This window comes from Lysinibacillus sp. FSL K6-0057 (assembly GCF_038630885.1).
GTDB classification, from domain to species: domain Bacteria; phylum Bacillota; class Bacilli; order Bacillales_A; family Planococcaceae; genus Lysinibacillus; species Lysinibacillus fusiformis_F.
The window spans coordinates 4,605,507-4,663,177 of record NZ_CP152047.1 but is presented as its reverse complement, the minus strand read 5'-3'; the positions used below and the strand labels follow the sequence as shown (position 1 = coordinate 4,663,177).

The window sequence follows — 57,671 nt, the reverse complement described above, 5'->3', positions numbered from 1 at the left end:
GCTACAAAGATTATTACATTTTATGTATGTTCCAATCGATGAAAAAGTTTTTCGTAAGCTTTACAATAAAGAAAATGTATAGTTAACAGAAATAAAGGAGAATAGAAGATGACGGTAACTTTAGTGAGACACGATATCAAATATGCCGAGGCTATGCATGCGTTGTCTTCTATGCCACAGGTTCGTGATGCCCTTGGCTTACCTGCTGGCAAGGTAGAAGACACGATTCATTTTATTAAGCGTGAACGTATAGATGAAGAAGAAGGTAAAACCGTTCCTCGTGTGGTTTTAAATGAGGAGGGGCAAGTCATTGGTGTTACATCTCTGATGTTTATAGACCATCATAAAAAGAGCTGTCATATCGGCTCTTGGCTTGGCTATCAATTTTGGGGGAAGGGCTATAATCTTGAAGCAAAAAAGGCTATCTTAGATATTGCGTTTTTTGAGTTGGGATTATCACGTGTATTTGCAGGAGCACGGAAGGTTAATATCCGTTCACAAAAAGCCCAAGAAAAGCTACCTTTTGCTCGAGTAGGGGTGGAAAAAGATTATCCTGAGGAGCATTCTTGGTTAGAAGTGAAGGAAAAGCAACCATGTGTATTAAATGTTTTTGAACGAGAAGATTATGTCCGTTATCGAACATCACTAGAGAAGGTAGAAGGAGACAGAGAAGCTTTTTTACCTCAGCTTTTATTAGCGGATGAAAGTGAAGTGGCGGTTCGGAAATATTTAGATACGGGTACATTATATAAAATTAATTGTGGAGAAATGCTGGTGGGAGTGGCATTGGTCGTTCCTCAAACCGATACTACAATTGAATTGAAAAATATTGCTATTGTACCAAAGTATCAAGGGAAGGGAATAGGCAAAGAGATTTTGCGACAACTCACTGAAAAGTGCCAAAAGGATGGTTATCAAACGGTGTTGGTTGGAACGGCGAACTCAAGTATCGATAATATCGCTTTTTATCAAAAAGCAGGTTTTCGCATGGAAGCTATTGAAAAGGACTTCTTCAGTCATTATCCAGAACCAATTTATGAAAATGGTATTCGTGCATTGGATATGATTTTCTTTTCAAAGCAATTATAAGCAACTTCATAAAAAATACCCGTTCAACAAATGTTGAGCGGGCATTTTTATTTACCGAGCAGTAGAGCCATTAATTTTTCCTTAGAATGAAGGAAATCGTCCAAGGTGTATTGATCTAACACGTTCAAATAGGCTTGCAAAGCTTCATACAGCACACCTTTTAATTGACATTCTGGAGCTATTTTACATAGGTTATTTTCTTTATCGAAACATTCTACAAGATGAAAATCCTCTTCTGTATGACGCACAATTTCACCAATGGTAATGGTTTTTGGATCGATAGCAAGGCGAATACCACCACCGCGTCCACGAATTGTTTCAATGTAACCTAATAACCCAAGCTGGTGTGTCACCTTCATTAAATGGTTTTTCGATATATTATAAGCATCTGAGATCTCTTGAATAGTTGATAATTGACCATCTTCCTTTGCGCCTAAATAGATAAGTGTGCGCAGAGAGTAGTCCGTGTATAAAGTTAAGCGCATCCGAACACCCTACTTTCTATAATTCAAAATAATTATAGCATTTTTACATTGAAGTATAATATCTTCAACCTATTTTTAAAGATGTATTTAAAATACATCAAATATGTCTATTTTGTTAAAGATGTATTTTATATATTGCTTTAAGAGAATGAAAGCGTTATATTGTAATCACGAAAGGATGGTAAGCGATATGTTAAAACAAGAAACAATTCAAATCATTAAAGCAACAGTACCTGTATTAGAAGTTCATGGTGTTGCAATCACAAAGACGTTTTATAAAAATATGTTTCAAGCTCATCCAGAACTACTGAATATTTTTAATCACACGAACCAAGAGCAAGGTCGTCAGCAAACAGCACTAGCTAATACTGTTTATGCTGCAGCAGTTCATATTGAAAACTTAGAAGCAATTTTACCAGCAGTAATGCTTATTGCACATAAACACCGTAGTTTAGGAATTCTACCTGAACATTACCCAATCGTTGGGGAAAACTTATTAAAAGCGATTAAAGAAGTACTTGGTGATGCAGCAACTGATGACATTATTGGTGCATGGGCCGAGGCATATGGCGTTATCGCAGATATTTTCATTCAAGTAGAAGAAGAGTTATACCAAAAAACTGTGAACAATGGTGGGTGGCGTCTATTTAAACCATTAAAAGTGGCGAAAAAAGTTGTGGAAAGTGACTTAGTAACTTCTGTCTATTTTGTAAATGAAGATGGTTCACCTCTACCAACTTATGAACCAGGTCAATACATCTCCATTCGAGTGAAAGTGCCAGGAGAAGAGTATTTAATGAACCGTCAATATACACTTTCACAAGCAAGTGCAGAAGATGGCTATCGTATTTCGGTGAAACGTGAAAGCGATCATACGCCAAATGGTAAAGTGTCGAATTATATTCACGATCACTTACAAGTTGGAGATTTAGTAGATGTAAGTGCTCCAGCTGGATTATTTGTGTTAGAAGAAACGGTTGCACCAATTACATTTGTAAGTGGCGGTATCGGTGTAACACCTTTAAACAGTATGTTGCAATCTTTAAATGATAATGCAGCGAATGAAGTGAACTTTATCCAATGTGCTCGTAATGAGAAAGTTGTAGCGTTCAGTGATGACATTCAAGAGAAAGTAAACGTATTACCGAATGCATCATATACAGCTTTATACTCAGATGAAGACAAGCTTATTACAAAAGAATTACTAGCTGAAAAAGTAGCTGATAATGCAGATGTTTATGTATGTGGCCCTGTAGGCTTTATGGAAGCGGTTATTAAAAATTTACAGGAAATTGGCGTGAAAGATGAAAAAATTCACTATGAATTCTTTGGACCAGCCATGCAATTAGCTAAATAAAAAATGAATTCCCTGCTATGAGTAATAACTCGTAGCAGGGTTTTTTTGTTGAAATAATAAGGAAGCAGATAGACGGGGTTAACGCAATGGGGAGAACATTGTACCCCGGAATTGTAGCACGATAAAAAAGTTTGAAGCTTTCATATTGACAATATACCTATAGGGGTATAATATGAATCTCGTAAGGAAATCCAATCAATCGTTCTGAAAGGGGGCGTAACAGAATGGCATATGGTCCAAACACTGCAAACCGTGTGAAGCGTATGGAAGGTCAAATGCGTGGTATTTTACGCATGATGGAAGAAGGTCAAAGTTGTAAAGATGTGATTACACAGCTATCTGCCGTGCGTTCTGCTGTTGACCGGACGATTGGTGTCATTGTTAGTGAAAATTTATTAGATTGTGTATCGACTGCTGAAGGTAATGCTGAAAAAATGAATGCTGCTATCCAAGAGGCAATGGATTTGGTCGTTAAAAGTCGATAACTTGGATATACCCATAATCGTATAAAAGGAGGACAGATCATATGGAAATATGGATTATTATTGCGCTTATCGCAGCCTTTTTCTTTTGGCGAATGAAGCCAATAAAGGGCGTTCAATCAATTTCTACAGCCCAATTAAAAGATATGCTGGATGATAAGGATAAGCTATTTATCGATGTACGCACGCCTGCTGAGTATAAAGGTCGGCATATCTCCCAATTTAAAAATGTTCCGCTTGGATCGAGCTTTGAAAAACTACCGAAGGATAAAGAAATCATAGTTATTTGTCAAAGTGGCATGCGAAGTAGTCAGGCTTGTAAGCAACTGAAAAAGCAAGGCTTTGAGCGTGTTTCCAATGTTCGTGGTGGAATGAGTGCATACTAGGAGGAGAAAAAATGAAAGAAATTACAGCCAAAGAAGTGCAGCAAACGATGGAGCAAGGAGGGAAGCTGAATCTTATTGATGTGCGAGAGGTAGATGAAGTAGAGGATGGTCACATTCCAGGCGTTCTTCATATCCCGCTAGGTTTAGTAGAGTTTCGGCTACATGAATTAAATAAGAGGGAGTCGTATATTATGGTTTGTCGATCAGGCGGACGAAGTGCTCGGGCTACTCAAATATTAGAAAGTAATGGCTTTAACGTAACTAACATGACTGGTGGTATGTTAGCTTGGGAGGGCAAAGTACAGTTATAGATTATATCTATTTTTTTTTGAATAAAATAATACCTGTGTAGGTATATGAAGGATGTGGGAAGTATGAAGGCGGATTTTCAGCTAGATGCCAAGGGTCTTTCTTGCCCAATGCCGATTGTGAAAACAAAAAAAGCGATGGCTGATTTAGTAGATGGTCAAATTTTAGAAGTAGCTGCGACAGATAAAGGGTCAAAAGCTGATATTGCAGCATGGGCTGAAACTGTAGGTCATCAGTATATTGGTACTTTAGAAGATGATGGTGTGCTAAAACATTATATTCGTAAATGTACAAATGACCAAATAGAAGAAATGACATTTGAACAAACAATTGATCTAGAGCAAATCACAAGTCGTAAAGGATTAATTCTTGATGTACGTGAGGAAGCGGAATTCGCTTTTGGGCATATTGCGGGAGCAAAATCGATACCAATGGGCGAACTGGAAGCACGACTTCCTGAGCTTGATAAAGAGCAGGAGATATACGTTATTTGTCGTACTGGAAAACGCAGTGACATGGCTGCGCAAAAGCTGGCTACACGTGGTTTTACGAAAGTATTTAACGTCTTACCAGGTATGATATCTTGGGCAGGCGATTTAACAAAAAACATTTAAATTGGAGGAATTTTATTATGTCGAACAAAGTAGCAATCATTGCAAGTAACGGTGGTTTATTTGATGCGTACAAGGTGTTCAATATCGCAACAGCTGCAGCAGCTTCTGAGAAAGAGGTAGCTATCTTCTTTACATTTGAAGGCCTGAATCTAATTCATAAGCAAGGTATGCATGCATTACCAATGCCAGCTGGAGCAGAACATTATGCAGAAGGCTTTACAAAAGCAAATGTGCCAGCTATTCCTCAACTAGTGGAGATGGCACAAGAATTAGGTGTGAAATTTATTGCTTGCCAGATGACGATGGATGTAATGGGTTTAACTACTGAAGATTTCATTGAGGGGATTGAAGTGGGAGGAGCTGTAACATTCCTTGAATTCGCGAAAGACGCAGCACCGTCACTTACATTCTAGTGACCTACTTATAAAAGCGGAGAGGACACCCCTCTCTGCTATAAAAAACATAAAAATAATACCGATGGGGGTAAAGAGATGTCAATTCGAAAATGGAGCGCATCACAAGTAGCTAAAAAGGTTATTCACAATGAAGAGTTGTTTATTTTAGATGTTCGTAATGCGGATGCATTCGAAGATTGGAAAATTGATGGACATCGTTTTGAGTACTTAAATATACCGTATTTTGAACTGTTAGATGGTATTGAGTTTATTTTACCGAAAATCCCAGCTGATAAAGAAGTATTAGTGGTTTGTGCTAAAGAGGGGTCATCATTGATGATTGCTGAGATGTTATCAACAGCAGGTCGTGATGTTGCTTACTTAGCTGGAGGTATGAAATCTTGGAGTGAGTATCTAGAGCCGATCAAAGTTGGCGATTTAACAGGTGGAGGCGAGCTTTATCAATTTGTTCGTTTAGGAAAGGGTTGTCTGTCTTATATGGTCCTTTCTGAAGGTGAAGCAGCTATTATTGATGCTGTACGTTTTATAGATGTATTTATAAACTTTGCAGAGCATAAAAACGTCCAAATTAAACATGTTTTTGATACACATTTACATGCTGATCACATTTCGGGTGGTCGCCATATCGCAGAGATGACAGGCGCAACTTATTATTTGCCACCTAAAGACGCTGAGGAAGTTGTGTTCCAATATACTCCGTTAGCTGATGGAACAAATGTTCAAATCGGAGCATCAAAAATAGACGTAGGAGCCATTTATTCTCCGGGCCATACAATTGGCTCTACTTCATTTGTTGTTGACAGCAAATATTTATTAACAGGAGATATTTTATTTATCGATTCAATCGGACGTCCTGATTTAGCTGGCCTTGCTGATGATTGGGTTGGGGATTTACGAGACACTCTTTACAAGCGTTATCGAGAATTGTCTGATGACCTTATTGTCTTACCAGCACATTTTATGATTATTGATGAGCTGAATGAAGATGGAACGGTTGCGAAACGACTAGGGGATTTATTTGTACAAAACCATGGTTTAAATATTCAACATGAAGAAGAATTTAGACGTGTGGTAACAGATGAATTACCTCCACAACCAAATGCCTATCAAGAAATCCGTCAGGTGAATATGGGGAAAATAACACCTGCGTTAGATGAGCAAACAGAGATGGAAATTGGACCAAATCGCTGTGCTGTACGATAAAGCATGCTAAAGTGCAATGAGTATGCATGTATGCTTGTTGCATGTAAATTTCGTGAATTGAAGGCGCTCATCCTTCATGGAGATATAGAACAAGAAGAACCGGCAAAATCGCTTACAACCTTTGCCGAGTCGAAGGAGATTATGATGAAATCAAGTTTACAACTAGATGCAAAAGGCCTTTCATGTCCAATGCCTATTGTGAAGACAAAAAAAGCAATAGATACCCTAATGCCAGGGGAAGTTTTAGAAGTTCAGGTGACGGATAAAGGAGCTTTAGCGGATATTCCTGCTTGGTCAAAAGCTGGAGGCCATATCATTTTAGATCAATCTGAAGAGGCTGGCGTCATTACATTTTTCATTCAGAAAGCATAGAGCTGATTGAGGGTTGTCTATTACAGTAGAACAACCCTTCTTTCCTTTTGTCGAATACAGCCAGAAAGAAGGAAAAATAAATGGATATTGCATGGATCTTAACCATTTTACTTATTGGTTTTCTCGGTTCATTTGTATCAGGGATGTTAGGTATTGGCGGTGCCATCATCAATTTCCCAATGCTACTCTATATACCGCCATTACTAGGATTTGCGGCCTTTTCGGCACATGAAGTGTCAGGGATTAGTGCGATTCAAGTACTTTTTGCTGCTCTTTCTGGTGTTTGGGTCTATCGCAAAGGCGGATATTTAAATAAATCACTTATTATTTATATGGGGAGTGCCATATTAACGGGAAGCTTTATAGGTAGCTTCGGTTCAAAATTTTTATCAGAGTCTGGCATTAACATTGTCTATGGAATTCTTGCGTTAATTGCAGCTGTGATGATGTTCATACCGAAAAAGCAAATTGATGATCAACCGATGCAGGCTGTTACATTTAATAAACCATGGGCGGTCCTATTAGCTTTCATTGTTGGGATCGGTTCCGGGATTGTGGGGGCAGCTGGTGGATTTTTATTAGTACCAATCATGCTTGTTGTCTTAGGCATTCCCACTCGAATGACCATTGCGTCAAGCCTTGCTATTACGTTTATCTCCTCAATAGGAGGTACCGTCGGGAAATTGATGACAGGACAAGTTGAATATTATCCAGCCCTCATTCTAATTGTATCTAGTCTAATAGCGGCTCCTCTAGGTGCGAAAGTAGGGGGCAAGTTAAATACAAAATTCCTACAAATTATTTTAGCCGTTCTTATATTAGCGACGGCTATTAAAATTTGGATGGATATATTATAAGGGGGTATGGTAATGAAAATTGAAGTCTTTTCCGATTTTACATGTCCATATTGTTATATTGGTAAGCGAGAGCTTGAACGGGCAATTGACATTGCAGGCTATACAGGACAAGTGGAAATAGAATATAAAGCATTTCAAATAGGCCTGGATACACCGAAATTGAATGCACCATCCTTTTATGAGGCGATGGCTAAAAAATATGATGTTGCGCTAGAAGAAGTGGAAAATATGGTCAAGGGTATAGCTATGAGAGCAACGGAAGTTGGTTTGCAGTATGATTTTGCTAAGATGACAACAGCGCATACAGAAAAGGCTCATCGTTTAGCGAAGTGGACGCAGCAATTTGGTAAAGCAGCCGCTTATACTGAAGCACTAATGGCTGGTTATTTTAAAGATGGTGAAGATTTAAATAACGATGAATTTTTATTAAATGTTATTGTGCAATTGGATTTGGCTAGAGAAGTTGCGGAGGGAATATTAGCTTCAACTGATTTTAGTGAAGAGCTAGACAAGGATCGCTATGATGCACAGCAACTTGGCGTGCGGAGTGTACCGTTCTTTGTATTTGAAAATCGTTACGGTATTAAAGGTGCTGAGCCGAATGAAGTGTTTGTGCGAACTTTGCATCAAACTGCTGAAATAGCTGGTATTCAGCCAACTGTAACGATAAATGGTAATGGAGAATCGGCATGTGCTAATGGCCAATGTAAACTATAAAAAACTTTAAAAAATGTCGAGTGCATATTTGTACTCGACATTTTTTGATTAGAAATAAATGTATACTGCAAGAGGTATTAAGTCTTGTTTTCTGTGTTATAGAACAAAATTAAATGTATAATTTAACCATTTTTATCATCTGAATGGTTCTATTTTATTGTAGTGTGAGAAAAATCACATCCAATAAATTGTTATGTTGCTAAAATATAAGTGAGAATACAAAGGGGGGTATTATAGATGAAACCTATAGTAGCGGGAGTAGCAGGAACAGTACTGTTAGCAGGCGCCATTTTTGTTGGGACGTTTGTCAGTGACAAAATTTCAGTTGATTCGAATGCGAGTGAGAAAGAAGCGACAGTGCAAACGCATGTACCAACAACAGCAGCTGCTCAGTCAGTGGTCTATGCTCCGCCGAGTATTGATGAAGTACCAGATGGTCCAATGAAAGAAGCAATATTATATGGCTATGAACTTGTTAATAACACGCATGTTGCGGCAGATGAGTATGTAGGAAACCAACTATCCTGCACAAGCTGTCATGCAGGTGCTGGCTATGACGAGCAAGCCTCATCATTAGTAGGTGTAATGGCAAATTATCCACAATACATTGGACGCTCAGGTGGTGTGGTTACAATAGAAGAGCGCATTAATGGCTGTATGGTTCGCAGTATGAATGGTAAAAAATTTGAAATGAATAGTGATGAGCTAGAGGCTATGGTAGCGTATTTCGCGTATATTTCTGAAGGTGTTCCAATTGGCGCAAAACGTGAATGGGCAGGCACTAGTGATATGAAAAATGTCCCGATTCCGAATGTTGCCGACGGTGAGGAGCTTTATGCACAGTCATGTATAGCCTGTCATGCAGCTGATGGCGCTGGTACAGGTGCCAATACTGGTCCAGCTTTATGGGGAGATAATTCCTTTAATGATGGAGCGGGTATGGCACGTATGTCAAAAATGGCTGGTTATATTCAAAATAATATGCCAGTAGGTGCAGCTGGGACTTTAACAGATCAAGAAGCTGCTGATTTAGCTGCCTTTATTTTATTGCAAGATCGTCCAGAGTGGGCAAACCATGAAAAAGACTGGCCAAAAGGCGGGCGTCCAAATGATATCATGAATAAAGAAAAACGCGAACAAATTAAAAATGGTACGATTGATTGGGAAAAAGTACTGTCTACAAATTAACGAAAAGGGATGCTGTGTGAATGGCATCCCTTTTCGCTTAATTAAAATTATAAGCTGTAACAATTTTATCTCTGTTCGTTGTGATATCTGTAAAATATTCATATAAGCAAATGCCAAGGAATGATCCACTTACATTAAAGACATTAGAAAAACCGCTATTCTGAAGGGCCATGACAGCATTATAGCTACGTTGACCGGATCGGCAATGTACATACACTGGTTGATCCTTCGGTATCTCATTCATTCTTTCCCGAAGTTCACTTAAAGGTATATTGTGCGCATTGATAAGATGACCACATTCAAATTCATTCTTTTCGCGTACGTCTAGGATGTAGGCATGATTTTCAATGAGTTTTCTTACTTCATCAACTTTTACCTGTTTGAAGTGTCCGTGTAATAGATTTTGAGCTACAAGAGCTGCCAAATTGACAATATCACGAGCGGTGCTAAACATTGGAGAATAGCTTAACTCTAGCTCCTTCAAATCTTCTAAAGTACCGCCCGTTGTGATGAGGGTAGCTATAACATCAATCCGTTTATCTGCATTACCTTTACCAATAGCTTGGGCTCCAAGGATTTTACCTGTTGGTGTTTCATAAACAAGCTTGAAGTGAAGTGGATTACTATTTGGCATTAAACCTACTTTATCGGGAGCTATCAAATAAACACTGTTTGCCTGGAATCCATTTGCTAGGGCTGTTTTTTCATTCAAACCCGTTGTGGCACATACAAGGTCGAAAATTTGTACACTTGAAGATCCGATGACTCCTTTGTTGTGATGAGGGATGTTATACATATGATTAGCTGCAGCACGTGCTTGTCGTTGAGCGGGACCAGCTAAAGCGAGGCGTGTCTGTTTATGGGTAAGCTGATGGAAAACTTCAATCGCATCTCCAACGGCGTATATGGAAGAATCAGATGTCACGTAATTAGCATCAACTTGAATACCTCCGAGTTCGCCGATTGTTAGCCCGGCCTCTTGAGCTAAGCGGATTTCAGGGCGAACACCAATTGCTAATACAACTGCTTGTGCTTTCAATTGTTTGCCCGAATTCAACGCCACATAATCTGGTGCAACTTTTGCAAGACCGTCATTGACAATGACTTGAACCCCTTTATCGGTCATTTCTTTGTGTAATATTTGAGCCATGTTATAATCAAAAGGGGCCATAATTTGTTGCCCGAATTCAACTAGAGATACATTATAGCCTGCTAGCTTCAAATTTTCCGCTACCTCTACACCAATGAAGCCCCCACCAATCACTGCAATATCTTGTACATTATCTGTTTGTAGATATCGATTTAAACGGTCAATATCCACCACATTTCGAATGGTAAAGACGTGCTTAGAATGAATGCCCTCTAAGTCAGGAACGATAGGACTTGCTCCTGGGGATAGCACTAACGTATCGTAACTTTCCTCATAATCTCTATTCGTTTTTAAATCCTTAATGGTGATGGTTTTTTGCTTTCGATTAATGTGTACAACTTCTTGCTGAACACGAGCCTCAATATTGTATTTTGTTTGAAAGCCTTGAGGTGTCATTAAAATTAATTTGTCGCTATTTTCAACAATCCCGCTTAAATGGAAGGGTAGAGAACAATTAGAGAATGAAACATTCGGCCCTTTTTCGAACATAATAATTTCTGCCTTTTCATCGAGACGGCGAATACGTGCTGCTGTGGAGGCACCACCTGCAACGCCACCAACTACTAAAAATTTTTTACTCAATTGTAAACACTCCTTTTCTTAGTAAATACATAATGGGGTATTTAAAAGCTATTAAATAAGGGTTTTGTTTCAAATTACTAATGAAATATGTAGTTTAATGCTACAAATAAATAATATACCCTTATAGGTATTTTATCAAGGTATAGACTTAATAAATTTTCCGAGGTGTTCCTTGTTAAAGAAAGTTGGTGCACAAATTTGCTATACTAGCGGTAGTAGGAAATGGAAATGGCACAGGGGGTGACACTGTTGATCTTTTTGAAGTTTTTAATCCAAATCCTTGTAGTATCGGGTTTGATTTATATTGTGAGTGGACGATTAATTGGCTCAAATATCAATTTTGTGCGAAGAGTGCTTTCAGTCGTTATTAGCGTGACATTAACCTCTTTTGTTTACTGGTATTCTTATCTGCGCCATACAGATTTTTTGTCAGAAACGATGATGCAAACAGTTACAGAGGTAAGCACACTGATTTGGATTGGAAGTATGCTACTCATTTCGATGTTGCTTTATTTGGTATTTGAGCTTTTTGACCCAAGTGGCATTACAAATGGAGATCGCCGTAACGGCCAAAAATCTTTATTATTGCGATTGCGTAGCTATTGGCGACAGCAGAAACGTCTGCGTCAGGTATTAAAAATTGCTGTTACAAACGGTGTCGTACAAACGATTAAATATGCGAGGCAACGGGAAAATGAAAAAGAGCTTGCGATTGCTTTGCGAGCAACACTAGAACAATGTGGTGGGATTTTTATCAAATTTGGCCAGGTGCTCTCCACACGAAAAGAACTTTTTTCACCTATTTTTATTGATGAGTTAGAAAGGCTTCAACACCGAGTAAAGCCTTTACCGGAGGAGCAAGTGAAACAAATTTTAGAGAGGTCTCTTCCACAATCCATGGACGAAATATTTAGTCAATTTCAAATGGAGCCCATTGCAGCAGCTTCTATTGGCCAGGTGCATAAAGCGCGGCTTAAAAATTATGAAGAGGTGGTAGTCAAGCTATTGCGTCCAGAAGTAAAGGGAATTATGCGCGATGATCTTGAAATTTTAGAGGAATTTGCTAATTGGCTATCTACAAAATCGACCTGGGCAGAATCATTAGGCTTTCGAGAGTTGGCTGGTGGATTTGCAGATGGACTACGTGAGGAGATTCATTTAGATATTGAAGTACGTAATACGCTACAGGTGAAGAATGCGCTAGCGAAAAGTGATTACAAGGTTCGAATTCCTAAAATATTTACGCCTTACAGTAATGAAAATATCATTGTGATGGAGTATATTCGCGGACAAAGTGTGGCAGATGGGGCATCTGAGTTCAATCGTTTGTCTATTGATCGTAGGTCGTTTGCAAGAACAGTACTGTATTCATTTTTTGAGCAAATGTTATTCTCAGGTATTTTTCATGCAGACCCACATCCAGGGAATATCCACATAGATGAAACAGATGGCACGCCAGTCTTGCTTGATTTTGGGGCAGTAGGACGCTTAGGTGCAACACAGCAAGAAGGCTTGAAGTTATTTTTAATGGGCATTCAGCTGAATGATTCAAGCGTTTTATATGATGGTTTAACATTATTAGTGGAAAATGCTGATCATGCAGAACGTGCTAGAATGGAGCAGGCAATCGATCAAATATTACTGAAAATTTCCTATGTTGACCGTATACCTACTGAAGAATTAATTCATGCGCTATTTACAGTGGTAAGAGATTTTGGACTTGCATTTTATCCAGCGGTGGGATTGGCTCTCCGCTCCTTAGTGACGCTAGATGGCACACTACGGGTAATTGATCCACGTTTTGATATTTTTACAGAGGCAAAGGATTTTTCTGCTACATATATGCGTGCCTCTTTCCTAAAGCCATTTAAAGAACCGATGGCAACTAAGGAGCGTCTGCAAGAAGAATTATCCATGCTGATACCAACTTTACGTAAAATGCCTAGAAGAGTCGATCAGCTCATTCAGCGGGTTGAAAGTGGAAAAATCATTTTACATCATGATGTTTTTTCGGATGAACATAATGCCCGTTTTATTACACATTTGTTCTCTCGATTTGTATTGCTGCTGGTGGGGATAACCTTTGGTATTATATCTGTCGCTCTCTTAGCTATTTCACAATTTATCCATGATTCTTATGCGGTATATTTGAACACAGCGGCTTATTTAGGTTTATTTTTATGTGCTATTTTGTTAGTGAGATTATCTATACAAGCATTAAGGTCAATGAAGCAGTAGGTAGGGAAATTTTTCCCCTACCTTTTTTTATTTGATACCATGAAATATTACAAAACCATTACAAACTATTAGCTGGGTCTAATGTCGAATTAGCTAATAGTTTCCTTGTGTAGAAGAAAACAGTGTTTTGTAGAATAATGTAGTTTAAGTGCGAATGTTACAGAAATATTTCGAGTTTTACTAATGTATTAAATAGACATGAAATAGTATAAAAGTTATGTAGAAAATGCTAAACTTTAAAAGGCTAAAATAAATATAAGAACATTTGATTAAAATAGAAATCGTTCAAGTGATTACATAGAATATCGAGAGCGAAATTGATAGATGAAGGGAAATGAAGGTAACGTGGCTAAGCGTAACAAATGGCGTAAGTCGATGGTGCTAGCATTGGCACTAGCTGGCGGCTTATTATTTAATACAATTCAACCAACAGAAGTACAAGCCGAAGAAACTTCTCAACAAATGATTGAGAAAAAGGCTGAGATAGATGCACAAATTAAAAAATTACAAGAAGAACTAACAAAATTACAACAAGAGATCGACGCAAAAGTAAAGGTATTTAAACAAGTGCAAGCTGATATTAAAGAAGTGGATGCTAGTATTGTTGAAACACAAAAACGCATTGAGCAACGTTCAAAAATTTTAAGTGAACGTATGGCTGCATACCAAGCACAAGACAACACTGTAGGTGTTTATTTAAACGTAGTTCTTGAAGCAAAAAGCTTTGCAGATTTAATGGACCGTGTCGTAGCGGTAAAAACATTAATGGATGCTGACCAAGAATTAGTGGATCAACAGGAAGCGGATAAAGCAAGCTTAGAGCAACAAAAAGCTACATTAGATGAAAAACAAAAAGAACTTCAAAAACAATTCCAAGAGCTTCAACAAAAGGAAAGCGAAATGGAAGTGAAGAAAGCTGAAAACGAAGCGAAATCACTTGCATTAAAAGCTGAAATTGCAACGAAACAAGAAGAAGAACGTTTAGAAGCAGAGCGTAAAGCAGCTGAAGAAGAAGCAGCTCGTTTACGTGCTCTTCAAGCAGCTACACCAGTAGTACAAGCAACTCAAAATAATGGTGGTGGCGAACCACAAAAAATTATTGTTGGGTCAGGAGCTGGTACTGTCTCTTCAGGAGATGCCATTTCAACAGCTAAACAATTTTTAGGACGTCCATATGTTTGGGGTGGTAGCAACCCATCAACAGGTTTTGACTGTTCAGGTCTTGTACAGTGGTCTTATAAACAAGCAGGTGTTTCTTTACCACGTACAGCATCACAACAATATTTAGCAACACAACGCGTTTCAGCAAGTGAAGCACGTGTTGGAGATCTAGTATTCTTCAGCTATGGTTCAGGTGTAGCACACGTAGGTATTTATTTAGGTAACAACACGATGATCGATGCTCAAAACAATGGTGTTGTAATTGAATCACTTGATTGGTGGAATCAATACTTAGTAGGCTTTGGTCGTATTCAATAAGCCTCACTATCATATAGACGATTGACATACGGAAAAGGTCATCTTTGTAGAGAAAAATATACAAAGATGACCTTTTTATGTTGATTTTGAAGAGAGACTTTCGAACATATAGATTGCTATCAAATTTTAAAATTTACTTTGATGACACCTGTCTCTTTTAAAGCAATAAAGAATATAATAACAAATGGGCCAACGAGTAAGCCGATAATACCAAATAACTGTAGGCCTATGAACATGGCAATTAATGTCGGCAAAGTAGATAAACCGATATGGTCTCCCATTAATTTAGGCTCGACTACTCGACGAATAATCAGTAAAATAGCAGCTAAGATGAATAATTTTACAGCTATAGATGTGTTTCCCATCAAAAGGTGATAGAGCCCCCATGGCGCTAAAATAATGATGGAGCCTAGGAATGGTACAATATCTATTAACCAGATAATAATCGTCATCGTTACCGCATATTTCGGTTGGATTAATAGCAGTCCAATGAGTGTGACGCCTCCAATGATAAAGCTTACAAATAAGTGCGCCTTCATATAGCCAAATGTTGCATCTTTTAAGCGATTTAAAATAATTTTTATCTTTTTTGCCGTATTTGGCTTTAAATATTTATAAGTGATTTGCTTTAACTTAGGCAAATCAAGCATAAATAGGAATAGAGCAATCATATAAACGAGAAGACTGATAAATAGGCTGGGAATCTCTGAAAAGAATGCTGAAACTTTGCTATAATTAAAGAAGCTTAAAAAGAATTCTTCAACTTTCTTAATGAAATCCATTGTGGTTTTTTGAAGCGAAGTACTTACTTCAGGTGGAAAGTCTTCTGTGTATTTAGAAATATTTTCTTGCATATGAAGCCACATATCTGATAGCTTGGAAATATAATAGGGAGCTTGCTTAGACAGTAAAATTATTTGCGTCATGATTTGTGTAATGGAAAGATAGCAAATAATAGATATAACAATAACACTCACTATGTAAATAAAAGCAACTGCTATTTTCCGTGACATTTTCCATTTCCGCTTAAAGAACATGACAATTGGTTCTAAGAAAAATGCACTAATCCCAGCGAATATTAAAGGCATGGACACAGGGATAACAAAATAGGCAGCTATAAGTAGGGATAAAATCACAATCAACCGAAAAATCAATTTCCTAGCATTAAATTTATTCATAAACTCACCTTCTTTGCGAAAAAAATTAAGTTAAGTGTACCATAAATCAAATTTTATTACGTTCTGAAACAATAAAGGTAGGGATAAATTATGGAAAAAGAGATTCTGCAACTTTTTAATAATCTAACAGAGCATGATCGCGATATTCAATATGAATCTTACGAGGAATTATTGAAGATTATGCAGGAACCCGTAGATTGGACATATGCAGTTTGGGAACAGCTAATAAAAGCACTTACATACAAAAATGGATATTCTCGTGCACGTGCTGCACAAATTTTATGCGCTTTAGCTGCAAAAAGTGATCCAGAAGAAAGGGTATTGGAGGATTTCTTAAAGATTTGGGCTGTGACTTATGACGAACAATCCGTCACAGCAAGGCATGCATTACAAGCAATTTGGAAAATTGGGCAAGCAGGACAGGTACAAAGAGATCTGGTTGTGTCATATCTAGCTAAAAGATTTCAAACATGTATAGATGAAAAGCAGCCATCTCTCATTCGACAGGATATTATTATGTCATTTAAAAAGCTATATGATCAAACAAATGACTCGAAATTATTAGACATTGCCCATCGTTTAATTAATGAAGAGCAAGATGCTAAATATAAAAAGAAGTATAAGTCAGCCATCCGTTCAAAGTAGCGAGATGGTGTTTTTTTGGGCAAATTCTTTGATGATCTGTTGACTAGTCAACTATAATAAACGAAAAACTATAAGGGGTTATGGCATGAGCATTTATAATTATCTAGTACGGAAGCCTAATGGTGAAATTTTATCGATGGAAACATATCGTGGAAAAACAATGTTAATTGTTAACACGGCAAATCAATGCCGATTTACATATCAATTTGAAGATTTACAAAAAATGTATGATAAATATGGGAAAGAAAATTTTGTAGTCCTTGGCTTCCCCTGTGATCAATTTGGTCATCAAAATCCTGAAGATGGGGAGGAAACTAAGCATCTTTGCAAGGTGAACTATGGAGTCACATTCCCGATTTTTGAGCTTGTACAGGTGAATGGTGAGGCTACACATCCACTCTTTAATTATTTAAAGCATGAAGCGAATTTTCGAGAATTTGGTAAGGCAAGTATGCAAGAGAAAATGCTTGCTGAAGCAATTGTTCAACTTGCCCCAAGCTTTTTAGATGGTCGTAATATTCGCTGGAACTTTACAAAGTTTCTAGTAGATGCTGGTGGTAAGACTGTCGCACGCTTTGAGCCAACAGATTCTCAGCTCGATATCGAACAGGCAATTGAAACACTATTATAGTCTATAAATTTTTTTAATAATGTAAAAACTTATAAAATGGTTTTAAATTTTCTCTTAAAGTAGAAATATTGCTGGATGTTTAAAGTTATCCATGCGCAGCACAACTATTTTTTCTGAATCATATATGATAAACTGCTTTACAAATGAATTATTCTTGCAGAATAAAGGTGCTAGTTAGCATAATCGGGAATCCGGTGAAAAACCGGAGCTGTTTCCGCAACTGTAAGTACAGCCATTATAAAGATTTACCACTGTCTCAAAGAAGATGGGAAGGTTCTTTATAACTCATTCGTTTCATGTAATGAACTGTACAAGCCAGGAGACCGACCTTTATTTGAACGTATAAAAACTTCTCGGAAGCTAGGAGGATATACGGCAAAAACATAGGCTAAGTCGAGCTTGATGGCGATCATTATGTTATTTTTGTCGTTCCTTTGCAAAAGGAGCGGCTTTTTTTATGCCTTTCATGTAAGAATTTTTCATTATAGAAAGTAGGGGGGACAGCAAGTGAAAAAAGATGCACGTTATTCTTGTTATCCATTTATGCGTGAGAAAGCTTCAACGGTCGATTTTGAAATTCGAACGGATAGCCTCACAACACATCTAGGAGTTGCATTAGCTGCAGTAAAAAAAGAGGATATTCAAGTTGTTGAAGAGGATTTAATGCTTATTTTACCTATGGCTTATCATGTCAATGGCTCAGTTCGTGGAAAACTAGCAGTAACTGAAGAGGATTTATCTTGGTTAAGTGAGCGTTATGACTTTTACGTTGGTCATGTGAAGGAAGAGATTCAAAGTTTTGTTTTACCTCAAGGAACTGAGGCCGCTGCTGCTTTACATCTTTGCCGCAGTGAAGCAAAAAAATCATATCGTACCTTACACAAAGTATCAGAAGAACGAGCGGTTCCTGCTATTCTTTTCGATTACCTTGGCTTATTAGCTAATGTATGTTTTGTCATGGCTGTTTTTATGAATCAGCAAACAGGAATAGCTGAAATACCATTTATTAGTAAATCATACCCAATGAAAAAGAAAAAGGAGAATAATAATGAAGAAAGTATTTAAATTCCAATGGCTATCAGTGCTCTTACTTGCACTGATGTTAGCAGGCTGTGGCACTGCTGAAGATACAAAAAACAAAGATGCTTCACAGGATACACAACACACAGAGAAAACAAGCTATAAAGTGACAGATGACCGTGGTGTTGAAATAGAATTTAATGAAGTTCCAAAAACAGTTGTATCATTACAACCAAGTAATACTGAAATCTTGTTTGCTCTAGGTGTTGGCGATAAAATTGTAGGGGCAACTGAGTACGATACTTACCCAGAGGAAGCACAAAAAATTGAACGTGTCTCTGATACTACGAATTTTAACAGTGAACGAATTTTAGCGTTAAAGCCAGATGTTGTCATTGCTTATACAATCGGTGATAAGGATGCACTAAAGCCGCTTGAAGATGCAGGAATTAAAGTGTTTGTTATTCAATCTGCGACTACTTTCGATGATGTTTATGGAGATATCGAACAAATTGCTGCTGTGATGGATGTTGCTGATCAAGGAAGTAAATTAAACGAAGAGATTAAAGCGAAAATTGCTGAAGTACAAACGAAGGTGAAAGACGTAAAGACGCCGAAAAATGTTTATTTAGAGGTTAGCCCTAAGCCAGACATTTATACAGCGGGCTCTAGCACTTTCCAACAAGAAATACTAGATGCAGCTAATGTTAATAATGTTTTTTCTGAATTGAATAGTTGGGCGCAAGTTTCTGAGGAAGATGTGATTGCGAAAAACCCAGACGTTATTTTAACGACAGTAAACTATACAGAAGATCCAATAGGAGAAATTCTTGCGCGTGATGGTTGGAATACTGTGACAGCTATTCAAAACAAAGCGGTATTATCTCTTGATACAGATATCTCGAATCGACCTGGTCCACGTATCGGTGAAGCTGTAGAATTAGTAGCGAAGGCTGTATATCCAGAGTTATTTAAATAAGAAATGTTTCCATGCTAGCTGTAAGCCTTTCAGCTAGCATTTTTGATGTGGTTTTAATTATTACCTAGCGTGAAAATTGGAATTAATTTAGTTTGTTCTTTAAAATAAAAGTAAGTATGCTCGATCATTTTAGGAGGTGTAGTGATTGGAACAATTAGAGACAAAGGCGATTCCATTTGAGGCAGTCTATAATTTCCGAGACATGGGTGGGTATAAGACAAGTGATGGACGTAGGGTAAAGAACGGTTTATTTTACCGCTCAGCAGCTCTTGGGAAAATGACACTGGCGGATAAAGAGCTATTTGAAACGTTAGGGATTAAAACCATTTTTGATTATCGTGATAACAGTGAGGCGTATCATAATCCTAACCCTGTGTTCTCACACGCTCAATATATTCAAATTCCAGCGAAGGGCAATCATTCTTTTGAAATGCCTACAAATGCTGGGGGGAGAGATTTCTATAAAGTAGTGAGCCCTGAAATGTTCCGGGATTTTTATGCACAAATGCCGTTTAATAATCCTTCATTTAAAGAGTTAATGCTAACTATTCAAAACCCTGATAATTTAGGACTTGTTCATCATTGTGCAGTCGGAAAAGACCGAACAGGGATAGGAGGGGCCCTTATATTGCTAGCTTTAGATGTCCCTGAGGAGACGATTATGGAAGACTATTTAGATACGAATATACATTTACGTCCAATGGTAGAAAGAATGGTTCAGGCTATTCAGCATCAGTATAATGACCAAGAGCTACAGCAATTTTATGCATTAATGTCCGCTCGCGAAGACTATTTACAAGCAGCATTGGAAGCTATGGATCGCCATTATGGTTCAAAGACTGGGTTTTTAGAGCAGGAGTTTGGCCTAACAATTGAAAAACGAGAGCAATTGCAATCCTATTGCTTAATTTAAAATGGCCCCTTTCACACTTAAGTGAAAGGGATTTTTTACGTGGAAGCGCTGTCTTCCTATAAACCTCTTTACAGTCTGAAAATTTGTGATAAGATACAATAGATTTTTAAGAAAATATAGGAGAAGTGAAAGTATTGGCAGACACAATTAAAGAGACAAATAAGTTAAGTCTATTCCATTTAACATGGCCTATCTTCTTAGAAGTATTTCTATTTATGTTGATGGGACTAGCCGATACTTTTATGCTCAGTGCTTTATCAGATAATGCTGTATCAGGAGTAGGTGCAGCCAATCAATATATCCATATAGCTATCTTGATACTGGAAGTAGTGGGCAATGGTGCATCTATTGTTGTTTCACAGTATTTAGGTTCAAGACGCTTTTTTGAAGCAGCGAAGATATCGGCGTTAGCGGTCACAATGAATTTGGTCGTTGGACTTTTAATGAGTATTTTATTTTTCTTCTTTGCGAGACATTTGATGACGATGATGAACTTGCAGGGAGAAGTACTCCACTATGCACAAAGTTACTTAGTCATCATTGGGAGTTTTATTTTCCTACAGGCAATTATTAATGCACTTGCTGCAATTATTCGTGTTCATGGTTGGACAAAACAAACTATGTACGTATCATTTGGCATGAACGTCTTACATGTTGTGCTAAACTACGGTCTTATATTTGGGAATTTAGGTTTACCAGAGCTTGGTGTGAAAGGAGCGGCTATTTCCTCTGTCATTAGCCGCGCTTTAGCTGTACTAGTATTTTTCTGGTTGCTATATCAGGTAATGGAAGTGCGCGTGAAGTTACAATATTATTTTGAGTATTCAAAGGAATATGTAAGGAAAATACTAAACATTGGTTTACCATCTGCATTTGAGCAGGTACTTTATCAGTTTTGTCAGATCATCTTTTTATATTATGCGACTTACTTAGGCGCAGAAACACTAGCAGCACGACAGTATGCTATGAATATTTCGATGTTTACGTATTTATTTGCAATTGCCATTGGTACAGGAACCGCCATTATTATTGGTCGTCATGTAGGTGCAGGAGAGAAAGATGAGGCGTATCATCAGCTATGGAAAAGTGTTCGTGCAGCATTTGTTTTTACGATTATTATGGTCGCGGTCGTTACGATTTTCCGTAAGCCCCTCATGCAAGTTTTTACTGATAATCCAGAGGTCATTAAGATTGGAGCGTCCGTGTTAGCTCTAAGTATTTTACTAGAGACTGGCCGCACGATGAATATCGTTGTTATTAACTCTTTACGTGCTTCTGGAGATGCCAGATTCCCTGTGAAAATTGGTTTTCTATCGATGGTTTGCATGAGTCTTCCGCTTGGCTATTTATTTGTATTTGTGTTGGATTGGGGCTTGGTCGGAATTTGGCTAGCGATTTCAGCAGATGAATGGGTACGTGCAATTATCGTATACTTTAGATGGAAAAGCCGTAAATGGGAGCGTTATGCTCTCGTTTCACCGAACGACGAGAAGGAGGCATAGAAATGGGCGCATTATCTAAACGTGCTATAGGAGCAGCATTAATGGATCAACATATCACACTTTTTGCTTGTCCTATATGTCAGCAATCAATGCATGTCTATGAGCAGGGGAGATTGGTTTGTTCTTCTAATCATTCTTTTGATATTGCGAAGCAGGGCTATGTCAACATGCTGACACATAACGCTGCTTCTAAATATAGTAAGGGTCTCTTTGAATCCCGCAAGGCTGTTATTGATAGTGGAATTTATGATGCTGTAGAAGCGCGAATCGGTGAGCTTATAACCTCTGCAAAAACGGTGCTAGATACTGGTTGTGGAGAGGGATCACATTTAGCTCGCATTATGAAAGATACAGATCATGGTGTTGGCATTGGTATCGACATAGCAAAGGAGGGTATTTTGGCTGCCGCACGTCATTATCCACAACAAATTTGGTGTGTAGGTGATTTAGCCAAAAGTCCATTTGCTAAAGCAAGCTTTGATGCGATTTTAAATATTTTATCGCCTGCAAATTATGAGGAGTTTAAACGACTTCTTACACCGAATGGCTGTCTTGTAAAGGTTGTACCGCAAAGTGGCTATTTGCAGGAGCTGCGTGCTCAATTATATGCAGATTCAAACAAGGAAACTTACTCCAATGAACAAATTGTGGCTCGTTTTCAGGCTAGCTTTCGGGAGGTAAATGTAGAACGTGTAACTTATACTTTACCGCTTGCAAAAGAACTAGTACCTGCGTTATTAGAGATGACACCAATGGGCTGGCATAAAAAAGAGGAAACAGCCATTGTCTTAAATGAAATTACGATTGATGTGGATCTGTTAGTAGGGAAGGGTTAAGTTGGTCACCTGCAATTGCAGTATACTGGTCTTTTCGATTACAATGGGAATAAACATTGAATAAGGTAGGAATGTAACAGTGTATAAACTAGCAGCAAATGTTGTCAAAGTAATATTAAAATTAATGGGTTCAAAGGCTCGTGTATATGGAGAAGAAAACTTGCCGAAAGAGGGCGGGTTTATTATCGCTTGTACACATACAGGCTATGTTGATATTTTAAACCTTGGTGTAGCCATGTACCCTCGTGAAATTCACTTTATGGCAAAGAAGCAATTATTTGAAATGAAAGGGCTTGGCTGGCTTGTTAAGCATTTAAATGCTTTTCCAGTAGACCGTGATAATCCTGGGCCGAGCGTGATTAAAATTCCTTCACAGTTATTGAAGGAAGGTAAAATTGTAGGGATTTTCCCCTCTGGTACACGCAGCACAGAAGGAACGGATTTAAAGCAAGGAGCCATTACCATTGCACAATTGGCAAAGGCGCAAATCGTTCCAGCTGCTTACGTTGGTGCGCGTAATGCTGGTGATGTGATGAAGCGTGGCAAAGGCTATTTAATTTATGGTGAGCCATTTTATGTAACAGGTAAGGGCAAAGAAGGTCGTGAGCAGTTTACTCAACACCTTGAGCATGAGCTAGTCGCGCTAACAGAAGAATTACAAAAACGTATTCCCGTAAAATAAAAGCAAATGGCACTCAGAATCAAATTGATTTTGAGTGCTTTGTTGTAGGAGGAAAATAAAATGATTCGAGTACTTTTCGTATGTTTAGGTAATATTTGTCGCTCTCCCATGGCAGAGGCGGTCATGCGTGACTTGGTGAAGAAAGAGCATTTAGAAGAAAAAATTGAAGTGGATTCTGCTGCCACTAGCTCATGGCATATCGGTGAACCTCCTCATCGGGGTACACAGGATAAGCTTAAGGAATACGGTATTTCCACAATAGGCATGCAAGGTCGACAATTACTAAAGGCTGATTTTGAAAAGTTCGCTTATATTATTGGTATGGATGAAAGCAATATTCGCAATATCCGAACGATGCTAGGTAACCCTCACTCACCAAAGGTTTTTCGTTTTTTAGATTTAACAGCGCATGGCAAAGATGTCCCTGACCCTTACTATACAGGTGATTTTCAGGAAACCTATGATTTAGTACAAGAAGGCTGTCAGGCATTACTAGCAAAAATTAAACAAGAGCTGTTGTAAGGTGGCGCTAAAAACGTAAATTTTAACAGCGATTTCTTCAGAAAAATGCTACCTTAAACATTGGTATATCTAGCTTTGTAAGCATCATTGTGTTATTATTTGCAGAGTAAAGATACGATAAGTATTTAATTACCATTTACAGATATGCAACTGTGTATCTATTATTTTTATAAATTATCTTTTGAAAGAGAGTGGAAACAATGGGTCGTAAGTGGAACAATATTAAAGAAAAGAAAGCGTCTAAAGATCAAAGCACAAGCCGTATTAATGCAAAATTTGGGCGAGAAATTTATGTGGCAGCTAAATCAGGCGAACCAGATCCAGAGTCAAACCGTGCACTTAAAGTAGTGCTTGAACGCGCAAAAACATACAGTGTTCCAAAACATATTATAGAAAAAGCCATCGATAAAGCAAAAGGTGGCGGTGATGAAAACTTTGATGAATTACGTTATGAAGGCTTTGGACCAGCTGGCACAATGATTATCGTGGATGCTTTAACAAACAATGTAAATCGTACAGCCTCTGATGTACGTGCAGCATTTGGTAAAAATAACGGGAATATGGGTGTTAGTGGATCTGTAGCTTATATGTTCGATTCAACAGCAGTTATCGGCTTAGAAGGTAAAACGGCTGATGAAGTACTAGAGATTTTAATGGAAGCGGATATTGATGCTCGCGATATTCTAGAAGAAGAAGAAGCGGTTATTATTTATGCAGAACCAGATCAATTCTTTGCGACACAAGAAGCATTGAAAGCTGCGGGCGTAGAAGAATTTACAGTAGCAGAGCTTTCTATGCTTCCTCAAACAGAAGTGACTTTAACTGGCGACGATGTAGCGAAGTTTGAAAAACTAATCGATGCATTAGAAGATTTAGAAGATGTACAAAACGTCTTCCACAATGCAGATTTAGGCGAATAAACAGATCAATAACTTGAGTAAACCAGTAGCATTTAAGCTACTGGTTTTTAATTAGGGGAGGAAAGGAAAACGATGCAGACTGCTTTAGCTATTATTTTATTTTTAGTTACGTTATTTTTTGTCATAGTGCAACCACGAAAACTATCAATTGGCTGGTCGGCCTGTATAGGAGCAGCTATAGCACTATTAATAGGAGTAGTAACATGGCATGATGTGTTAGAGGTAACTGGAATTGTTTGGAATGCAACGCTATCATTTATTGGCATTATTTTAATTTCACTTATCTTAGATGAAATTGGCTTTTTTGAATGGGCGGCTCTACATATGGCACGACTTGCAAAGGGAAGCGGAATTCGCTTATTTGTTTATATTAGTTGCCTTGGAGCTGTTGTATCGGCTTTGTTTGCTAATGATGGGGGTGCTTTAATACTAACGCCGATCGTTTTAGCGATGGTGAGGAAACTGAACTTGACTGAAAAAATGATCTTTCCATTTATTATTGCAAGTGGTTTTATAGCAGACACAACCTCCTTACCTTTTGTTATTAGCAATTTAACGAATATCGTATCAGCTGATTTTTTTGACATCGGCTTTATAGATTATGCAGTTCATATGGTCGTACCGAATTTCTTTTCGTTAGTGGCAAGTATAGTAGTCCTTTACATTGTTTTTCGTCGTTCCATTCCACGACACTATTCTCTTGAGGCAGTTGAGCAACCAAAGCTGGCAATCCGAGATCCCAAATTATTTTCGATCGCTTGGTTTGTCATTGCGATTCTGTTAGTGGGATTCGTAGCTGGTGAGATTTTACATATCCCTGTATCCTTTATTTTATGTGGGGTCGCTGCTATTTTCTTATGGCTTGCACAGCGTAGTTCTGTTGTAGATACAAAGAGGGTTGTAAAAGGAGCGCCATGGAGTATTGTGTTCTTCTCAATTGGCATGTATGTGGTTGTCTATGGCTTGAAAAATGTAGGGATGACAGGATTGCTAGCAAATTTATTAGAGCAAGCTATACAGCAGGGGTTTGTAGTAGCAACGATGACGATGGGTTTTGTTGCTGCCATTTTGTCTGCTGTCATGAACAATTTACCTACTGTTATGATTGATGCATTAGCAATTTCCGAAACGAGTGCAACAGGCATGATGAAAGAGGGACTGATTTATGCCAATGTAATCGGTACGAATTTAGGTCCAAAAATGACACCGATTGGCTCACTGGCAACATTGCTATGGCTGCATATATTAGCCCAGAAAGGCATTAAAATTAGCTGGGGACAGTATTTTAAAATCGGTGTTATTCTTACCATTCCGACACTGTTCGCCACTTTACTTGCGTTAATTATGTGGATTTGCTTCATATCATAGATTGATTGTCGAAATAGTTAAAAAAATAGTACAATATGTACTATTCATGTTGTTGAAAAAAGATGATGTCAACGGCAGAAAAAGCAACTTGGCAAGGTGAGGGGTTGATTTCCGTTCCGCCAACGTCCTTTCCAGGGGGCGTCCGATGAGCCGCTTCACTCACTTACGTTCGCTCCAGGGTCTCCTCTGTGACGCTAAATCCCCTAGGAGTGACGCTGGCTCCACTCCAATCAACCATGCTGCAAAGTGTCTTTACTTTTTTTCATAGTAGCATCGCGATCAAATCGCCCATTAACTGTATTCTTAGAGGGGATGAGCTCTTATTTTCAATGTGGAGAAGTGAAGCGTGACAACACCCCTCTATAAAGAGTAGTAAACACTTTCACTTTATTTGAAAACCTTTGCTAAAAAGTCAGTGGGTTGAAGTGGAAGGCTACTTGACTCCCGTGGGATAGCGAGACAGGCGAAGCCCTGCACGGAGCGGTAGCGGAGGAAGCGATTCGGCGCTCGCCCACAGGAAAGCAAGTAGCCTGCAACGGAAATCCATTTCTACCTTTCAATTGACTGTTTTGTTTTTCAACACTATGAATAGTACAATATGTACTATTAAGATATTAATATATCAGTATATTAAAGGAGGAAAGTATGCGAGCGACAGGCAAATTAAGCAATAAAATAGTGTTAATGTCATTGGTAATGTTAGTGGCTTTGTTAACTTTTTTCATTATAACAACAATTTATACAGCAAAATCCTCTGTTAATAAAACAATGGGAACGCAGGCAGTTGCAGTTGCCGAGAATATTGCAAAACATTTAAATGCAGCTGAATATGAGCAACTCTCAAAGGAACCAAAAGAATCTGAGTTATATTGGCGACTTCGGGAAGAGCTCAACGAATTACGTGAAATAAATGGTGTTCTCTATGCCTATACTTTCGCAGTACCACAGGAAGATAAAAAGGTACGGTTTTTAGTGGACGGTATGCCAGTAGATGACCAAGAAAATGCTGGAGCTATAGGAGACGAGTCTTCTTCCACATACTACAAAGATATTGAAAAAGTAAAAAATACAGGAAGTTACTACTCCGATATTTTACATAGTGATTTTGGAGATTATTTATCTGGTACTGTTCCATTAAAGGATGTGGCAGGGAATATCGTTGCCTTTGTTGGGGTTGATATAGAAGCAACAGAGGTAAGTAGTGTTGCGAATGCAGTATTAACAGCCATTTTACCTGCTTTAATTGTTGTCATATTAGCTTTAACAGGTATTGTTATGTTTATCCTGTATCGTTATATAAATGGAGCATTAAAACCTTTAGCCCACTTAGGGATTGCAGCGCAAAGTTTTGCTCAAGGGGATATTGCTAAGGCAACGATAGAAGTAGAGAAAATACAGTTAAAAGGAACAAATGAAATTACTATATTTGCACAATCTTTTAGAGAATCACTACAAAAATTAAAAGAAACATTCCATACGATTCAACAACGCACATTTGCCTTACAAAATGTTGTTCAAAAAATTGATGAGACTTCTCAACATGTGGAAGCATCAAACGCTCAAATTGCTGATCGGATTATCGAAATCGCCGCTGGTAGTGAGCAACAGCAGCAAAACAATCAAGAGGTTGTATTGACTATGGATGAGATGTCGATTGGTATTCAACGACTAGCTGATACAACTTCAGAAATTGCAGAGTCATCATCAGCTATGACAGGGTTGGTTGAAACAAGTGTTAGTCATTCTCAAGAAGTTGTCTCTCAAATTCAGAATGTGGAATCTTCTGTTTTACGAACGGCTAATCATGTCGAGGAAATGGGTGAAAAGTTCCAATCGATTGAAGAGATGGTGACGATCATTACGAGCATTGCGGATCAAACAAACTTACTTGCTTTAAATGCTGCGATTGAAGCAGCAAGAGCAGGAGAAGCTGGAAAAGGATTTGCAGTCGTAGCGGATGAAGTGCGTAAGCTTGCAGAGATGTCTAAAGCATCAGCTGACGAAATACACATGCATTTAGAAAGCTTTAAGAAGATAACTGATCGAGCGTTACAAGAGATGTCTAGCAGTACGATAGATGTACAAGCAGGCAATAAAGCAGTACAACATATAGGTGTAAGTCTAGAGAAAATATTGCAGTCTGTTCTTGAGGTGAATAATAAAATTCAAGATGATTCTGCTGTGATTGAAGAAATGTCAGCAGGCTCTGAGGAAGTATTAGCTACTACTGAGCAGATGAATGCTATTGCGAAGCATAGTGTACTAGGAACAAAGGAAGTAGCAACTGCCTCCGATTTACAAGTATCTATGGTTTCTGAATTAAATGAAGTTGTAACAATATTAGATCAAACAACGAAAGAGGTTATAGAAACGATTAATACATTTAAATTATGATAATCTTAAAACTATTTTTCTATAAGCGTACGCCTTGTGGAAAAATAGTTTTTAAAATTTTTGACCATTAAAATATTACTAGTGGTTAGCATAAAAGTATTGAAATGAACCAGATTAAGGGAAATTAGAAAATAATTTGTGCTTTACCCATTGTGAAAACTTTCAAACCATAACATAATATAAAGTAATATATTGTTGAACGAAGAAAATAAGGGGGTTAAAGTATGAGGTTTTTACGTTCAATACAGGGGAAATTGATTATTATATCATTAGCACTACTAATTATTCCAAGTTTAATTATTGGTATAGTTAGTTATGGTAAGGCGAAGAATGGTATGGAGGATATAGGGGAGCAGGTTCTTTACAATAGTGTTGAATCCGCTTTGCAATTAATCGAGCTTGCAAATGAGAGTGTTGAAAAAGGTGACGTTCCTTTAGCAGTTGCACAGGAACGAGTACGTGAAGCGTTTCTTGGTCCGAAAGGTAGTGATGGAAAACGGCCTATTAATTATCCTGGTGATTTAGGGGAATATGGCTATATCTACGTATTGGATGATAAGGGAACATTAACAACACATCCAACTCGAGAAGGGGATAATCTTTGGAACGATCAAGATAGTAGTGGGAATTACTTTATTCGAGAAGTAACTGAAAAGGCACTTGATGGTGGTGGTTTTACACAATATGAATTTGAACTACCAGGTCAGGATGTCTTAGCAGATAAAATTATTTATTCTGAGAAAGATCCACACTGGGGATGGATTATTGCATCAGGTACATACATGCAGGATTTTAATGCAGAGGCAAATTCTTTATTGTTAGTAATTGGTCTGACATTAGTTGGTGCCATCATTATTGGAACGATTGTTGTCATTCTAGTATCAAGACATCTGGCATTACCAGTTCAGAAATTATCAAAACGCGTGCGCGAAGTAGCGAAGGGAAATTTAACAGTAGATATTGAGCACTTACAGCGTTCAGATGAAATTGGACAGTTAAATGAGGGCTTTAATGAAATGGTAAATCAACTCAAAACGCTCATTTCAGATGTGGAGGAAGCAATTGTAGAAATACAATCGACATCAGCGAATTTAACTGCAGTAGCTGAAGAGACAAATGCCTATGGTGATGAAATCGTCAAAGCAATTAATGAAGTATCCAAAGGTGCAGTCAAGCAAGCATCTGATGCAGAGGATACAAACCGAACAGCTATCGAGTTTGCGCAGCAAATTGAAGGTTTGCATGATAAAAATGAATTAATGTCGGATGCATCACAGCATATGAAAAAATCAAATGAAGAAGGCCTAGTTAATCTAGACAGCTTAAAGGATAAATCACGGGAGTCTTCAAATCTTATTCAGAATATTCAGTCTGTGTTTGGTAGCTTAATTGTCAAGGTGCGTGAAATTGAAGGCATCGTGGGGACAATTACGGAGATTTCAGATCAAACGAATTTACTTGCACTTAACGCCTCTATTGAAGCAGCAAGAGCGGGTGAGCATGGTAAGGGATTCGCAGTTGTTGCGGAAGAAGTACGTAAACTTGCTGATCAAACATCTGTAGCGACTGAGCTAGTACGCACGACGCTAAAGGGCATTGAAAGTGAAACAAACTTAGTCAATGATGAAATGCAGAAAACCCATATCATTGTACGTCAACAAAACGATTCTGTCGTGGTAACAGAATCATCCTTTAAAGAAATTAAATTGGCTGTTGAAAAAATAATAGCTATCATAGGAGATACGACAGAGAGTGTTGAATATTTAAATAGCTCCAAAAATGATATTATGCAATCGATTGAAAGCATTGCGATGATTAGTGAAAAGAATGCTGCTGCGTCTGAAGAGGTAACAGCATCTGTAGATGAGCAACAGCGAGCGATTCAACTCGTTAGCGAATCTTCCAATGATTTAACCGATGAAATATCAGCCTTACAGGAGTCTATTAAACGGTTTATATTGAGATAATCGTTCAGGGTGCTTGGTCAACAAGCATCCTTTTCTTTTTATCCTCGTTAATAAAAGGTAAAGGAGGAATGATTTGTGAGAAGGTGGTTGATGACAATTGGTGTTATTCTAGTCGGTATAGGAATCGTTCTTTATATTTGGTTGGGAAAAGAAATAGATCAGGGTGTAGAACCTAATGCCAACGGTTCAGCTGATTATTTGATTATATTGGGGGCAAAAGTAAAGCCAGGTGGGGTGCCATCGCTTTCATTAAAAAGTAGATTAGAGGTGGCTGTTCCATACTTAACAAAATACCCACATGTTAAGGTCATTGTGTCAGGTGGACAAGGCCCTGATGAAGATCGAACAGAGGCATCTGTAATGCAAGACTATTTGGAACAGCATGGCATCGATGCTACAAGAATTATCATAGAGGATCAATCTACATCTACTTATGAAAATTTAGTATTCTCTAAAGAATTATTACCAAAAGATACAAAAAAAATTACCATCGTTTCTAATGACTTTCATTTGAAACGTGCAAAATATCTTGCTGAAACTTTAAAGTTTGAAGTAGATGTCCTATCAGCAAAAACACCAAAATCAGTAGAAGCGAAATTAAGAATAAGAGAAAGAGCTGCGTTATTAAAAACATATATTGTGGGCTATTAAAACAATAACGCCTTTGATTAAGGAACAGCTTCTTTCTCACAAAAAAATCATCACAACAGAATAGAGATAATTGTTTCTTAATAGATTCTATTTGGCATATAATAGAAATATTACGGGGTATAGGACAGAAAGAGGGGACTTTAATGACAACGTTTAAAGAATATGAATACAGCCGTCCAAATGTGGCATCGATGAAAGAGCAACAATTAGCACTCATTGAGCAATTTAAACAAGCACAGTCGATGGACGAGCAAAGTAATATCATTGAAAAGCACAATGCAATTAGTAATGACTTTGCGACAATGGCTAATTTAGTATACATTCGTGCTTCAATCGATACGAACGATGAATTTTATCAAGCAGAACGTGATTATTTCGATGAAGTAGGTCCTGAGCTAGAAGAAGTCACGACAGAATACTATAAAGCATTAATTGATTCACCGTTCCGTGAACAATTAGAAGAAAAATGGGGCCAACAATTATTTGATCTAGCAACTTATCAAATTAAAGGCTTCTCACCGGCAGTTATTGATCTGATGCAAAAAGAAAACAGACTTGTTTCTGAGTACAATAAGCTTGTTGCTTCTGCACAAATTGACTTTAATGGGGAGACATTAACGCTTGCTCAACTTGGTCCGTTTGCAGAGTCAACTGATCGAGAAACACGTAAGGCAGCAACGGATGCTCGTTTTGGCTTCTTTGCAAAGCATGAAGATGAATTCGATCGTTTATATGACGAACTTGTCAAGGTACGCCATGAAATTGCGATTAAACTTGGCTATAACAACTATGTTGAACTAGGCTATATTCGTATGAATCGTATTGATTACAATGCTGATATGGTTAAAAAATTCCGTGATCAGGTTCGTGATTTAATTGTGCCTGTTGCAACAAAGCTATACGAGCGTCAGGCAAAGCGAATTGGCATTGAAGATTTTAAATTTTATGATGAAGCACTTAACTTCTTATCAGGTAATGCTACACCAAAAGGGAATCCAGAGTGGATTGTAGCAAACGGTAAAAAAATGTATGAGGAGCTCTCACCTGAAACAGGAGAATTCTTCAATTTCATGATTGATCATGACTTAATGGATCTAGTAGCGAAGAAAGGGAAAGAAAGTGGCGGTTATTGTACGTTTATTGAAAACTATCATTCCCCATTCATTTTCTCAAACTTTAATGGTACTTCAGGTGACATCGATGTATTAACACATGAAGCTGGACATGCTTTCCAAGTTTATTCAAGCCGTGACATTGGCATTCCTGAGTATTTATGGCCAACCTACGAATCTTGTGAAATTCACTCGATGAGTATGGAATTCTTCACATGGCCTTGGATGGAGCTGTTCTTTGAAGGTGATACAGAGAAATATAAATTTACACATTTAAGTAGCGGTCTTCTATTCTTACCATATGGTGTGGCAGTAGATGAGTTCCAGCATGTTATTTATGAAAATCCAACAATGACACCTGCTGAACGTAAAGCTGCATGGAAAAAAATTGAGGAAACATATTTACCACACCGTGACTATGATCATAACAGCTACTTAGAGGCTGGGGGCATTTGGCAACGTCAAGCTCACATTTATGCAAGCCCGTTCTACTATATCGATTACACGTTAGCACAAATCTGTGCCTTCCAGTTCTGGAAACGTTCACGTGAAGAATTTGAAGCAGCTTGGAAAGACTATATCCACCTTTGTGGTTTAGGTGGCTCCATGTCCTTTACAAAGCTTGTAAAAGAGGCAGGCTTAATCTCACCATTTGAGGATGGCTGTGTTGAATCGGTTATAGGAGAAATTGAGGCATTCTTAAATTCAATAGATGATTCTTCTCTATAATTGATTACTTAAATTCGTTTCACTTCCACGATAACTATTGTGGAAGTGAGCGAATTTTTTAGTTTGTCAGAGGAGTTCTGTAAAAAAATACTAGGATACTTGCGAAATGGTTAATATATCAGTAGTATTTTCAGTAACTGCAATTAAAGGAAGTGAATGAAAGTGACGAGGAAAGTTTGGTTTCAAGTAGGGGTAGGGATACTACTTACACTACTAATCATTAAATATTTTATAGAAATTCATTGGATTTTTTCACCACTTGTCATCATATTAAAAGCCATTTTTGTGCCTTTACTACTTGGTGGTGTTCTCTATTATGTGACTGAGCCGATTCAGAGGTTTTTAGAAAAACGTAGGTTTCCTAGATGGGGAAGTATATTGACGATTTTGTTCGGACTAATAGCAATGGTAGGCGTTTTTGGCTGGATTATTGGTAACCCGATTGCCGAGCAGGTCAATAAATTAGTGAAGAATGCCCCTATGATTAGTACAAGTATTAGTACGAGCATTCAGCAACTAACAGACTATGTAACGCAAAATAAGGATAACTTCCCCCAGCAATTAAATGATGTTATCAAAAAAATGGCGAATTCGGTACAAGATATTGCAGTAGTGACGAGTAAAGGATTTGTGGCCTTTTTACAATCCATTGTATCTGTGTCGTTATTAGCCATTTTAATCCCATTCTTCTTTATTTTTATGCTGAAGGATCATGAGAAGTTTGCTCCATCCATCTATAAATACTTCAGTGGTGAACGTCAGCAATGGGTAAAGAAAACGTTAAGTGAAATTGATGATGTATTACGTACTTATATTCAGGGCCAACTGCAAATTAGTTTTTTATTAGCACTTATAATGTATGTAGGCTATTTAATTATCGGATTGGACTACTCGTTATTGCTAGTGATTTTTGCATTCTTTATGAATATGATTCCGTTTATCGGGCCTTGGATTGCCTTTGCGCCAGCTCTGATTGTGGCCGTTATTCAAGATCCGATTTTAGTGGTTTGGGTATCCGTTGTGACGCTAGTTGCGCAGCAAATAGACAGCAACTTTATTACACCTAATGTCATGGGGAAATCTCTTGATATTCATCCGCTTACCGTTATTACAATTATTTTAGCGGCAGGTAATATAGCAGGTTTTATTGGTATTATTATCGCTGTGCCATTTTATGCAGTCTTAAAGGTTATCGTATCCAATATTTATGATCAACGTAATGCGATTAAGAAAAAAGCGACGAAGTCAGTATAGGAGTCGAAACAATGGAACAAGAAATTGTAAAGGTATTTAATGAACAGCATGAGCAAATTGGGACAGCTACGAGAGCAGAAGTGCATGAAAAAGGGCTTTGGCATGAGACTTTCCATTGCTGGCTTGTCAATGAGGACTATATTTATTTTCAAGTACGCAGTTCACAGAAAAAGGATTATCCGGGGTTACTCGATATTACGGCAGCAGGACATCTTTTAGCAATTGAGACAGTAGAGTCAGGTATTCGAGAAGTGAAAGAAGAATTGGGCCTCAATATTGATGTCCATGAAGTTGTTAAAATGGGCATGACCTCTTGTAGTATCGTTTCTGAAAATATGATTGACAATGAATTTTGCCATGTCTACATATACCCTTTCAAGCATGATTGGGATTCCTTTGCTTTACAGTATGAGGAAGTATCAGGCGTAGTAAGAGCGAGGCTAAATGAGGCGGAGGCTTTCTTTTTAGGAGAAACGACGACACTGAATATTGAAGGGTATGAATATTTCCCTGATGGTCAACGTGTGAGAATTGTCAGACCAGTCGGTACCGCACAATTTGTTCCTTATCGGGAATTGTATGTAGCACAGGTGATAAAATTCACACGTGAAAAAATATTTAATCAAACCTCATAAGCTTAAATAGGATAAGCTATAATATTAGCTTGTCCTATTTTCTTGCGCAAAAATGATTTAGAAACGACACGATATAATAGGAAAAAATGAGTTATACTGTTAGATAGATTGTAAAGAAAAGGAGCATTTTTTATATGCTAACATTTGAACAAAAACAAGCGATTATTGAATCGTTTTCTGAGCTAACAAAAAAGGAAATTTCTTTAAAGCGCCTAAATTATCACTATATGGATAGTCTTTACGAAAAGACGATTGTAGTTGAAAAATTACACCCAAATGGCAATGGCTTTGTCTTTGTTGGAGATTTATTGCGCTACGAGAACGAAGCTAATGATAAAGGATTAGTAAATATCCGTGATTATGATGAACAACAACTTCGTGAAATTATTGAAGACGCTATCCAATATTTATCTGAAGAAGTAGAAGAGCAGGAGCCGATTGTAGAGATTTGGCATAGCCGAGATGGTAGTCAATTACAGCTAGCTTTTGAGCAACGTTCTTGGAATGTGTATCATGGAGACAATCTTGAAGAGGCATTTGGTACGTATGAGGCTGCGAAGGAATATTTACTCGAAGAAGGCTTTCGTACAAAGAAATAAGAAATACGGGGGATCATGATAGATGAACGGAAAAAAATTAGTGGGAATTGTTATTGTTGTTGTCATTGCGGCATGTTTATTTTCAGTTTATACCATTACTAATTTTTATAAAAACCACGAAGAGCAGCCAAATAGTGAAAATCGTGAAATTAATAAGTCAAAGAGCTTGAATTTAATTTTGCCACAGGCTACAATTATCTCGAATTCAAGATAATTGAGAGGTGACTGTCAGTGCAACATATTTATTATAAAGGAACAGACGAAACGAAACCGACATTATTATTGCTACATGGTACAGGTGGTAATGAAGAAAGTCTTATTGGGCTGGCAAAAGAAATAGATGAAACAGCTAATATTTTAAGTGTTCGTGGGAATGTACTTGAGCATGGAATGCCACGATTTTTTCGCCGATTAGCGGAAGGTGTCTTTGATATTGAAGATTTAATTTTTCGTACAAAGGAGCTTCATGAATTTTTACAGACGTCAGCACAGCAATATGGCTTTGATCGCCAACGAATTGTAGCAATAGGTTATTCGAATGGTGCTAATATTGCAGCAAGCTTATTATTCCATTATGACGATGCGTTAGCAGGAGCTATTTTACACCATCCAATGGTACCAAGACGTGGTATCGAATTACCGCAACTTTCTTCAACACCTGTGTTTATCGGTGCGGGCTCGAATGATCCGATGTGTACAGCACAGGAATCTGAGGATTTAGAAACACTTTTAAGTTCGGCAGGCGCAACGGTAACGACGAAATGGTTTAATTTTGGTCATCAACTAACAATGCCTGAAGTACAAGCAGCAAAAGAATGGTATAACAGCATCTACGCTTAATTGAAATATCCGCTTCCTTTTATCAAGGAGGCGGATTTTCATTATGTTATCTACTTTTCTTCGAGAATGGTAGCCACCAGTTCCAATCGCCAAATAGCTTCATAAGACTAGGTACAAGCATAAGACGAATAATCGTTGCATCAATAGCAACAGCAATGGCGATACCCAAACCAATTTGCTTCACAGGCATCACATCAGTAAAGGCAAATGCACCTGTAATAACAATCATGATAAGCGCTGCCGATGTAATAATACGGCTTGTGGAGGTCAGTCCATCAATTGTTGCGCGCGTATTGTCGGAGCCCTTTAAATATTCCTCTTGGATACGAGAAATTAAAAAGACTTCGTAGTCCATACTTAAGCCAAATACAAGACAAAAAACAATAACTGGAATGATCAGTACAATGGAGCCTGCTTCTATACCAAAATGTCCATATTGGAAAATATAAACGAGTATACCGAATGCAGATGAAAGCCCAATAATGTTCATAATGATCGCCTTTAACGGAATTAAGATAGAACGGAATGCCAACATTAAAATAAAGAATGTGGATACGATAATAATCGCTATAGCCAAAACAATTTTATTAGCAATTTCATCAAAGATTTCTTGGTTGAATTTAGCTGGCCCTCCAAGTGCAAAATCCACGCCTAGGTCTTTGTCCATCCATGTTCGAGCAAATTTTTGAGCTGTAGAGGAAGAACCTGCTGCATCAATTGTGATTGGGACAAATAGCTGGGTATCCTTCGAGAAGGAATTAATAACAGGTTCTAATTGTTCTGCAACCTGTGGAATAGCTAAAGAAGCAGAAAGCTCCTCAGGTGTTTGAATGTTAGCTGCTGTATATATAGTTGAAACATTAGTCACTAACGGGTCCTTTAATAGCTTTTCTTGAATAGAATAAATTAGCTCTCTACCTTCAGTATCCTCCCAGCCATCTTTTCGTTCAGCCAATAAATATAATGTAGAGGATTCACCTAGTCCAAATGTTTCATCTAATTTATCGTATGCTGCACGTGCATCATATTTCGTTGGTAAGGAGTCCACCTGTGGAATCGTTAATTGGATATCCTTTAAAGGAATCATACCAATGCCAAGTAACAATAATGCTGAAATCACTATAGCTACCGGATGTTTCATGACAAAACCTGCAAAGCCGCGCCAACGATTTGCGCCACCTGGTTTAACACGGATTAAGCGCCATTTATTAAGTCTATCTCCTAACAGCATCATTGTGGCAGGAAGTAATGTTAAGCCAGAAAGAACGGCTAATAGGACGACTATAGTGCCTCCTAGGGCGATATTATGAAAAATTTCTACATCAATGACAATCATCGCACCTAAGCCAATCATGACACAGACTGCGGAGAAAATGATAGAACGTCCTGCTGTCTGTATAGCAGTTTGAATGGCTTGTGCAATAGAAGTATGAGCGCGTTCTTCTCGGTAACGATTGATAAACAGCAACGCAAAATCAATGCTTAAAGCCAGCCCAAGCATTGGGACAATATTTAAGACGAAAATAGATAAATTTACATTCGCACTAAGTAGCGTCATGATACCAAAGGCGGTAACCACTGTTACAACACCAATGATAATGGGTAAAATAGAAGCTACAACTGTACCAAAAGCTAATAAGAGAATCACGATGGCAATGGGCAATCCAATGGCTTCAGCTGATGCTAAATCCTTTTGACTGGCTGTATTTATGTCAGAAGAAATAACAGGCCCTCCGGTAATACTAACACCGTCTTTTTCAATTAATGAACGGAATTCCTCAACAATATCAGGGAGGTTCTCCACGTCATTTTTTAAATGAACCATAGCATAGGCAATGCCATCTTTCTGTAAAGAGGAGTCTTCTAAGGGTGATTGGATTGAATGGATCTCTTTTATGCTATTTAATTTTTTTAACGTGTCTTCAATTTTCTGATCATTAGCTGGATCAAAGACAACCAAAATCGTATCAGATGGTAGATCAAATTTTTCTGCTAGCTCATTGGTAACATAGGTATGATCGGCTTCAACAAAAAAACCATCACCTTGAAGTTTGCCTGGAAGCTGTAAAGCAAAGTACGCCATCGCTAGAAAAATAATAAGCCATATGGCTACGATTGCTTTCGCATGTGCTGTAATAAAAGCTGAAAAAGTTTTCATAGTTGTTTATACATCCCCCTTTTCAATTAGTGTAAAGGATGTGTCACATTTTGTCGTGTGACAAAGTAAAGACTCCCATCCATTTTGTGGACGGGAGTCTTATTGTTAAAAGAATAATGATAATACAAAATAAATAACAGATGCCATAACGGCTGAAATGGGCATTGTAATAACCCAAGTAGTAACAATCTTACGAGCCATACCCCAGTTTACACCACGTACACGCTGTGCTGAACCAACACCCATAATGGATGAAGAAATAACATGTGTTGTTGATACTGGTAAGTGAATTAATGTAGCGCCAAAAATAACAGTAGCTGATGCTAAATCTGCCGCAACACCATTAACAGGACGGATTTTCATAATCTTACCGCCAACCGTTTTAATGATTTTATAACCACCAATTGAGGTACCTAGACCCATTGCTGTTGCTGCCGCAGCACGTACCCAGAAAGGTATTTCATCCCCAGTATGCAAGCCACCAGCGATTAAAGCCATCGTCATAATTCCCATTGCTTTTTGCGCATCATTTGTACCATGGGTGAATGATTGGATGGCAGCAGTGAAAATTTGCATTGTGCGGAAACCTTTATTTGTTCGATATAAATTTAAATTTTTAAACCATATTTTAAAAAGTGTCATCATAATAAAACCTGCACAAATAGCAAGCAAAGGTGAAAACACTAACGCCATAATGATTTTAGTAAAGCCGCCATAGTTTAACACATTGAAACCAGCTGACGCGATAGCAGCACCAGCAATAGACCCAATCAATGTGTGTGAAGAGCTGGAGGGAATACCGAAATACCATGTCAGTAAATTCCAAATGATAGCGGAAATTAATGCAGCTAAAATAACGACTGAGCCTGTCGTGTCACCTTCAAAAGCATTTAAAGCAAAAGGGTCTACAATATCTTTTGTTAGAGCTTTCGCAACCCCAACAAAGGTGATAGCACCGATAAAGTTCATAGTTGCGGCCATGATGATTGCCGTGCGAGGCGGCAATGCTCTAGTAGAAACCGAAGTTGCGATAGCATTTGCTGTATCATGGAAGCCATTGATAAAGTCAAATGTTAGGGCAAAGATGACGACCAGTACGGTTAATATAATGATTGTGTTCATTGTAAAGTGCCCATCTCCTAATTATGCGTTACGCATGATAATTGTTTCCATAGTATTTGCTACGTTTTGACAATGATCAGCGATATCTTCAAGTTGTTCATAAATATCCTTAAATTTAATGAGGCGGATTGGATCCTTTTCATTTAAAAATAACTTCTTAATAGAAGTACGTTGTACCTCATCACATTCACGTTCATAGTCTTTAATAAGAATTGCGTGCGGACGCATGCCAATTAGATTCTTTTTCTTTAACTCTTCTGTCGCTTTGACTATTTCATCAGCACTTTTTGAAATAAATCCTAAGAAAATGCGCATAGATTCATCAATCTCAGTGAGTGAAAACATTTCAAAGTGCGCAATACAGTGTTCTGTACCATCTAAAACATCATCCATACGAATGGCAAGCTCTAAAATATCCTCACGTTCAATAGGTGTCATGAATGATTTGTTTAACATTACAATCAGTTCATGAATAAGCTTATCACCAGCGGTTTCGTAATTTTTCATTGTAATGCTAATCTCTTTTAGGTCAGCCACACTGTTAATACGAAAATCATTTGCGTAATGTACAGCCTCTCTCATATTTTCAGCAATTTTATGCAATGTAATAAAGAAAGGGTCTTGTTTTTTTGAGTTAAGCATGTGAATCGAATCCTCCTGGATATAAATAAATTAATCGACCTCTAAACTTTACTATCATAACAAAATCTTTAATTTATCTACATAAAAATTTTATATTCGACACGAAAATTTACATTCCTGTAATATACAATTCGTTCACAAAAAGTGAGATGGTCAAGCTGTATTTATTTTTATAGGTACAGATAAAACCTTGTTATAATGGGCAATTTTTCTATAAAGGTGGCTTATTAGTACAGATAAAGACGCAAAAAATGATAAATAAAAATAAAAATAGCGAGTTTGAATTGTAAAGGTAATGTAAATTCGTTTGGAGACCAAAAGAGTACCTTCTTATTCTTAAGAATATCTTCATTTTTATCCTCTCTCTTTATTAAGAATTGTTTTCTACAATGAAAATGAATGAGAAAGGAGCGTTTATTAGCAAATGATTCAAGTTGAAAACTTACAGCATACATTTTTAATTGGAAAACGAGGGAAGGAAAAGCAAGTGCCAGTATTGAAAGGTGTGAACTTTGAGGTCAATAAAGGAGAAATTGTTGCCATTGTAGGTAAAAGTGGCTCAGGAAAATCGACTTTATTACAAGTTTTAGCTGGTTTTATGAAAGCTGAACAGGGCTCTATTAAAGTAAATGGAAAGGAAACAGCCCATCTAACTGAAACAGAAAGTGCTGCCTTCCGTTTACGTCAATTCGGTTTTATTTTTCAAAACTTTCAATTGATGCCTGGTTTAACGGCATTCGAAAATATTGAATTACCTTTAAAGCTACAGGGTTTGCGTAAGGCTATGCGCAAAGAAAAAGTAAAAAAATTAATGGACAAGGTTGGTTTGACAGAAGTAGCAGACCATTATCCAAATGAATTGTCAGGTGGACAGCAACAGCGTGTCAGCATTGCACGAGCCCTTATTACAAATCCTCCCATATTACTTGCAGATGAGCCAACAGGGAGTCTCGATTCAGAAACCGAGCAGGATATCTTACTGCTCATTCAAAGTTTAAATCGTGAATTAGGGCTAACTTTTGTCATTATAACGCACGATGAAGAAGTAGCTACTATCGCACATAAACGCTTCCGCATGTACGATGGAGAACTTGTAAAGGAGGAAGCTTAACATGTTATTTAAGGATCAACTAGGTTTTGTAACACAGCATATCAAGAAAAACAAGCTGCGTGTGTTTATGACGATACTAGCTGCAACGATGGGCTGTGCCTTTCTAATCGTGCTAGCATCCGTTGGTTTTGGCTTACAGGAGTCTTTACGCAATGAAATTCTGTCAAACGAAACCGTTACGAAAATTCAAGTATATGGCGATAAGCAATTAACTGAAGAGCAAGTACAAGAAATTAAAAAAATGGAGCATGTAGAAACAGTGCTTGAAACAATTAGTGTCAATGCTTCCGCGCAATCATTTTTCGAGGATCGTGATACAACTTCTAATTTAATATTGTCAAATATGCAGGACTTTGAGCAGGTAAATGGAAAGCTTGCAAAAGGGCACTATCCAACAAAATCCAATGAAATTGTTGTAGGCTATCATTTTGCTCAAACATTATTAAATGAAACAGAACGCAATCTCATTGCGGAAAAGAGTAAAAAGGCTGAAGCAGAGGGCACTTACTATGATGGCAGTGAAGAAGGCTATAAGGAATCATTGATTGGAAAAAATATTGACCTGTCCTTAGTTCCTCACACTGGCACAAATGATGAAACGCAAAAAATGAGCTATACAATTGTTGGCATAATGGAGAAACCTTCTTATGATTGGATGGTTGATAATGCTATTCATATGGATAAGGTACAAAAGGCAGTATTAGCTGAAAATTTATCTACAAGTAATAACATGGCAGAGGATGAGCTATTTTACTCCGAATTTAACATTTATGCGGATACTTTAGAAAATGTAAAGCCGATTTTAGAGAAATTAAAAGATAGAGGCTATAGCGTATATTCAGTCACTGAGCAATTAGATCAAATGAATGTATTTTTCCTTGTATTAAAAATTGGCTTAATCTTTGTAGGTACGATTGCTGTGTTGATTGCTTCCATTGGTATTTTCAATACAATGACGATGGCTGTCACAGAGCGTACTCGTGAAATTGGTGTGTTAAAGGCAATTGGGGCAAGTCCAAAGCTTATTCAACGGCTGTTTTTAATGGAAAGTACATTTATCGGTATTTTTGGTACGCTAATTGCAGTTATTATCTCATATGCCATCAGTTTTGCGGCTAATGCAGCATTACCATTGATTCTTAAGGCGGCAACTGGGGAAGAAGCATTCGCAACAAATGATATTACATTTTCTCTGATTCCATGGCAACTAGTTATTATTGCAGCGGCCATTAGTGTTGGCGTAGCGATGATTTCAGGCTACCGCCCAGCACGTAAAGCAACTAAAATCGATGTTATTCAAGCTTTGCGACAAGAGCTATAATAAAAAGGCGGTCCAATCAACATTGGATCGCCTTTTATTTTGATAGAAGTGCATTATAAGTACTCTTTTAACTCATTAGCTAAAAATGGTGTTGCATTGAGTAATTTTAAGAAGGCATCATAGCTTGCACGTTGCTCTTCATTTGGTTTTTTACCTGTTTGATATGCTCGAATTAAAATATTTTTAGGTGTATTCTCCATATCAATAAACTCTAAAAGCTGTGCCTCGTAGCCAACAAGAGATAAAATTTCAGCTCGAATAGCGTCTGTGGCAAGTGCTGCAAAACGCTCTCGAACAAGACCGTGTTGCAACATAATGTCTAGAGCAGGCGTATTTAGTTGACGATTTAACTCATGCTGACAGCAAGGAACACTTAGAATGACACTTGCGCCCCATTTCACAGCACGAGCCAAGGCCATATCTGTGGCTACATCGCATGCATGGAGTGTCACCACCATGTCTACAGTGCTTTCATCATTATAATCATTGATATCTCCTACAAGAAATTCTAGCTGGTCATAGCCTAAATCCTGTGCTATTCTCGAGCATTCTTCAATAACCTCTTTTTTTAAATCTAAACCAGTAACACGAATGTCTAAGCCTTTTTCGATTTTTAAATAATGATACAAAGCAAAGGTTAAGTAGGATTTACCTGAACCAAAATCTAAAATCCGCACCTGTCGATCCTGTGGTAAGTATGTTAAGGCGTCATCAATAAATTCAATGAAGCGGTTAATTTGTTTAAACTTATCATACTTTTGTTTTTTAACCTTTCCTTCTTCTGTTTGAACCCCTAGTCGAATTAAAAATGGATAGGGTTGGTTATCTGAAAGTAAATGATTTTTTTTACGATTATGGGCTAAATTGACTTGTTTAGGTGAAGTCGTTTTATCTGATTTCCAAAGGACTTTATTCTTTTTGGATAATTGCACATGTACCGTTTCATCTACGAAATCGATATGGGCTTGACGATACTCCTCAAAAAAGGCGTCAAGCTTGGAAGGAAAATGAGCCAATTGAATATTTTCATGTTTTAAAATGCGTTCATATTGGTATTCAATTTGTATATGGTACTGATTCTTTAACATTAATGGTTTTAATTTTACACGTTTTACTTCGTTTGATTTCATACGTGGTTGACTGATTGTAGCAGTCACAAGCTGTTGTTGCAAAATTTGCTCAGTGAGCAGAGTTTTCATTTCTTCAAATGTCATACATTTTCGCCTACTTTATTGTGTAATAGATGGCACTAGTTTAACACATTTTATAATAGACAATGTCTACTTTGGCATTCGGAAATAATTTAATAAAAATTCCGAGTATTTATAGGTAGAATTGTATATTCATGGTATCTTAAATATAGTAATTCTTTTTGAATTGGTGATACTAAGTATTAAAAAGGAGGAGAAAATATGTCGGATAACATGTATCAATTATTAGCAATTATTATTTATATGGTCGCCATGCTAGCAATTGGCTGGTATGCATTTGTTAAAACATCGAATTTAACAGATTATATGCTTGGCGGTCGTTCTTTGGGTCCAGCGGTTACGGCGCTAAGTGCGGGTGCTGCGGATATGTCTGGCTGGCTCCTAATGGGCTTACCAGGTGCAATATTTTTATCAGGTCTTGTGGAAGCTTGGATTGCGATTGGACTCACAATAGGGGCTTACCTAAACTGGCTACTTGTTGCACCACGTTTACGGGTATACACACAGGTTACGAATGATTCCATTACCATTCCAAGTTATTTGGATAACCGATTACGGGATAATACGAAGCTAATTAGGATTGCTTCTGGTATCATCATCCTATTATTTTTCACGTTTTATGTATCGTCAGGGATGGTAGCAGGAGGCAAGTTTTTCGAGAGTTCATTTGGTTATGATTATCACACAGGGTTATTAATCGTTTCAGGTGTAACAGTCGCCTATACATTATTCGGTGGATTTTTAGCTGTAAGTTATACAGACTTTTTACAAGGACTTATCATGTTTTTAGCACTTATTACTGTACCGCTATTTGGTTTATTTGCAACAGGTGGAATAGGAGAAACGATTTCATCTATTAAATCCGTTAATCCAGATCTTCTGAATTTATTACCAGCCACTGCTACAGCAGCGGGGATTATTTCTTCAGTTGCTTGGGGGCTAGGTTATTTTGGACAGCCTCATATCATTGTCCGCTTTATGGCGATTAGCTCTGTGAAAGAAACGAAGCAAGCACGACGCATTGGTATTGGCTGGATGATGTTAAGCTTATTTGGAGCTATTGGAACTGCCTTGGTGGGTGTAGCTTATTATCAGCAAAATGCTGGTGAGCTAAAAGACGCTGAAACAGTATTCATTGTACTTGGACAGATTTTATTCCATCCGTTTATAGCAGGTATTATGCTGGCGGCTATTTTAGCAGCTGTTATGAGTACAATTTCATCCCAATTAATCGTAACATCTTCAGCGCTTGTAGAGGATATTTATAAAGCATTATTTAATAAAACAGCAGACGATAAACATTATGTTTTTGTTGGACGTATGGCTGTATTAGTTGTTGCAATTATTGCAGCAATCCTAGCATGGAATCCAGATAGCTCCATCTTAAGCTTGGTTGGCTTTGCATGGGCAGGATTCGGTGCCGCTTTCGGACCAATTATTTTGCTTTCTTTATATTGGAGAAAGTTAACGAACTATGGAGCACTTAGCGGAATGGTGACAGGGGCTGTAACCGCGTTTATTTGGGGTAAAGTAGATGCTTTATCAAGTGCGTTGTACGAAATTGTTCCGGGCTTCCTTGTTTGTTTAATTGTTGCGGTTGTGGTCAGTATGCTGACATATAAACCAAATAAAGAAATTGAAGAAGAGTTCACACGCTCAGAAGCATTGCTAAAAGAAGAAAGAAAATAGTTGAGATGCGCCTTTCCTTGAGGCGCATTTTTTTAGAAAAGTGAACGATGTTCTTCAGATACGAAAAAGGGTATTTTATGGTAAGATGAAGAAAATTTGTCGTAGGGACACCAGGCTTTGGTGGGAGGTTTCTAATGGATAGAATTAAGGAAGTTGATGTATTAATTGAAAAGGCCATACTCGTTGGCGTAAATTTACGAAACGATGAGCATTTTGACTATTCTATGGAAGAGTTACAAAATTTAGCTGAGGCTTTGCATGTAGAAGTGGTAGGGATTGTCACGCAAAATTTGGAACGTGTCACACCTTCCCATTATGTAGGTACAGGTAAAATAGAAGAAATCAAAAATTTTTATGAAGAAGCACAAGCAAATCTTGTTATTTTTAACGATGAATTGTCTCCTTCGCAAATCCGTAATTTAGAGCGTGATTTAGCAACGAAGGTCATTGATCGAACAATGCTTATTTTAGATATTTTTGGAAGACGCGCAAAAACACGTGAAGCACAAATGCAGGTGGAGTTAGCACAGCTTCAATACATGCTACCTCGCTTAGTAGGTTTGCATGCCTCTCTAAGTCGTCAGGGTGGAGGTACTGGAGGTGGCTTTAAAAACCGAGGTGCTGGTGAAACAAAGCTGGAACTGGATCGACGAAAGATTGAAGATCAAATTGCTAAAATTAAAAAGGATCTTGAGCACGTTAAGGAGCAACGAGAAACGCAGCGTAAACAGCGTCGTAAAAATGCTCTTCCAGTTGTATCGATTGTCGGCTATACAAATGCAGGTAAATCAACAATTATGAATCAACTGCTCACACAAATAGGACAAGAAGAGCACAAGCAAGTCTTTGAGAAGGATATGCTTTTTGCTACCCTTGAAACTTCTGTTCGTCAGATTGAACTACCTGATAAGAAGACATTTTTACTGACAGACACAGTAGGTTTCGTTAGTAAATTACCTCACCATTTAGTGAAGGCATTTCGCTCTACTTTGGAAGAGGCACGAGATGCTGATCTTTTACTTCATGTGGTGGATGTTTCAAATGCTGAGCATGGATTTATGATGAATGTGACAAATGAAACGCTTAAAGCAGTTGGTGTTGAGGACATTCCAACAATCTATGTATACAATAAGGCAGATATAGCGGATGTTCCTTATCCTGTAGTAAGTGGAGATAATATTTGGATATCAGCAAAGCAGGGGATTGGTTTAGAGGAATTAGTACAGTTAATTCGTCAACACATCTTCTCGCATTATGTAAAGTGTGACATGTTAATACCTTATGACCAAGGGAACGTTGTTTCTTATTTAAATGAACAAGCCTCTGTTTTTAATACTGCCTATGAAGAAGACGGGACATTATTGTCTCTTGAAGTAAAAGCAGCAGACTATGCAAAGTATCAACACTATGTTGTTAATTAAATAAAATGGATTTCCCAAAGCATGCCAAAATATTTTTGGCATGCTTTTTATGATTAGAGGGAATAGTAGAATCTAGAACAAAGTGAAAGGCGTACCGTAGGTTGTAGATAAAATAGTATAAATTTGTAAATAAAGTAATAAATCTGAATTTTAAATATTTTAGAATAATTCAATGAGTATGTATTAATTTTTTGGAAAGAAAGTGTGAGAAAACTTAGATATATCAAAGGATTTAATATTTTCGCTAATAATCAATCAGAATTTATAGAAAAATGACAAATTTTCAACATTTTTTAAAACTCTTGCTAAAGTTTATAAAACGCTTTAGTATGATGAAACAAAGTTTTTTTATCCTTATTTTAGGGTAATGATATTTTTAGAGAATAATTTTTAATTGGGAGAGGGTATTGTATGTCTAGTAAAGATGAAGTTGTAAAATCTGTCCCTCAAAATGGCTTTGTTGGACACCCTAAAGGGCTCTTTACTTTGTTTTTCACAGAATTTTGGGAACGTTTCTCGTACTATGGTATGCGAGCAATTCTCATCTTCTTTATGTATTATGAATTACATGAGGGAGGCTTAGGTCTAGACCGCGGAACAGCAAACTCTATTATGGCCATCTATGGCTCACTTGTTTATATGTCTGGTATTATAGGTGGATGGATTGCCGACCGAGTTTTAGGAACACGAAGAACCATTTTTTATGGTGGCGTGTTAATTATGATTGGTCACTTACTGCTAGCATTGCCTGGTGGTGTAAGCATGTTATTTGCTTCAATGGCATTTATCGTCATGGGTACTGGTTTATTAAAACCAAACGTTTCAAGTATTGTTGGGGACATTTATGCTGAAACAGATAGCCGCCGTGATGCAGGTTTTTCTATTTTCTATATGGGTATTAATATGGGAGCATTCATTGCACCATTTATTGTCGGAACAATTGGACAAAAGTATAGCTTCCACCTTGGCTTTGGTTTAGCTGGTCTGGGTATGCTAATTGGTTTAATTGTCTATAAATTAACAGAGAAAAAATATTTAGGCTTAGCGGGCTTACAAGTAAATAACCCATTAAAGCCTGAAGAACGTAAAAAAGTCTTTTTACAATTTGGAATTGCAGCTTTACTTATTATCATTTTAGGTGCTATTGGTATTAAAACAGGTACATTAACAATGAATGTATTCAGTTTTATCATTACGGCCCTAGGTGTATTAATTCCAACTGCATTCTTTATTTATATGTATCGCAGTAAAAAAACAACGAAGGATGAAAAGTCTCGTCTACTTGCTTATATTCCTTTATTTTTATCAGCGGTCATGTTCTGGGCTATCCAAGAACAAGGGGCAACAATTTTAGCGACATATGCAGATGAGCGTACACAGCTAAGTATTGGTGGTATTCAGCTTCAATCTTCATGGTTCCAGTCATTGAACCCATTATTTGTTATCACGATGGCACCATTATTTGCGATGCTATGGCTTAAATGGGGAGACAAGCAACCAACAACACCACGTAAGTTCTCATACGCATTGTTCTTTGCAGGTTTATCATTCTTAGTGATGATGATTCCCGCACACCTATCTGGTGGAGAAACATTAGTGAGTCCTTTATGGTTAGTATTGTCATTCTTCTTAGTGGTTGTTGGGGAGTTATTATTATCACCAGTTGGTCTATCTGCTACAACGAAATTGGCACCACAGGCCTTCGCAGCACAAACGATGTCTTTATGGTTTTTAACAAGTGCGGCAGCACAAGCAATTAATGCGCAATTAGTTAAGGTCTATGAAGTTGTAAGCGAATTCACATACTTTGGCTTCTTAGGTACCTTATCTATTGTAGTCGGAATTATTATATTAGTACTTTCACCGATTATTTCGAAAGCGATGAAAGGTATTAATTAAATGAAAGATGCAAGTACAGTTTTATTAATAGCTGTACTTGCATCTTTTTTTGCTATCTAAATAAAAGTCTATCTAAGAAGTTGAGAGCGAAATATATTATCGTAAGTAGTTATTTTGCTGAATGTGGGTATAAGTTTCTATGTAGATAATTATCATTTTCGTTATAATAATTTTAATAATATGAAAATTTAAGGGGTTGGAAGCCATGAAAGAAGAGTTAGATCATTTGAGGCCAAGATTAATGGAGATTTTTACGTATTTACATGCGAATCCAGAAATCAGCTGGCATGAAGTAGAAACAACCAATTATATAGTGGAGCTATTAACGCAGGAAGGCTTTTCTCCTATACGATTTAAAAACTCCACAGGGTTATATGTGGATGTAGGCAACGGAGGTCCGAAAGTAGGATTAAGAACAGATATAGATGCTTTATGGCAAGAAGTTGATGGCCATTTCCGTGCCAATCATTCATGTGGACATGACGGACATATGACGATGGCCATTGGTACGCTATTACTTTTAAAAGAACTACAGCAATCATTTAATGGCACAATCCGTGTTATTTTCCAACCTGCTGAAGAAAAAGGAACGGGAGCGTTATCCGTTTTAGAAGAAGGCGTTATTGATGACTTAGATTATTTATTTGGTGTCCATGTAAGACCTGTTCATGAGCTAGAGGACGGCACTTATTGTGCAGCCCTATACCATGGTGCCTCTCGCTTACTTGAAGGTGAAATTATTGGGGAGGATGCTCATGCTGCAAGGCCACACCTTGGCATTAATGCAATTGAAGTAGGTGCAACAATTATCGAAGATTTGCGAACCATTCATACAGATCCTATGGTTCCTGTATCTGTAAAGATGACGAAATTCCATGCTGGGGGAGATTCAGGCAATATTATTCCAGGTAATGCATCGTTCACGATTGATATACGTGCACAGCAAAACAAGGTAATGGATGATTTAGCACAAGGAGTAAAGCGTGTAATAGATTCCTCTAAATTATTGCATAAGGTACAGATTGAATTACGTACGGTTGCCAATATCGTAGCTGCTGAAGTTGATACAAGTGCACAATATTTTATGGAGCAGGCAATTATACAGGCTGCTGGGTTATCAAATTTAAGAAAGCCAGTTCATACACCTGGTGGAGAGGATTTTCACCATTATGCTGTGAAACGGCCACATTTAAAAACGACCATGCTAGGCTTGGGTTGTGGATTAACTCCTGGGTTGCATCATCCGAAAATGAAATTTAAACAAGCAAGACTTGTCACAGGAGTTGAGATTCTTACAAGAGTAGTTTTATTAGCTTTGGAATCAGGGCATAAAAAGGAGGCGTCAGCGTAATGTTAGAGCAAGTGCGAATTCACAAAGTAATGACACCGAAAGAAATTGCAGAGATCCAAAAATTGAATGCTGAAATATGGGGCAGCCAAGCAATACCCTCCCATCAATTATTAGCTGCTGTACAAAATGGGGGAATCGTATTAGGAGCGTATTTAGACGAAAAGCTAATTGGCTTTAATTATTGCTTTGTTGGTTATCAAGATAGAGAAATGTACTTGCATTCGCACATGATTGGTGTAGAAAAAGCATATCGTGAACAAGGTGTGGCTGAATTATTGAAGCATGCCCAACAAGAATATGCAAAAGAGCATGGTTTTCAACTTGTCCGCTGGTTAATTGAACCGTTAGAAGCACGTTTAGCTAATTTAGCATTTCTAAAATTGAACGCCACTAGCTATCAATATGAAAATGATTACTATGGTCCGCTCCGAGACGATTTTAATGAAGGGCTCCCATCAGATAGGCTAGTTGTTGAATGGTGGATTGAGCGTGATCAAATGGCAGATAGCCTTGATGAATTAGAAGAGCTAGCGCAGGAAATTGTACCTTGGACATTAACCGTCGACGGATTGCCAGTTCTAGATGTAGAAAATACATTTCAGTTGGAACAATCCTTTTACAAGGACGCCTATCTCTTACCGATCCCTCAATTTCTACAGAAGATGAAAGTGGAAAGTCCAAAGCTTGCAGAGGACTGGCGTTATAAAATTCGTACAATCTTAACGACATTATTTAATCAAGATTATGCTGTTGTACGCATGAAGAAACATCCAGAATATGTTCATAGCTATCTGTTAGTCAGACGCTCCTTATTAGCCTTATAATAATGCTAGGGAGTGAATATTGTGAGATTAGAAAAGATTACATTAAGGCACTTGAAAATGCCTATGAAAGCACCATTTACAACGAGCTTTGGCACAGTTGATGAAAAGGAATTATTATTAATAGAAGCAAAAGATGAATCAGGGATTACGGGATGGGGAGAAACGGTTGCTTTTGTAGCACCTTGGTATACAGAAGAGACATTAAAGACAACATGGCATATGCTGCAAGATTTTTTGATACCCATCTTGTTACATAAAGAGATCGGGCATCCAGATGAGGTGACTTCCTTATTTGCGTCTATTCGTCGAAACTGCATGGCGAAAGCTTCAATTGAAGGTGCTGTATGGGATATTTATGCCCAACAAACGAAGCAATCACTTGCACAGGCATTAGGCGGTCAAAAACAACGTATTGAAGTGGGAGTCAGCGTGGGAATTCAACCCTCTATCACTCAGTTAATAGCTTTAATAAAAGGTCATATTGAAAAAGGCTATAAAAGAGTGAAAATAAAAATAAAGCCTGGAGAGGATGTCGAGGTAGTACGAGCAATTCGCGCGGAACTGCCAAATTTACCTTTGATGGTAGATGCGAACTCTGCTTATACATTAGACGATATAGAAATACTACAGCAGCTTGATGACTTTGATTTATTAATGATTGAACAACCACTAGCTACTGATGATATTGTCGATCATGCAGCATTGCAGAAAAAGTTAAAAACGCCTATTTGTTTAGATGAAAGCATCACATCCTATGAGGATGCCAGACGAGCAATTGAACTTGGAAGCTGTGGTGTCATAAACATTAAGATTGGACGAGTAGGTGGTTTAACGGAAGCGAAACGAATCCATGACCTATGTAAAGCAAACGATATTCCAGTTTGGTGTGGTGGTATGTTAGAGGCAGGAATTGGACGAGCACATAATATTGCCTTAACATCTCTTAGTCACTTTATTTTACCCGGCGATACAGCAGGATCTAGTCATTATTGGTATGAGGACGTAATTGATCCTGAAGTAAAAGTCAAAGATGGCTATATTGAGGTACCCCAGTCAGTCGGTATTGGTTATACGCCTAATATGGCTGTTATTGATAAATTAACGATTAGTAAAGAAATCTATCAATAAAGCATTACTTAGTCAATCATCTGGTATAAAGGAAAAACGAGGAGAGAACTGATTGAAAAAAAGCTTGCAAATCGGTGGTGCCTATGTAGGGATTATCGTTGGAGCAGGATTTGCATCGGGGCAGGAAATTGTCCTCTATTTTACAAGCTATGGCTTTAAAGGAATATATGGTGCACTGTTAGCTATGGTTGGTTTCTCGATTGTTGGAATGTGCATTGCTCAAGTGAGCTCAAGACTTCGCACAGCCTCCCATAAGGATTTGATTTATCAAATTTCAGGGAATACTATTGGCTTTGTATTGGATTTAGTCCTATCTCTTTTTTTATTTGGTGTAGCCGTAATTATGTTTGCTGGTGCTGGTGCAACATTTCAGCAAATGTTTGGATTTCCTATCTGGCTAGGGAGTATTTGCATGATCTTGCTTACAATAGCTACAGTTATGATGGATGTGAAAAGTATCATTAATATCATCGCGCTTGCCACTCCCTATCTACTAACAATTGTGTCCATCATCGCTATCTATGCTATAGCTACGATGGACCTTACCTTTGTAGAGCAGGCTGTTATTGCTCAACAGGCTCAAATAAGTGAGAAAAGCTGGTGGGTGACGGCTTTACTATATATGTCATTCAATGTAGGGGTTAGTTTTTCTTTATTAACGGTGATGTGTGGATCTATACGTAATCATAGGGTAGCTGGAATGGGTGGTATAATTGGTGGAATTTTGTTAGGGGCTTTAATTTTACTTGTGAATTTCTCTCTTCTAGCAAAAATGAATATCGTTGTTGGACTAGACATTCCGATGTTAGCATTAGCTAATGAAATTCATCCAATTGTTGGGCTATTAATGACTATTTCTCTTTTGGGAATGATTTATAATACGGCGGTAGGGATGCTATATTCCTTCATGGTTAGGTTTTTCGAACCCAATAGAGCAAGCTTTAGGGTTGCAGTCATATTTATAGGTGGTCTCGGATTTCTAGCAAGTCTTGTGGGATTCACAACACTAGTAGCTAAACTGTATGCGGTTATGGGCTATGTAGGTTTAGTATTAATCATATTCATTATTTCAGCATGGTTAAGAGGCATTAAGAAAATTATTTAATAAAAAATGGTAATTGAGAGATAGATTTTATTCTCAATTACCTTTTTATTTGGATAAAAAAATTGTAGAAATAGTGAATTATTTCTGTTGAAAAGATGAACGATTATGCTGATATTTCGTTAATTAGGCATATTTTTTAGTTAATCCTCAATAAAGCGAGAATAATTCTCATTTGTAGGTTGACTGAGAATAAAATCATGATTATAATGGAAATCGTGAGTAATGATAATCATTTTCACTAAAAAGTGAGTTACACACAAAAATGAAATCTACCGGGGATTACTATGAAAATAAGATATCTTTTAACAGCAACTGTTGTGCTGTCTATTGTGTCGCTATTTATCGGAGTAGTAGATATTAAGCCTAGCGACCTATTAGACTTCCAATCAGAAGAAGCTAGACTATTTTTAATTAGTCGTGTACCTAGACTTGTTGCAATCTTGCTAGCAGGTGCAGGTATGAGTATTGCTGGTTTAATTATGCAAAGCTTAAGTAGGAATAAATTCGTATCACCAACAACAGCTGGTACATTAGATGCCACACGGTTGGGCGTATTGATTTCAATGATGTTCTTTACGAACGTCACGTATTTCCAAAAAATTTCCTTCGCTTTCATATTTGCTTTAGCCGGCACATTACTATTCATGCAAATATTAAACCGAATTAAGTTTAAAGATGCGATTTTTATACCGCTTATTGGCTTAATGTTTGGGAATATTTTGTCCTCTGTGACAACGTTCTTTGCATACAAGGCAAATATTATCCAGAACATTTCTGCATGGTTACAAGGAGATTTCTCATTAATCATGAAAGGCCGTTATGAACTGTTATACGTAAGTGTACCGATACTCATTTTAGCTTACATTTACGCAAATCGTTTTACAGTAGCTGGGATGGGAGAGGATTTTGCAAAAAACCTTGGTCTATCCTATAAATTTGTGGTCAATTTAGGCTTAGTGTTGGTAGCTCTTATCTCCACGACAGTGGTGTTAACAGTCGGTATCATTCCCTTCCTTGGTTTGATTATTCCGAACATTATTTCACTGTTCAAAGGTGATAATTTGGCGAAAACCTTGCCGCATACAGCCTTACTTGGTATGTCATTCTTATTATTCTGCGATATTTTAGGACGAGTACTGATTTTCCCTTATGAAATACCAATTAGTATGACTGTTGGTGTAATTGGAAGTGCCATCTTCCTATTCATGTTGTTTAGGGGGAGAGCATATGCGTAATCGTACAAAAATGTTCATTTTACTAGGTCTCGCTGTTATAGCAATTGTTCTATATTTGTTTTGGGAATTAAATGGTAATTATCATTATGCTTTTCCACGTCGTGTCATAAAAGTAGTAGCAATGGCATTAACAGGTATAGCTATTGCCTATTCCACAGTAGTTTTCCAAACAATTACACATAATCGTATTTTAACGCCAAGTGTCATGGGTTTAGATGCTTTGTATATGTTAATTCAAACATGCATCTACTTTTTCTTTGGCTCTACATCCATATTAGTTATTAATATCTACTATAATTTTACGCTTGCGATTGGGGCGATGATTCTATTCGCTTTAATTTTTTACCGAGTATTGTTTAAAGAAGGAAAGCGCCCGATTTATTTTTTACTGCTTGTTGGCATGATTGTCGGTACGTTTTTAGGAAGTATTACTACGTTCTTCCAAGTATTAATAGATCCGAATGAGTTTTTAGGCTTACAAAGTAAAATGTTTGCAAGTTTCAATAATGTTAATTCAGATTTAGTTTGGCTAGCAGGCGTTATCATTTTAATAACGTTTTTCTATGGTGCTCGTCATATGAATCAATTAGACGTTATGTCCTTGGGACGAGATACAGCTATAAATTTAGGTGTACCTTACGATAAGTTGGTACTACGTATGTTAATTTTAGCTTCGATCTTGATAGCCGTTTCGACGGCGCTCGTTGGTCCGATCACATTCTTTGGTTTAATCGTTGCAAATTTATCGTATCAGTATTTCAGAACATACAAGCATTCGATCTTAATTACTGGCTCTTGTGTAATGAGTATTGTTGCTTTAGTCGGTGGACAATGGATGGTTGAACGTTTATTTAGTTTCACTACTACACTTAGTGTCATTATTAATTTTGTGGGTGGGGTCTACTTCATCTACTTATTATTAAGAGAAAGTAGGTCAGCAGGATGATACAAGTCAAAGAAATTACGAAGTTTTTTGGAAAAAAACCTGTCGTTCAAGATGTGAGTGTTGATATTGTTTCCGGAAAAATCACATCGTTTATTGGACCGAATGGTGCAGGGAAGTCCACGCTACTTTCGATGGTGAGTCGTTTACTGAATGCAGATACTGGCGAAGTACTACTCGATAAGGCAGATGTACGGAGCTGGAAATCAGATGATTTCGCTAAACGCGTATCGATTTTAAAGCAATCTAACTTTATGAATGTTCGTCTAACGATCCGTGAGCTTGTATCCTTTGGCCGTTTCCCTTACTCAAAAGGGCACTTAAAGCCTGAAGATGAAGAAAAAGTTGACGAAGCTATTCGTTATATGAATTTAGAAGATATGCAACAAAATTATTTAGATGAACTTTCAGGTGGTCAACGTCAGCGTGCTTTTATCGCAATGGTTATTGCACAGGACACTGAATATATCTTACTGGACGAACCATTGAATAATTTAGATATGAAGCATTCTGTACAGATTATGAAGATTTTACGTAAGCTGGTTGATGAGCTAGGCAAAACGGTGGTTATCGTTTTACACGATATTAATTTTGCTTCCGTTTACTCTGACTATATTGTTGCATTAAAAGATGGTCGTGTTGTTAAAAACGGTCCTACAAATGACATTATTAACTCACATGCCTTGAAGGAAATCTATGATATGGATATCCCTGTTCAAGAACAGGATGGCTGTCGAATTTGTATTTATTTTAATTCGTAAAAATAGTTCCAGATGGATAAACCATCTAACTATCAAATAAATTAATTAAAGGAGAAATTTCACAATGAAAAAATGGAAGTTACTTACGGTATTAATGGCAATGATGTTATTAGTATTGGCTGCTTGCGGTTCAAAAGACGAAGCAAAAGAAGAAGATAAAGGTACTTCAACTGACAAACCAGCTGAGGAACAAAATGAAGAATCATCACTTTACCCACTAACAATTCCAGGTAGCACAGTTGAAGGTCGCGATGGTAATAGTACTACATTTGAAGAAATAACACTTGATAAAATGCCAGAAAAAGTTGTCGTTTTTGATAATGGTTTCCTAGATACTTTAGATGCTTTAGGCGTTAATCCTACTGCAGTAGTACAAGATTCATTACCAGCATACTTAAGCAAGTTTAAAGATAGCACTTATGTAAATGCAGGTACATTATTCGAGCCTGATTATGAAAAATTGTCTGAAATTAACCCAGATATTATTTTCATCTCTGGTCGTGCGTCAGCAGCTTATGCTGAATTATCTAAAATTGCTCCTACAGTATACATTGGTGTAGATAATAATAACTTCTTAGAGTCATTCAAAGCTAATACAGAATTAGCAGGTAAAATCTTTGGTAAAGAAAAAGAAGCTGCAGATGCAATGGCTGCCTATGAAGCAAAAGTAGAAGAAGTAAAAGCAAAAGCTACTGCAACAGAAGAAAAAGCATTAATCGTTTTAGGTAGTGAAGGTTCATTATCAGTATTTGGTCCTGGTTCACGTTTCGGTGTGATTCATGATGTGTATGGTGTAAAAGCTGTAGCTGAAGCTAGTGGCTTCAAAATCGAGTCACATGGTGATAATGCAAGCTTTGAATTCGTACGTGAGAAAAACCCAGATATCTTATTCGTTGTTGACCGTGACGCTGTTGTAAATGAAAACGGTGAATCAGGTACAAAAGCTGCAATTGAAAACGAAATCGTAAGTGCAACAAACGCTGTGAAAAACGGTAAAGTATTCTACCTAGATCCAGAAGTTTGGTACCTTTCAGGTGGCGGTTTACAATCAGAAACACAAAAAGCTGAAGATGTGTTAAAGGCGTTTAACTAATATGTTTGTACAAATTAAACGTATTGTTGTGACGGAAGGGAATTCGGATAAGGTTGTGGAACGTTTTGGTGCTAAATCAAACGGTCCTTCATTACTTGAACAACAGCCTGGTTACATTGATAAGCAGGTACTTGTAAAGAAAGTTCGCCGTGGAGATGAAGAAGTGCTAGTGATGGTTCGTTGGGAATCAGAAGAAGCATGGAAAAATTGGGAGAAGAGTCCTGAGCATATTGCCGGCCATAAGGCAAGCGCAGGGAAACCAAAGCCTGATCATATCATTGAAAGCGGACAAGAAGTTTATTATGTAAAAGGTTAATCATCTAAAGGTGTCTCAAGAGATTGAGGCACCTTTTCAT

Annotated in this window: 55 protein-coding genes and 1 riboswitch; of the genes, 48 read left to right on the top strand and 7 right to left on the bottom strand. The window is 37.6% G+C overall.

The genetic code is table 11. From position 1 onward, the window contains the following. Positions 1 to 108: 108 nt before the first annotated feature. On the top strand, positions 109 to 1,089 hold the full coding sequence (locus tag MHB40_RS23275; RefSeq protein ID WP_342441864.1) for a GNAT family N-acetyltransferase: 981 nt from the start codon (positions 109 to 111) through the stop codon (positions 1,087 to 1,089). 47 nt (positions 1,090 to 1,136) lie between these two features. On the opposite strand, the gene MHB40_RS23270 is transcribed toward MHB40_RS23275, so the two are convergent. After that, positions 1,137 to 1,574, bottom strand: coding sequence for an Rrf2 family transcriptional regulator (locus MHB40_RS23270; protein ID WP_004231845.1), 438 nt, complete (start codon positions 1,572 to 1,574; stop codon positions 1,137 to 1,139). 190 nt (positions 1,575 to 1,764) lie between these two features. Here MHB40_RS23270 and hmpA point away from each other — a divergent pair, with 190 nt between their 5' ends. From hmpA to MHB40_RS23215, 11 genes are all read left to right on the top strand, one after another. Then, positions 1,765 to 2,931, top strand: a complete 1,167-nt coding sequence (gene hmpA, locus MHB40_RS23265) for an NO-inducible flavohemoprotein (RefSeq protein ID WP_205445981.1) — start codon at positions 1,765 to 1,767, stop codon at positions 2,929 to 2,931. A 224-nt stretch (positions 2,932 to 3,155) separates the two neighbouring features. Further along, positions 3,156 to 3,416, top strand: coding sequence for a metal-sensitive transcriptional regulator (locus tag MHB40_RS23260; protein ID WP_016992895.1), 261 nt, complete (start codon positions 3,156 to 3,158; stop codon positions 3,414 to 3,416). 41 nt (positions 3,417 to 3,457) lie between these two features. Continuing rightward, positions 3,458 to 3,799: a rhodanese-like domain-containing protein gene (locus tag MHB40_RS23255; RefSeq protein WP_342441863.1), complete on the top strand. Its 342-nt coding sequence runs from the start codon at positions 3,458 to 3,460 to the stop codon at positions 3,797 to 3,799. Positions 3,800 to 3,810: 11 nt separating this feature from the next. Continuing rightward, positions 3,811 to 4,110, top strand: coding sequence for a rhodanese-like domain-containing protein (locus tag MHB40_RS23250; RefSeq protein ID WP_342441862.1), 300 nt, complete (start codon positions 3,811 to 3,813; stop codon positions 4,108 to 4,110). Positions 4,111 to 4,173: 63 nt separating this feature from the next. Beyond that, positions 4,174 to 4,722 carry a sulfurtransferase TusA family protein gene (locus MHB40_RS23245; protein ID WP_342441861.1) on the top strand — a complete coding sequence of 183 codons (549 nt, stop codon included), beginning with the start codon at positions 4,174 to 4,176 and terminating at the stop codon, positions 4,720 to 4,722. 17 nt (positions 4,723 to 4,739) lie between these two features. After that, complete coding sequence (locus tag MHB40_RS23240) at positions 4,740 to 5,135, top strand: DsrE/DsrF/DrsH-like family protein (protein WP_048394137.1); 396 nt, start codon at positions 4,740 to 4,742, stop codon at positions 5,133 to 5,135. 78 nt (positions 5,136 to 5,213) lie between these two features. Beyond that, positions 5,214 to 6,341 carry an MBL fold metallo-hydrolase gene (locus MHB40_RS23235; protein WP_342441860.1) on the top strand — a complete coding sequence of 376 codons (1,128 nt, stop codon included), beginning with the start codon at positions 5,214 to 5,216 and terminating at the stop codon, positions 6,339 to 6,341. Positions 6,342 to 6,482: 141 nt separating this feature from the next. Next, a complete protein-coding gene (locus tag MHB40_RS23230) occupies positions 6,483 to 6,713 on the top strand; it encodes a sulfurtransferase TusA family protein (RefSeq protein ID WP_205447170.1) in 231 nt (76 codons plus the stop codon). A gap of 80 nt (positions 6,714 to 6,793) precedes the next feature. Further along, complete coding sequence (locus MHB40_RS23225) at positions 6,794 to 7,570, top strand: sulfite exporter TauE/SafE family protein (RefSeq protein WP_342441859.1); 777 nt, start codon at positions 6,794 to 6,796, stop codon at positions 7,568 to 7,570. A gap of 12 nt (positions 7,571 to 7,582) precedes the next feature. Further along, complete coding sequence (locus MHB40_RS23220) at positions 7,583 to 8,287, top strand: DsbA family oxidoreductase (RefSeq protein ID WP_342441858.1); 705 nt, start codon at positions 7,583 to 7,585, stop codon at positions 8,285 to 8,287. A gap of 237 nt (positions 8,288 to 8,524) precedes the next feature. Beyond that, complete coding sequence (locus MHB40_RS23215; protein WP_342441857.1) at positions 8,525 to 9,475, top strand: c-type cytochrome; 951 nt, start codon at positions 8,525 to 8,527, stop codon at positions 9,473 to 9,475. Between the two features lie 37 nt (positions 9,476 to 9,512). Here MHB40_RS23215 and MHB40_RS23210 read toward each other — a convergent pair whose 3' ends face one another. Beyond that, positions 9,513 to 11,207 carry an FAD-dependent oxidoreductase gene (locus tag MHB40_RS23210; RefSeq protein ID WP_342441856.1) on the bottom strand — a complete coding sequence of 565 codons (1,695 nt, stop codon included), beginning with the start codon at positions 11,205 to 11,207 and terminating at the stop codon, positions 9,513 to 9,515. Positions 11,208 to 11,456: 249 nt separating this feature from the next. On the opposite strand from MHB40_RS23210, the gene MHB40_RS23205 reads away from it, so the two are divergent. Together MHB40_RS23205 and MHB40_RS23200 are read left to right on the top strand one after the other, a co-directional pair. Next, a complete protein-coding gene (locus MHB40_RS23205; RefSeq protein ID WP_342443782.1) occupies positions 11,457 to 13,445 on the top strand; it encodes an AarF/UbiB family protein in 1,989 nt (662 codons plus the stop codon). A 324-nt stretch (positions 13,446 to 13,769) separates the two neighbouring features. Then, on the top strand, positions 13,770 to 14,924 hold the full coding sequence (locus MHB40_RS23200) for an NlpC/P60 family protein (protein ID WP_342441855.1): 1,155 nt from the start codon (positions 13,770 to 13,772) through the stop codon (positions 14,922 to 14,924). Between the two features lie 119 nt (positions 14,925 to 15,043). On the opposite strand, the gene ytvI is transcribed toward MHB40_RS23200, so the two are convergent. Beyond that, a complete protein-coding gene (gene ytvI / locus MHB40_RS23195) occupies positions 15,044 to 16,102 on the bottom strand; it encodes a sporulation integral membrane protein YtvI (protein ID WP_342441854.1) in 1,059 nt (352 codons plus the stop codon). Positions 16,103 to 16,192: 90 nt separating this feature from the next. Between ytvI and MHB40_RS23190 the strand changes: the two genes are divergently transcribed. The 20 genes from MHB40_RS23190 to MHB40_RS23095 all read left to right on the top strand — a co-directional run bounded on the left by MHB40_RS23190 (position 16,193) and on the right by MHB40_RS23095 (position 36,301). Beyond that, positions 16,193 to 16,747, top strand: coding sequence for a hypothetical protein (locus tag MHB40_RS23190; protein WP_205445970.1), 555 nt, complete (start codon positions 16,193 to 16,195; stop codon positions 16,745 to 16,747). Between the two features lie 85 nt (positions 16,748 to 16,832). Continuing rightward, positions 16,833 to 17,378 carry a glutathione peroxidase gene (locus MHB40_RS23185; protein ID WP_342441853.1) on the top strand — a complete coding sequence of 182 codons (546 nt, stop codon included), beginning with the start codon at positions 16,833 to 16,835 and terminating at the stop codon, positions 17,376 to 17,378. A 148-nt stretch (positions 17,379 to 17,526) separates the two neighbouring features. Further along, a riboswitch (cobalamin riboswitch) is annotated at positions 17,527 to 17,725 on the top strand. A 160-nt stretch (positions 17,726 to 17,885) separates the two neighbouring features. Continuing rightward, positions 17,886 to 18,443, top strand: coding sequence for a hypothetical protein (locus tag MHB40_RS23180; RefSeq protein WP_342441852.1), 558 nt, complete (start codon positions 17,886 to 17,888; stop codon positions 18,441 to 18,443). Further along, on the top strand, positions 18,427 to 19,377 hold the full coding sequence (locus MHB40_RS23175) for a cobalamin-binding protein (RefSeq protein WP_342441851.1): 951 nt from the start codon (positions 18,427 to 18,429) through the stop codon (positions 19,375 to 19,377). Before MHB40_RS23180 ends, MHB40_RS23175 begins: the two co-directional genes overlap by 17 nt. Positions 19,378 to 19,522: 145 nt before the next feature. Continuing rightward, on the top strand, positions 19,523 to 20,290 hold the full coding sequence (locus MHB40_RS23170) for a tyrosine-protein phosphatase (protein WP_342441850.1): 768 nt from the start codon (positions 19,523 to 19,525) through the stop codon (positions 20,288 to 20,290). Between the two features lie 134 nt (positions 20,291 to 20,424). After that, positions 20,425 to 21,792: an MATE family efflux transporter gene (locus MHB40_RS23165; RefSeq protein ID WP_205445965.1), complete on the top strand. Its 1,368-nt coding sequence runs from the start codon at positions 20,425 to 20,427 to the stop codon at positions 21,790 to 21,792. 2 nt (positions 21,793 to 21,794) lie between these two features. Then, entirely contained in the window at positions 21,795 to 22,628 is an 834-nt protein-coding gene (locus tag MHB40_RS23160) for a putative RNA methyltransferase (RefSeq protein ID WP_342441849.1), read from the top strand. A gap of 79 nt (positions 22,629 to 22,707) precedes the next feature. Beyond that, the gene (locus tag MHB40_RS23155; RefSeq protein WP_205445963.1) at positions 22,708 to 23,310 is read left to right on the top strand and encodes a 1-acyl-sn-glycerol-3-phosphate acyltransferase; all 603 of its coding nucleotides are present in this window, start codon (positions 22,708 to 22,710) and stop codon (positions 23,308 to 23,310) included. Positions 23,311 to 23,370: 60 nt separating this feature from the next. After that, positions 23,371 to 23,832 carry a low molecular weight protein-tyrosine-phosphatase gene (locus MHB40_RS23150; RefSeq protein WP_342441848.1) on the top strand — a complete coding sequence of 154 codons (462 nt, stop codon included), beginning with the start codon at positions 23,371 to 23,373 and terminating at the stop codon, positions 23,830 to 23,832. Positions 23,833 to 24,032: 200 nt separating this feature from the next. Beyond that, complete coding sequence (locus MHB40_RS23145; protein ID WP_016992915.1) at positions 24,033 to 24,752, top strand: YebC/PmpR family DNA-binding transcriptional regulator; 720 nt, start codon at positions 24,033 to 24,035, stop codon at positions 24,750 to 24,752. A 72-nt stretch (positions 24,753 to 24,824) separates the two neighbouring features. Beyond that, positions 24,825 to 26,120 carry an arsenic transporter gene (locus MHB40_RS23140; RefSeq protein WP_342533527.1) on the top strand — a complete coding sequence of 432 codons (1,296 nt, stop codon included), beginning with the start codon at positions 24,825 to 24,827 and terminating at the stop codon, positions 26,118 to 26,120. A 645-nt stretch (positions 26,121 to 26,765) separates the two neighbouring features. After that, complete coding sequence (locus MHB40_RS23135) at positions 26,766 to 28,514, top strand: methyl-accepting chemotaxis protein (protein WP_342533526.1); 1,749 nt, start codon at positions 26,766 to 26,768, stop codon at positions 28,512 to 28,514. A 224-nt stretch (positions 28,515 to 28,738) separates the two neighbouring features. Next, on the top strand, positions 28,739 to 30,481 hold the full coding sequence (locus MHB40_RS23130; RefSeq protein ID WP_342533525.1) for a methyl-accepting chemotaxis protein: 1,743 nt from the start codon (positions 28,739 to 28,741) through the stop codon (positions 30,479 to 30,481). A gap of 90 nt (positions 30,482 to 30,571) precedes the next feature. Beyond that, positions 30,572 to 31,132: a YdcF family protein gene (locus MHB40_RS23125; RefSeq protein WP_342534812.1), complete on the top strand. Its 561-nt coding sequence runs from the start codon at positions 30,572 to 30,574 to the stop codon at positions 31,130 to 31,132. Between the two features lie 143 nt (positions 31,133 to 31,275). Beyond that, positions 31,276 to 32,973: a M3 family oligoendopeptidase gene (locus MHB40_RS23120; RefSeq protein ID WP_342441844.1), complete on the top strand. Its 1,698-nt coding sequence runs from the start codon at positions 31,276 to 31,278 to the stop codon at positions 32,971 to 32,973. A 156-nt stretch (positions 32,974 to 33,129) separates the two neighbouring features. After that, the gene (locus MHB40_RS23115) at positions 33,130 to 34,227 is read left to right on the top strand and encodes an AI-2E family transporter (RefSeq protein WP_205445957.1); all 1,098 of its coding nucleotides are present in this window, start codon (positions 33,130 to 33,132) and stop codon (positions 34,225 to 34,227) included. An 11-nt stretch (positions 34,228 to 34,238) separates the two neighbouring features. Beyond that, on the top strand, positions 34,239 to 34,862 hold the full coding sequence (locus MHB40_RS23110; protein WP_036079462.1) for an NUDIX domain-containing protein: 624 nt from the start codon (positions 34,239 to 34,241) through the stop codon (positions 34,860 to 34,862). Between the two features lie 134 nt (positions 34,863 to 34,996). Beyond that, a complete protein-coding gene (locus MHB40_RS23105) occupies positions 34,997 to 35,461 on the top strand; it encodes a hypothetical protein (RefSeq protein ID WP_004231915.1) in 465 nt (154 codons plus the stop codon). Between the two features lie 22 nt (positions 35,462 to 35,483). Next, positions 35,484 to 35,675, top strand: a complete 192-nt coding sequence (locus MHB40_RS23100; RefSeq protein WP_205445955.1) for a hypothetical protein — start codon at positions 35,484 to 35,486, stop codon at positions 35,673 to 35,675. A gap of 17 nt (positions 35,676 to 35,692) precedes the next feature. Then, the gene (locus MHB40_RS23095; protein ID WP_342533524.1) at positions 35,693 to 36,301 is read left to right on the top strand and encodes an alpha/beta hydrolase; all 609 of its coding nucleotides are present in this window, start codon (positions 35,693 to 35,695) and stop codon (positions 36,299 to 36,301) included. A 46-nt stretch (positions 36,302 to 36,347) separates the two neighbouring features. Here the strand turns inward: MHB40_RS23095 and MHB40_RS23090 are convergent, their stop codons facing one another. The 3 genes from MHB40_RS23090 to MHB40_RS23080 form a co-directional block, all read right to left on the bottom strand. Continuing rightward, positions 36,348 to 38,459: an MMPL family transporter gene (locus tag MHB40_RS23090; protein WP_342533523.1), complete on the bottom strand. Its 2,112-nt coding sequence runs from the start codon at positions 38,457 to 38,459 to the stop codon at positions 36,348 to 36,350. 105 nt (positions 38,460 to 38,564) lie between these two features. Then, on the bottom strand, positions 38,565 to 39,581 hold the full coding sequence (locus tag MHB40_RS23085; protein WP_205445952.1) for an inorganic phosphate transporter: 1,017 nt from the start codon (positions 39,579 to 39,581) through the stop codon (positions 38,565 to 38,567). A gap of 21 nt (positions 39,582 to 39,602) precedes the next feature. Then, complete coding sequence (locus MHB40_RS23080) at positions 39,603 to 40,223, bottom strand: DUF47 domain-containing protein (protein ID WP_205445951.1); 621 nt, start codon at positions 40,221 to 40,223, stop codon at positions 39,603 to 39,605. A gap of 424 nt (positions 40,224 to 40,647) precedes the next feature. Between MHB40_RS23080 and MHB40_RS23075 the strand changes: the two genes are divergently transcribed. Both MHB40_RS23075 and MHB40_RS23070 read left to right on the top strand, forming a co-directional pair. Then, entirely contained in the window at positions 40,648 to 41,334 is a 687-nt protein-coding gene (locus MHB40_RS23075) for an ABC transporter ATP-binding protein (RefSeq protein ID WP_342441840.1), read from the top strand. Position 41,335: 1 nt separating this feature from the next. Further along, positions 41,336 to 42,655: an FtsX-like permease family protein gene (locus tag MHB40_RS23070; protein ID WP_342533522.1), complete on the top strand. Its 1,320-nt coding sequence runs from the start codon at positions 41,336 to 41,338 to the stop codon at positions 42,653 to 42,655. A gap of 53 nt (positions 42,656 to 42,708) precedes the next feature. Here MHB40_RS23070 and MHB40_RS23065 read toward each other — a convergent pair whose 3' ends face one another. Further along, entirely contained in the window at positions 42,709 to 43,869 is a 1,161-nt protein-coding gene (locus tag MHB40_RS23065; RefSeq protein ID WP_342533521.1) for an SAM-dependent methyltransferase, read from the bottom strand. A gap of 198 nt (positions 43,870 to 44,067) precedes the next feature. Between MHB40_RS23065 and putP the strand changes: the two genes are divergently transcribed. The 12 genes from putP to MHB40_RS23005 all read left to right on the top strand — a co-directional run bounded on the left by putP (position 44,068) and on the right by MHB40_RS23005 (position 57,631). Next, positions 44,068 to 45,555 (top strand): sodium/proline symporter PutP, encoded by a 1,488-nt coding sequence (gene putP, locus MHB40_RS23060; protein WP_342533520.1) that lies wholly within the window; start codon positions 44,068 to 44,070, stop codon positions 45,553 to 45,555. Positions 45,556 to 45,689: 134 nt separating this feature from the next. Next, complete coding sequence (hflX, locus tag MHB40_RS23055; protein ID WP_342441836.1) at positions 45,690 to 46,976, top strand: GTPase HflX; 1,287 nt, start codon at positions 45,690 to 45,692, stop codon at positions 46,974 to 46,976. Positions 46,977 to 47,387: 411 nt separating this feature from the next. Beyond that, positions 47,388 to 48,875 (top strand): peptide MFS transporter, encoded by a 1,488-nt coding sequence (locus MHB40_RS23050; protein WP_205445945.1) that lies wholly within the window; start codon positions 47,388 to 47,390, stop codon positions 48,873 to 48,875. Positions 48,876 to 49,080: 205 nt separating this feature from the next. Next, positions 49,081 to 50,226 carry a M20 peptidase aminoacylase family protein gene (locus MHB40_RS23045; RefSeq protein ID WP_342533519.1) on the top strand — a complete coding sequence of 382 codons (1,146 nt, stop codon included), beginning with the start codon at positions 49,081 to 49,083 and terminating at the stop codon, positions 50,224 to 50,226. Next, the gene (locus MHB40_RS23040) at positions 50,226 to 51,050 is read left to right on the top strand and encodes a GNAT family N-acetyltransferase (protein WP_342533518.1); all 825 of its coding nucleotides are present in this window, start codon (positions 50,226 to 50,228) and stop codon (positions 51,048 to 51,050) included. Before MHB40_RS23045 ends, MHB40_RS23040 begins: the two co-directional genes overlap by 1 nt. 21 nt (positions 51,051 to 51,071) lie before the next feature. Further along, on the top strand, positions 51,072 to 52,178 hold the full coding sequence (gene menC / locus MHB40_RS23035; protein ID WP_342533517.1) for an o-succinylbenzoate synthase: 1,107 nt from the start codon (positions 51,072 to 51,074) through the stop codon (positions 52,176 to 52,178). Between the two features lie 52 nt (positions 52,179 to 52,230). After that, the gene (locus MHB40_RS23030; protein ID WP_342533516.1) at positions 52,231 to 53,283 is read left to right on the top strand and encodes a hypothetical protein; all 1,053 of its coding nucleotides are present in this window, start codon (positions 52,231 to 52,233) and stop codon (positions 53,281 to 53,283) included. Between the two features lie 284 nt (positions 53,284 to 53,567). Beyond that, positions 53,568 to 54,518: an ABC transporter permease gene (locus MHB40_RS23025; RefSeq protein WP_004231947.1), complete on the top strand. Its 951-nt coding sequence runs from the start codon at positions 53,568 to 53,570 to the stop codon at positions 54,516 to 54,518. After that, a complete protein-coding gene (locus tag MHB40_RS23020) occupies positions 54,511 to 55,464 on the top strand; it encodes an iron chelate uptake ABC transporter family permease subunit (RefSeq protein WP_342533514.1) in 954 nt (317 codons plus the stop codon). Before MHB40_RS23025 ends, MHB40_RS23020 begins: the two co-directional genes overlap by 8 nt. After that, positions 55,461 to 56,222 (top strand): ABC transporter ATP-binding protein, encoded by a 762-nt coding sequence (locus MHB40_RS23015; RefSeq protein WP_342533513.1) that lies wholly within the window; start codon positions 55,461 to 55,463, stop codon positions 56,220 to 56,222. The genes MHB40_RS23020 and MHB40_RS23015 overlap by 4 nt, the downstream gene beginning before the upstream one ends. A 64-nt stretch (positions 56,223 to 56,286) precedes the next feature. Then, a complete protein-coding gene (locus tag MHB40_RS23010; protein ID WP_205445938.1) occupies positions 56,287 to 57,315 on the top strand; it encodes a siderophore ABC transporter substrate-binding protein in 1,029 nt (342 codons plus the stop codon). 1 nt (position 57,316) lies between these two features. Next, positions 57,317 to 57,631 (top strand): antibiotic biosynthesis monooxygenase, encoded by a 315-nt coding sequence (locus tag MHB40_RS23005; protein WP_205445937.1) that lies wholly within the window; start codon positions 57,317 to 57,319, stop codon positions 57,629 to 57,631. The last annotated feature ends 40 nt before the right edge of the window (positions 57,632 to 57,671 follow it).

What these genes read in the sequence shown, in the direction of transcription:
- MHB40_RS23275 (WP_342441864.1), top strand. Translation starts at nt 109, where the DNA reads ATGACGGTAACTTTAGTGAGACACGATATCAAATATGCCGAGGCTATG.
- MHB40_RS23270 (WP_004231845.1), bottom strand. Translation starts at nt 1,574, where the DNA reads ATGCGCTTAACTTTATACACGGACTACTCTCTGCGCACACTTATCTAT.
- hmpA (WP_205445981.1), top strand. Translation starts at nt 1,765, where the DNA reads ATGTTAAAACAAGAAACAATTCAAATCATTAAAGCAACAGTACCTGTA.
- MHB40_RS23260 (WP_016992895.1), top strand. Translation starts at nt 3,156, where the DNA reads ATGGCATATGGTCCAAACACTGCAAACCGTGTGAAGCGTATGGAAGGT.
- MHB40_RS23255 (WP_342441863.1), top strand. Translation starts at nt 3,458, where the DNA reads ATGGAAATATGGATTATTATTGCGCTTATCGCAGCCTTTTTCTTTTGG.
- MHB40_RS23250 (WP_342441862.1), top strand. Translation starts at nt 3,811, where the DNA reads ATGAAAGAAATTACAGCCAAAGAAGTGCAGCAAACGATGGAGCAAGGA.
- MHB40_RS23245 (WP_342441861.1), top strand. Translation starts at nt 4,174, where the DNA reads ATGAAGGCGGATTTTCAGCTAGATGCCAAGGGTCTTTCTTGCCCAATG.
- MHB40_RS23240 (WP_048394137.1), top strand. Translation starts at nt 4,740, where the DNA reads ATGTCGAACAAAGTAGCAATCATTGCAAGTAACGGTGGTTTATTTGAT.
- MHB40_RS23235 (WP_342441860.1), top strand. Translation starts at nt 5,214, where the DNA reads ATGTCAATTCGAAAATGGAGCGCATCACAAGTAGCTAAAAAGGTTATT.
- MHB40_RS23230 (WP_205447170.1), top strand. Translation starts at nt 6,483, where the DNA reads ATGATGAAATCAAGTTTACAACTAGATGCAAAAGGCCTTTCATGTCCA.
- MHB40_RS23225 (WP_342441859.1), top strand. Translation starts at nt 6,794, where the DNA reads ATGGATATTGCATGGATCTTAACCATTTTACTTATTGGTTTTCTCGGT.
- MHB40_RS23220 (WP_342441858.1), top strand. Translation starts at nt 7,583, where the DNA reads ATGAAAATTGAAGTCTTTTCCGATTTTACATGTCCATATTGTTATATT.
- MHB40_RS23215 (WP_342441857.1), top strand. Translation starts at nt 8,525, where the DNA reads ATGAAACCTATAGTAGCGGGAGTAGCAGGAACAGTACTGTTAGCAGGC.
- MHB40_RS23200 (WP_342441855.1), top strand. Translation starts at nt 13,770, where the DNA reads ATGAAGGGAAATGAAGGTAACGTGGCTAAGCGTAACAAATGGCGTAAG.
- ytvI (WP_342441854.1), bottom strand. Translation starts at nt 16,102, where the DNA reads ATGAATAAATTTAATGCTAGGAAATTGATTTTTCGGTTGATTGTGATT.
- MHB40_RS23190 (WP_205445970.1), top strand. Translation starts at nt 16,193, where the DNA reads ATGGAAAAAGAGATTCTGCAACTTTTTAATAATCTAACAGAGCATGAT.
- MHB40_RS23185 (WP_342441853.1), top strand. Translation starts at nt 16,833, where the DNA reads ATGAGCATTTATAATTATCTAGTACGGAAGCCTAATGGTGAAATTTTA.
- MHB40_RS23175 (WP_342441851.1), top strand. Translation starts at nt 18,427, where the DNA reads ATGAAGAAAGTATTTAAATTCCAATGGCTATCAGTGCTCTTACTTGCA.
- MHB40_RS23160 (WP_342441849.1), top strand. Translation starts at nt 21,795, where the DNA reads ATGGGCGCATTATCTAAACGTGCTATAGGAGCAGCATTAATGGATCAA.
- MHB40_RS23150 (WP_342441848.1), top strand. Translation starts at nt 23,371, where the DNA reads ATGATTCGAGTACTTTTCGTATGTTTAGGTAATATTTGTCGCTCTCCC.
- MHB40_RS23145 (WP_016992915.1), top strand. Translation starts at nt 24,033, where the DNA reads ATGGGTCGTAAGTGGAACAATATTAAAGAAAAGAAAGCGTCTAAAGAT.
- MHB40_RS23140 (WP_342533527.1), top strand. Translation starts at nt 24,825, where the DNA reads ATGCAGACTGCTTTAGCTATTATTTTATTTTTAGTTACGTTATTTTTT.
- MHB40_RS23135 (WP_342533526.1), top strand. Translation starts at nt 26,766, where the DNA reads ATGCGAGCGACAGGCAAATTAAGCAATAAAATAGTGTTAATGTCATTG.
- MHB40_RS23130 (WP_342533525.1), top strand. Translation starts at nt 28,739, where the DNA reads ATGAGGTTTTTACGTTCAATACAGGGGAAATTGATTATTATATCATTA.
- MHB40_RS23125 (WP_342534812.1), top strand. Translation starts at nt 30,572, where the DNA reads ATGACAATTGGTGTTATTCTAGTCGGTATAGGAATCGTTCTTTATATT.
- MHB40_RS23120 (WP_342441844.1), top strand. Translation starts at nt 31,276, where the DNA reads ATGACAACGTTTAAAGAATATGAATACAGCCGTCCAAATGTGGCATCG.
- MHB40_RS23115 (WP_205445957.1), top strand. Translation starts at nt 33,130, where the DNA reads ATGAAAGTGACGAGGAAAGTTTGGTTTCAAGTAGGGGTAGGGATACTA.
- MHB40_RS23110 (WP_036079462.1), top strand. Translation starts at nt 34,239, where the DNA reads ATGGAACAAGAAATTGTAAAGGTATTTAATGAACAGCATGAGCAAATT.
- MHB40_RS23105 (WP_004231915.1), top strand. Translation starts at nt 34,997, where the DNA reads ATGCTAACATTTGAACAAAAACAAGCGATTATTGAATCGTTTTCTGAG.
- MHB40_RS23100 (WP_205445955.1), top strand. Translation starts at nt 35,484, where the DNA reads ATGAACGGAAAAAAATTAGTGGGAATTGTTATTGTTGTTGTCATTGCG.
- MHB40_RS23090 (WP_342533523.1), bottom strand. Translation starts at nt 38,459, where the DNA reads ATGAAAACTTTTTCAGCTTTTATTACAGCACATGCGAAAGCAATCGTA.
- MHB40_RS23085 (WP_205445952.1), bottom strand. Translation starts at nt 39,581, where the DNA reads ATGAACACAATCATTATATTAACCGTACTGGTCGTCATCTTTGCCCTA.
- MHB40_RS23080 (WP_205445951.1), bottom strand. Translation starts at nt 40,223, where the DNA reads ATGCTTAACTCAAAAAAACAAGACCCTTTCTTTATTACATTGCATAAA.
- MHB40_RS23075 (WP_342441840.1), top strand. Translation starts at nt 40,648, where the DNA reads ATGATTCAAGTTGAAAACTTACAGCATACATTTTTAATTGGAAAACGA.
- MHB40_RS23070 (WP_342533522.1), top strand. Translation starts at nt 41,336, where the DNA reads ATGTTATTTAAGGATCAACTAGGTTTTGTAACACAGCATATCAAGAAA.
- MHB40_RS23065 (WP_342533521.1), bottom strand. Translation starts at nt 43,869, where the DNA reads ATGACATTTGAAGAAATGAAAACTCTGCTCACTGAGCAAATTTTGCAA.
- putP (WP_342533520.1), top strand. Translation starts at nt 44,068, where the DNA reads ATGTCGGATAACATGTATCAATTATTAGCAATTATTATTTATATGGTC.
- hflX (WP_342441836.1), top strand. Translation starts at nt 45,690, where the DNA reads ATGGATAGAATTAAGGAAGTTGATGTATTAATTGAAAAGGCCATACTC.
- MHB40_RS23050 (WP_205445945.1), top strand. Translation starts at nt 47,388, where the DNA reads ATGTCTAGTAAAGATGAAGTTGTAAAATCTGTCCCTCAAAATGGCTTT.
- MHB40_RS23045 (WP_342533519.1), top strand. Translation starts at nt 49,081, where the DNA reads ATGAAAGAAGAGTTAGATCATTTGAGGCCAAGATTAATGGAGATTTTT.
- MHB40_RS23040 (WP_342533518.1), top strand. Translation starts at nt 50,226, where the DNA reads ATGTTAGAGCAAGTGCGAATTCACAAAGTAATGACACCGAAAGAAATT.
- MHB40_RS23025 (WP_004231947.1), top strand. Translation starts at nt 53,568, where the DNA reads ATGAAAATAAGATATCTTTTAACAGCAACTGTTGTGCTGTCTATTGTG.
- MHB40_RS23020 (WP_342533514.1), top strand. Translation starts at nt 54,511, where the DNA reads ATGCGTAATCGTACAAAAATGTTCATTTTACTAGGTCTCGCTGTTATA.
- MHB40_RS23015 (WP_342533513.1), top strand. Translation starts at nt 55,461, where the DNA reads ATGATACAAGTCAAAGAAATTACGAAGTTTTTTGGAAAAAAACCTGTC.
- MHB40_RS23010 (WP_205445938.1), top strand. Translation starts at nt 56,287, where the DNA reads ATGAAAAAATGGAAGTTACTTACGGTATTAATGGCAATGATGTTATTA.
- MHB40_RS23005 (WP_205445937.1), top strand. Translation starts at nt 57,317, where the DNA reads ATGTTTGTACAAATTAAACGTATTGTTGTGACGGAAGGGAATTCGGAT.